Here is a 48,840-nt window from a genome sequence, read left to right as displayed (position 1 = left end):
CGGCGGGCCGGGGGGGGGGGGGCCGCCCCCCCGCGCCCGGGGGGGGGGGGGGCGCCCCCCCCCGCCACCGATGCGACGAGTGCGCCGGCCGCAGCCTCCGGCGCCAGTCAGTAGGCTAGTCGGTAAGCCAGTCGCTCAGGACGCAGCCGGCTGCCGTGCGATTTGCGCGCTGGCCGTTGCGGCGGTCTTCGCCGCAGCCTCCACCGCAGCCTTTTTACGCACTACGCGTGACTTCTTCAGCAGGCTGGTCAACGAGCCATTGATACTGTCCGTCACCGCCGTTTCCCGCTTCGCGCGGCCCTTGGCGCCAGCCTTGCGCGCCAGTTTCGCCGCCCGTTTTTCCGCGTGGGCGAGCAGCGTGGCAAATGCCACTTCGTCTACTCTCAATCCACGACGCGCACGGCCGGGCGGCAAGCTCTGCAATTCATCCGCCTCGAACGCACTGAGTATCGCCGGGTGGATGTAGCAGCGTCTGCAAACCGCGGGCGTATTGCGCAACAACGCCGCCACGTCCTTGACGGTTGCAACGATATGGCGGCGCGCCTCTGCTGCGCTGCCGCACATCAGCCGCCGTAGCGCGGCCAATGCATAGACGCTGCCGGCCCACGTTCGATAGTCCTTCGCAGTGAAGTCGGCATCGCTTGCGCGGCGCAGGTAGTCGTTGATGTCGGCCGAACCGACCGTGCGGCGTATGCCGTCTTCGTCGAGATACTGGAACAGGTCGTGGCCCGGCAGCTCGGCGCAGCGGCGCACGATGCGTTTGATGCGTGGATTGTCCACCGTTACGTCATGCTCGATGCCGCTCTTGCCGCGAAATTTGAAGCGCAATTGACCACGTGCTTCTTGCGCAGCGTCGTCAACCCGTACGACTGGTTGTCGCGCGCATACTCCACACTGCCGATGCGGATCAGCGTCGTATCGAGCAACTGCACGATCGCGGCGATGACCTTGTCGCACGGCATGCCCGGCAGTTTCAGGTCGCGTGCGACACGTGCGCGGATTTTCGGCAACGCACGTCCGAACTCGGCCATGCGTTCGTATTTGTCGGTGTCGCGTGTTTCGCGCCAGCGCGGATGGTAGCGGTATTGCTTGCGGCCGCGTGCGTCGCGGCCCGTCGCCTGGATATGGCCACGCGCGTCGGGGCAAATCCAGACTTCTTCATAAGCGGGCGGAATGGCGAGCGCATTGATGCGTTTGATTTCGTCTTCGTCGACGATCCGCTTGCCGCTCAGATCGATGTAGACGAAGCCGTCTTTTTCGCGCTTGCGCGTGTAGCCGGGTTTGCTGTCGTCGGCGTGTCGCAAGCCCGGCGGCATGACTGCGGGGGCGACTTGCTGGACGGTGGCGTTTGCGCGTTCAGCTCGCTCCGTGTGGCGCTGCGTCGGGTGGGTCGATTGGGTCGATCGGATCGTGGCAGCCATTGTTGGAGGTAGAAGTTTCAGGCATGAAGCGCGTGGGGCGCCGATGACTGGCTGCAAGCAAATGCAATGCCCGCCGTGGGCGCTCCGCGGCGGTATGAATGGGCGGAACGGTCCTTGCGAATCCTGCCTACGGGTAACCGGATATCAATCAAGGAGAAAGGAGAACGCCATGAGCAGCACGCTAAACCCAGATGAAGAGCCGCAACAGAAAGTGAAACAAACCTCAGGCACGACGGGCGCGCTCGGGCCGAGCGATTCGTCCGATAGCGGTAGCGACGTCGCCGGTGCGAAACGCCATGAATTCGATGTCGATTCAGAACTGGACAACCACGCGCTGGAGACCGGTGACACCGAGCTTGGCAGTGACACTGATCGCGCCGGTACGGGCGAGCGTGCCGCGGCTGACGGCGATTCGACATTCGTCGGGAACGGCGATATTGAACCCGACCGCATCGTCGATCCGCTGGGTGCGGATGACGATGGCCTTGATGACGATCCGCATGGTCCCTAGGCCGTCATCAGACATAGGCACGTCCTTTGCTGACTAACGAGGTAAAGCGAGGTAACGAGGGGGCAGGGCTAGGTCGCGGAAGTGGTTTTGAAATACCACTTCCCTTCATTGCCCAGCCCGCTTCGGTGGATAGGCCGACCAGGGAGAAAATGCATGAAATTCTGGTATTCCGTACAAGTGATGACAGTTGCGTTGGGGCTTGGCGCGGCGTCAATCGGAGCTGTATACGCACAAGCCAGCGATGCCCCCGCGAGCGATGCGCCCATGAGCGATACGAAGCTCTCGCCGGCAGACCAGCAGTTCGTGCAGGATGCCTCACAGTCTGACGCCACCGAAATCGCGGCAAGCAAAATCGCGTTGACGAACTCGCGTGATCCGCACGTCAAGAAATTCGCGCAACAAATGATTACGGACCATACGAAACTCTCGCATGGCATGGCCGCACTCGTCGCGAAGAAGGGGTTCACCACCACGCCATCCGCTGATTCGGCGCTGGTCGGCAAGCTGCAAACGCTCAAGGGCCGCGAATTCGATCAGGCCTACGTCGAGCAGATCGGCGTGGAAGCGCACCAGCGAGCGGTCGACCTGTTCCAGCAGGAGAGCCAGAGCGGCACCGATTCGCAACTGAAGGCGGCTGCCGCGCACGCGTTGCCTACCATCAGGCATCACCTTGCCATGGCGCAGCAACTCGCCGGTTCAATGAAGGGGTCGTCATGAGCGCGATCCTGCCCCGGCCGGCCTATGAGGATTCCCTTATGCAGATTACTTTTCCCGACGACGCACCGGACTTCGACGGAACGAATCTGACCGTGCGCTTCATGGCGCGCGTCGACGGCGAAGCGGTGGTGTGCGCGATTACGGCCGAGGCGCTGGAAGATCATTTCGGCGCCGATTCCGCGCTTGAAGCTACCCTGATGGCGGCGTTCGACAAGGGGCGCAACCGCATCCGCTCGGTTTGCGCGGAAGCACTCGACCAGAATGGCGGCGAAGGCGTAGTGTTGCATAGTGGACTGTTCAGAGTGGAAGGCATGGAACCCGATCGCGGAACCCCCGCGTAGTCCGGGCGCTTGCCGACCGCCCGCGCGTATTTTCCCGCGCGATGCCGTGCGGCGGCAGGGACCGCGAAAGTCCGCAACCCGCGATTCAACGATGTAAGGAGGCCTTATGTCACTTATCGTCGCAGCACGATTTACGACTTTCCCAGCCGCGGAAGACGCGGCGCAAAAGCTCTTCAACGCAGGTTTCGTCGAGGAAGACGTCACGCTGTTTTTTGTCAATCCGCGCGGCCAGCACGCGCGTTATCCGATCGGCGGCGATACCGGCACCGATGCGAGTGCGAAGGAAGCACCGAAGGGCGCGGGCATGGGTGTCACCATCGGCGCGGTTGTGGGAGCGGTGGTCGGTGTGGGAATATTCGCCGCGTTTTCGGCGCCGATTGTCGTCTCGCTGATCGCGGCGGGCGTCGGCGCGTACGTGGGCTCGCTGGTCGGGGCGATGGCGCGCACGCGCGAAGCCGGCAAGGCTGGCCACCATTTGCCGTTTCATCAGGAAATGCGCGATTCCGGCGTGTTGGTGGCCGTGCACGTATCGCCCGACAATCAGTTCGACGCGGCTCGCGTATTACGCGAAGCAGGGGGCCAGGCGATAGAACGTGCGAGTGGGCGCTGGCAGCAAGGGCGCTGGGCCGACTTCGATCCGCTCAAAACGCCCGAGCCGCTCAACGAATTCAGCGAGCGGCATGCTTGATTAACGTGCTCGCTTTCGCTTGAGGGAAGATGCGATAGACGATCAAACGGCCCGACATACGTCGGGCCGTTTTGCATTTCAAACCGGACTGTCCCGCGCGGCGTGCATCAGAAGCCCGCTGGGCAGCGTTCCCGGTTGGAGAGGCCGCCACTTGGGTGCGCAACATTTACGTGCGTCGGCAAGAGGGTTAAACGCCTGCGAAGCCTGGCAGCGTATCGACGACCGCACGCGCCGGGCACGGCTCATGCGCATAGACAGATGAACTCCGTGGCGACAGGGAAGTGCGTAGCGGCGGATTCCACGATTAACGAAACTCCTGGAGGTATTGAATGGCAACGAACGTTGTTTCCGTGCTGAACGATCTGGTCGAAACGTCGAAAGATGGTGAGAAGGGCTTTCGCAAAGCAGCAGAAGACGCGCATGACGCGCAACTGAAAACGCTGTTTCTGTCGCGCGCCGACGATTGCGCGCGCGGTGCGCGTGAATTGCAGGACTCGGTTCAGGCGTTGGGCGGTAAGCCCGAAACAGGCGGCAGCGTGAGCGGTGCGCTGCATCGCGGCTGGGTTGACGTGAAATCGGCCGTGACGGATCGCAGTGATCACGACATTCTCGCCGAATGCGAAAAGGGCGAAGACGTCGCAAAGAAGCGTTATCACGAAGCGCTCGAAAAGGATTTGCCGTCGGATGTACGGGCTATCGTCGAGCGTCAGTACCAGGGTGTACTGCAAAATCATGACCGCGTGCGCGATTTGCGCGATCAGTACGCTGTGGCCAAGCGTTAACGACAGACAGGTAGCCGGCGCTTGTACTGGGCGCCGGCTACCTGAAGCGGGACAGCAGAGGAGATTCCGCGCTTATTCCGCTACGACCTTCAGATGGTTCCGCACGCTCGAGACGCCATCGACACCCTTCACGACTTCTCCTGCAGCGGCCTTGTCGTCAGCCGACGGCACCGAACCCGTGAGCCACACCACGCCCTTGCGGGTCTTCACGTGGATATGGGTCGATTTGACGTTTTTCGCGCTGAGCAGTTCGGCCTTGGCCTTGGTGGTGATGGTGCCGTCGTCGACGTGCTGGCCGATGGTTTCGGATGCTGCCGACGGGGCCGAGGCGCTGGTTTGTGCCGTGGCGTTCAGGGCGAATGCAACACAAGCGATGCTACCGGCGGTCTTCAGAAGCTGGATGGTCTTCATGGTTTCTCCTTCGGGTGTTGATAAAAGATGCGGTCTTGTTGCCTGCGGTCGATCGCGGTCGAAACCGTTGATGACTCGCGTGGGGTCGTTGCCGCTACGGTTCCGTCAGGGCCCGTTATCGACACCGGACGATGGCCTATGCATGCGTTTGGTTGGCCATTGCAACCGGCGCTCCCTCGCAATTGATTCGCGTGCAAAGACCTACGTCCGTCCACCTCGATTCCTTCGCAAGGCGTGTGCCTGGTGCGCTGTACCAATGCCTCATGTGGGGAAAAGCCGTTACAGCCCATGTGTTTAGGCTGAGGAATAACAGGACGCGCAAGTACCGTGTGCTGTCCGGCGATCGGCAACGCGCGCGGCCGGAAATTGCCGGGTCCTTGTAAAAATGGCGCTCGCCCGCTGCGCAATTGGCGGGCCTGAAAAGGCAAAACCGAGAAAAAACAGTGTGTTGGGCGAGCTGGTATGACAGTTGCTCTATTGAGGTCATAACCTTTTTCAGCTCTCAATGGGACCTCACTACAATGCCGTCAATTGAACTACGCGCAAGACAGTCCCTCGCACTCACGCCGCGTTTGCAGCAATCGGTGCGTCTGTTGCAGTTGTCGTCTCTGGAGTTCCAGCAGGAGTTGCGCACCGCGCTCGACACCAACCCGTTCCTCGAGTACGACTCGACAGACACGGAAGACGTCGCACTCGCCACCACCACACCTGGCGACGACACCGGCGCGATACCTGCGACGGACACGGTCGCCGCCGCTGAACCCGAGTCGTCACAAGCGGACACCGCCGGCAGCGACACGATGGAAAGCGCGGGGCAGGACGACATACCCGGCGACTTTTCGGGCGACTACAGCAGTCGCAGTTCGACACGCCAGAATGGCGACTCCGATAGTAGCGACCCTGCTGAATGGGCACGTTCCCAACCGACGTTGCGCGAGCAGTTGCACGATTCGCTGCGTCTGTATCGACTCGACGACCGTGACCGCGCGGTGGCCCGCTTCATCATCGAGGCGCTCGACGACGACGGTTATCTGCGTCAGGAACTCTCAGAACTTGCGGATAGCGTCGACCTCGAACCCGAATTGACTGAAGAAGAATTGCTGGTGGCGCTGCGTCTTGTGCAATCGCTCGATCGCCCCGGTCTCGGGGCCCGCTCGCTGTCGGAGTGTCTGTCGCTGCAAGTCAATGCTTTGCCGGCGGACACGCCGGGACGCGAGGTGGCGCGGCAAATCGTCGACCATCATCTGGAGCGTCTCGCGCGCCGCGAACAGGCTGAACTGCAAAAGCAGATTGGCTGCAGTGCCGAGGAACTGCGGGTGGCCTGCGCGTTGGTGCGCAAGCTCGATCCGAAGCCGGGCAACAACTACGGCCGTACCGAAGACAACTACGTGGTGCCGGACGTGATCGTGCGGCAGGTGCGCAACAAATGGGTGGTGACGATCAATCCGGCCGTGCAGCCGCGCGCTCGCATCCATCGCATGTATGCCGAGCTGTTCGCGCAGTCGGCCGGGGCAAGCCGCTCGCCGCTCGCGCAGCAATTGCAGGAAGCACGCTGGCTGATCCGCAATGCGCAGCAGCGCTTCGATACGATTCAGCGCGTGGCCGAGTGCATCGTCGCGCATCAACGGGCCTTCTTCCAGTACGGTGAAATCGCGCTCAAACCGATGGTGCTGCGCGACGTGGCCGAGGAACTCGGTCTGCACGAGTCCACCATCTCACGTGCGACCGGCAACAAATATATGGCTACGCCGCGTGGCATTTTCGAGTTCAAGCACTTCTTCCCGCGTGAACTTGGTACTGAAAGCGGCGGCACCTGTTCGGCTGCGGCCGTGCGCGCGTTGCTCAAGGAAATGATCGCCGCGGAGAACACACAGGACCCGCTGTCCGATGTGACACTCGCGAGAATGCTCGCGGATCAGGGCGTGCTTGTGGCGCGCCGCACCGTGGCGAAATACCGTCATCTGATGAAGGTGCCCCCGGCGGAACTGCGCCGCCAGGTTTAAGCGCACTTCGCACCATCAAAAACGAGGCTTCATCGACACGTCACGCGAGTCCAGCTGCTCGCGTGACTCTTTTTCGTATCTGGACGTTTCGCCCGCGCCCCTTTACATTGGCGGCTCAAGTCGAAGCGGGGTAAGTCAATGAAGTACTCGAATCTGGTCGAGCGTCTGCAAGGCAGGCGCACGTCGGCGTGGGAGATCCATCGTGTCGCGCAACAGGCGCTCGCCAAGGGCGAAGATGTGATCGTCCTGAGCGTGGGCGATCCCGATTTCGCAACGCCCGCACCGATCGTCGAGCGGGCTATCGAGGCCTTGCGCGGCGGCGATACGCATTACAGCGCAGTGTCCGGGCGTGAGCCGCTGCGCGCGGCGATTGCCGAAGATCACTCGCACACCACGGGTTGCGCGGTGAGCGCGGCCAACGTGATTCTGACGGCAGGGGCGCAGAACGGCGTATTCGCCACCTCGCTGTGCCTGCTGGAAGCGGGCGACGAAGTGATCGTTCCCGAGCCGATGTATCTCACCTACGAAGCCTGTGTGCGCGCCGCGGGCGCCACGCTCGTGCCGGTACCGGTCGATCCCGCGCGGGCGTTTCACCTCGACTGTGACGCGCTCGAAGCGGCCGTCACGCCGCGCACTCAGGCGATTTTCTTTGCCACACCCTGCAATCCGACCGGCGTGGTGATGCCGCGTGCCGATCTGGAGCGCATCGCGCGGATCGCCTGCGAGCACGATCTGTGGGTGCTCTCCGACGAGGTCTATGCGGACCTCACGTTCGAGCGTGAGCACGTGAGCATCGCCGCATTGCCCGGTATGGCGGAGCGCACGGTGACGCTCGGCAGTCTGTCGAAATCGCATGCCATGGCCGGCTGGCGTGTGGGCTGGGCGATCGGGCCTGCCACGCTGATCGAGCATATGGGGCGGCTCGCGCTGGCGATGCTGTATGGCTTGCCGGGCTTCATCCAGCAGGCCGCGTTGACGGCTCTTCAGAACAAGGCGCCGATCGTCGCCGAAATGCGCGAGATTTACCGGCGCCGCCGCGACGTCGTGTTCGAGCGCTTGCATCGCGTGCCGGGCTTGCGTTGCCTGCTGCCGGAAGCCGGCATGTTCATGATGGTCGACGTCAGCGGCACGGGCCTCGATACGGTCGACTTCACCTGGCAACTGTTTCGCGCGCAAGGCGTGTCGCTGCTCGACGCCAGTGCCTTCGGCGAGACCGCGAATGGCTTCGTGCGGCTCGGCTTCGTGGTCGATGAAGCGAGCCTGATCGATGCGTGCGAACGGATTGCCGCGTTCGTCGGCGGATTGCCGGTGCGCAAGTCCGTGGCGAGTTGTTGAACGGTATAATTCCGCCACCCGGCGCGCTGCTTCGAAGGCGCGCCCATGCCCTTGTCCCGGCTTTGCCAACCAGACTTCATCTACCCGGCTTCGGCCAGGCTGAAACCAGGCTTCCACCCGCGCGCCGCCCATGCCATTTCTCCCGATCCAGTCCTTCACGCGCAAACGGCTTTCCGACGTGGTGTCCGACCAGATCAAGCAACTGATCTCGGACGGCGCGCTGATGCCCGGCGACCGGTTGCCGGCCGAACGCGATCTGGCCACGCAGCTCGGGGTGTCGCGGCCGTCGTTGCGGGAAGCGCTGATCAGGCTGGAAGCGGACGGGTATATCGAAACCTCGGGGCGGGGCGGCTTCACGGTCGTCGACGTCACCGCGCCGATCATCTCCAAGCCGCTCGCCGAGTTGCTGCTGCAAAATCCGCGCACCAGTGCCGATATTCTCGAACTGCGCCAGGGTCTCGAATCGATTTCGACGGTATACGCGGCCGAGCGCGCCACGGCCGCCGATCTGCAGAAGATCACCGAGGCATTCGACGCACTGAAGGCCGGCTCCCAGTCGCAAGACCGCGTGAACCTCGCGGAACTGGATGCTGCGTTTCACCTCGCGATTGCGGACTCCACCCATAACATCGCGCTCGCGCATGTGATGCACGGTATCCATACGCTGATTCGCGAAGGCATGCGCCAGTACCATCGCCTGATCGACTACGACGACGCGATGGAAAAGCAGTTGATGAGCCAGCATCAGGCCATCTACGACGCAGTCATGGCGCGCGATGCGCAAAAGGCGCGCAAGGCCGCCGAGCGTCATCTGACTTATGTGCGCGAGATGTACAGGGAAGATGCGACGAAGCCTTCGAGCGTGATTTCCTGAGGTCTGCGCAGCCTTTTCTACCCACGGTTTCTCCCGGTTGACACCGCCCGGCGACTTCCTTATATTTCGTGGTCAGACCAACAAGACCAGTCTTACTGACCGACCGCAAACACGCTGTCGGCAGGAAAACGCCTGCGCCGCCTTGATTCCGCACTAAAGTAGGTGAATCACGGTCCCCGCTTTTCTTTCAATGAGCTTATGAAAGTAGCCCTGTTTATCCCGTGCTTCATCGATGCTTTTTATCCCGAGGTGGGAATCGCCACGCTCGAATTGCTCGAACGCTTCGGCATTGAGGTCGACTATCCGCAGGAGCAAACCTGCTGCGGCCAGCCGATGGCCAACAGCGGCGCACACGCCGAGGCAGCCGGCGCCGAGCGCGTGTTTGCACGCAACTTTGCCGGTTACGACTACATCGTCGGGCCGTCGGCGAGTTGCATTCATCACGTGCGCGAGCATTTGACCGCGCTCGAGCAGACCGATGAAGTCAGTAAGGTCCGCGCCAACGCCTACGAACTCGTCGAGTTTCTGCATGACGTGGTGGGCGCGCGTGAGTTTCCGTGGGCCGAGTTTCCGCATCGCGTCGGCCTGCATAACAGCTGCAGTGCGCTGCGGCATCTGAAGGAAGCCTCGGTCTCGGAAATTGCCGCGCCGCCGTTTTCGAAACCGCGCGCCTTGCTCGAAGGCGTCAAAGGCATCGAATTCGTCAAACCGTCGCGGCCCGACGAATGCTGCGGTTTCGGCGGCACCTTCTCGGTGACCGAAGAACCGGTGTCGGTGCGCATGGGGCAGGACAAGGTCCGCGATCATCTGAACGCGGGCGCCGAATACATCGTATCGGGCGACATGTCGTGCCTGATGCACCAGCAAGGCTGCGCGGAACGGATGAAAGCCGACGCACGCTTTATCCATATCGCGCAGATCCTTAACGGAGCACGCGCATGAGCCGCATCGATCACGCGAAAGCCGCGGGCGCTTTCATCAGGAAGACGGAGCATGTCGCGTTTCACGACAGGCGTCTGTGGGATCTGCGTGAGAAGCGCGACGCGCAGGCGCACGGCATTCCGGAATGGGAGACGCTGCGCGAACTGGCGTCGGGCATCAAGGAGCACACGCTGTCGCATCTGTCCGACTACCTCGAACAGTTTGCCGCTGCAGCGGAAGCAAATGGTGTGGTGGTGCATTGGGCCGCGACCGCTGAAGAGCACAACGCGCTGGTCCACAAGATCATGTCCGAGCGCGGCATGACCACGCTCGTCAAAAGCAAGTCGATGCTCACCGATGAATGCAAGATGCGCGAGTATCTCGAACCGCGTGGCATCACGGTGATGGAGACCGATCTCGGCGAGCGCATCCAGCAGCTCGATCACCAGGACCCGAGCCATATGGTGGTGCCCGCGGTCCATAAACTGCGTGCCGATGTGGCCGAACTGTTCGGCCGGACCATCGGTACCGATCCGCACAACAGCGATATTCACTACCTCGCGGAAAGTCAGCGAATGAATACGCGGCCGTATTTCGTGCGCGAGAAAACGGCGGGCATGACGGGCTGTAATTTCGCGGTGGCGGAGACGGGTACGGTCGTGGTGTGTACGAACGAAGGCAATGCCGACTTGTCGGCAAATGTGCCGCCGCTGCATATCGCGTCGATCGGTATCGAGAAGCTGATTCCGAAGGTGTCGGATCTCGGCGTATTTATTCGCATGCTGTCACGCAGCGCGCTCGGTTCGCCGATTACGCAGTACACGTCGCATTTTCGCGCGCCGCGTCCGGGCACCGAGATGCATTTCATCCTCGTCGATCATGGCCGTTCGGAGCGGCTTGCGATGGAGGACTTCTGGTATTCGCTCAAATGCATCCGTTGCGGCGCGTGTATGAACACGTGCCCCGTGTACCGGCGCAGCGGCGGTTTGTCGTATGGCGGCACGTATTCGGGGCCGATCGGCGCCATCATCAATCCGACCTTCGATCTGAAGCGCTACAGCGCGTTGCCGTTCGCGTCGACGCTCAATGGCAGTTGCACGAACGTGTGTCCGGTGAAGATCAATATTCACGAGCAGATCTACAAATGGCGCACGGTGATCGCCGAGCGTCACGAGGTGCCGTTCGTGAAGCAGGAAGTGTTGAAGATGGCGGGGCGCTTGCTCGCGAGCCCGACGCTGTATCGGGCGACGGTGTCGTCGATGGGCGGCGCGCTGCGGCGCTTGCCGAATTTCGTGCTGTATAACCCGCTTAACATCTGGGGCCGGCAGCGCGAGTTGCCGGAGGCGCCGAAGCTGACCTTCCACGCCTGGTACAAGAAGAATCGGGGGAATGGCGATGGCAACGCGTGAAGCTTTTCTGGCGAAAGTGCGTGGCGCGCAACCACCGGCGCGTCCACGGCCTGATGTGCCGTTGTTCGCTGCGACGGGCGGGGACTTGCGGGCGCGCTTCACGACGGCATTGCAGGCGATGGGCGGGAGCTGTGTCGAAGCGCCGGCTGCGGGTGATGTGCTTGCGCTGATCCGTGAGCGGTTCGGTGATGCTGCGTCGGTGGCGTCGGCGACGCCCGAAGTGCCCGGCACACGCGTGATCACGGCCGAAACCGAACCGGCTTCGCTGCAGGATATCGACGTCGGCGTGGTGCGGGGACGCTTCGGCGTGGCTGAAACCGGCTCGGTGTGGTTCAGCGAGCGCGAGTATCAGGTCAATGCGCTGGGATACCTCGTGCAGCATCTGGTCGTGTTGCTCGATCCGGCGGCAGTGCTCGACGGCTTGCAGGACGTGTACCGTCGCGACGACTTCCGCGATGCGCGCTATGCGGCGCTGGTCACCGGCCCTTCGGCCACTGCGGATATCGAAGGCGTGCTGATTCGCGGCGCGCAGGGCGTGCGGTCGTTGACTGTGGTGTGGGTGTCCGCACCACAAGAAATCTAGCGAGTGATACGGCGGCTGCTCACGTCCGCGTGCAACCTCGGAATGCGAGCGGTGTCGTGATGAAGGGGCGGCGCTGAGTATCGTCGTCCGGCGCGCTTACGGGTTTTGATATCATTACTGTATAAACATACAGGTTTAATGAACGCGCCGTGGCGACAGACACTCCGTCAGACGTCCGCTCTGATGTCCCTTATTACCTGCTGAATTTCGAGCGTGCGCTGGCGTGGCTTGCCGAGCGTTATGACGATCTGCTGGACGCGCACGAACATAGCTTCCTGCGCGATTTCGCCGCTTTGCCCCAGCCCTCGCGTGCGTTGCTGGTTCGCATGCTGATGCGCAAGGGCACGCTGTTCCGCGCCAGCCGCCTTTCTTATGACGAGATCGGTTGTCCTTTGCAGGCCGTTGCGTCCCTGGCAGTACTCGGGTGGGTCGACACCGAGCCGAACCTGACGCTCGACGATCTGTTCGCGCTCACCACGCGTCCGGAGTTGCTGCTGATCTTTGCGGACGCTATTGCGTTGATTCCCGGCGCGAAAGGCTTGCGCAAACCCGATCTGCTGGAAACACTGCGCCCGTTTTATGAAGGCGAAGGCGAAGGCGAAGGCGAAGGCGAAGGCGAAGGCGAAGGCGAAGGCGAAGGCGAAGGCGAAGGCGAAGGCGAAGGCGAAGAGCGAGGCGCCGCCGCGCAGCCGTTATCAACCTGGCACAGCCACACCACAGACTGCATCTTCCACGTCGCCATCGCGCCGCTTTGCGAGCGGCTGCGCCTGATGTTCTTCGGCAATCTTCAGCAGGACTGGTCGGAGTTCGTGCTCGCCGATCTCGGCGTGTTCCAGTACGAGAAGGTGGCATTCGCGCCGTCGTCGCGCGCCTTCCAGCAACGCGTGGACGTTGACGTTTATCTCGCGTTGCACGAATGCCGCGATGCGCTCGAATGGCTGCCCGCAGGTAATGCGGAGTCCGTGGCGATCGAGGAACTCGTCGCCGTGATTACCGCAATCGAAACTTCGAACCCGTGGCTCGAAACGCGTCGCGCGAAATTGCTGTTTCTTATCGGCCAGCATTGCGAGCGTGAGCACAACTGGGCCGCCGCGCTCGCCGTCTATGAGCGTTGCACGTGGCCCGGCGCGCGCCATCGGCGCGTGCGCGTGCTGGAGCGCAGCGAACGATTCGACGAAGCGTTTTCCCTTGCTTCGCAAGCGGCCGCCACGCCGGAAAGCGAAGAGGAAGCGCAGCGCGTCGCGCGCATGTTGCCTCGTTTGCAGCGCAAGCGGGGCGAACCGGTGGCGCGTGTGTCTGCCGCACGGCCGGTCGAGCGCAGCACGCTGGTCCTGCCGAGACCAGACGCGCCGCAACCGGTCGAATACGTCGCACGGGATTATCTGACATGCGAGTCGGCTCCGGTTCACTACGTCGAAAACGCGTTGATCAACTCGCTGTTCGGCTTGCTGTGCTGGGAGCCGGTATTCGCCGCGTTGCCCGGCGCGTTTTTCCATCCGTTCCAGCGCGGGCCGGCCGATCTGCATGCGCCGGATTTTCATGCGCGCCGCGCCGGACAATTCTCCGCGTGTTTGGCGCAACTCGACAGCAGTGCCTATCGTGAGACGATTCTGCGGCATCTGGAAAGCAAGGCGGGTCTGCAATCGCCGTTCGTATTCTGGGGCCTGCTGACGCCGGAACTCGTCGTCCTGGCGCTCGATTGTCTCCCCGCGGCGCATCTGAAACTGTGGTTCGAGCGTCTGCTGCGCGACATTCGCGGCAACCGCTCCGGTTTGCCGGATCTGATTCGTTTCTGGCCCACAGAGCGCCGTTATGAATTAATCGAAGTGAAAGGCCCCGGCGACCGCTTGCAGGACAACCAGATCCGCTGGCTCGCGTATTGCGCGCAGCACGGCATGCCAGTACGCGTGCTCGACGTGCGATGGGCCGATGAAGACGCCGCCGCATGCGACGTGGTGACAGAAGTCGCGGAGGTGGATACGACAGCGGTTCCGAACGAGGCCGCTATATGACCTACGTGGTCGCCGTACGGGCGATGTGCGAATTCACCGCAAGACGCGGCGATCTGGATCTGCGCTTCACACCCGCGCCCACCTCGCTGGAAGGCATGGCCGGCCACATAACCGTGGCCGGGCGGCGCGCGAGCGGCTATGAAACCGAGATTACGCTGACGGGCACACATCGCGGCCTGACCGTGCGTGGCCGGGCCGACGGCTACGACCCGCTGTCGAACCGGCTGGAAGAGGTCAAGACCCATCGTGGCGCGCTCGAACGGATGCCTGCCAATCACCGCACGCTGCATTGGGCGCAGGCGCTGGTGTACGGCCATCTGCTGTGCCATGCCCGCGGACTTCCCGAATTGACGGTCGCGCTGGTGTACTTCGACATCGGCAATCAGAAGGAAACGGTGCTGACCGAAACGCATACGGCGCGTGAGTTGGAGATTTTCTTCGTCGAGCAATGCGAGTGCTTTCTCGATTGGGCGGTGCAGGAAGAGGCCCATCGCGCCGCGCGCAATGCCGCGCTCAGCGCCTTGCAGTTTCCGCATGGCCAGTTTCGCAGCGGTCAGCGTGAACTGGCGGTTTCGGTGTATCGCGCGGCGCGTGACGGCACGCCATTGATGGCGCAGGCGCCGACCGGCATCGGCAAGACGCTGGCGACGATCTTTCCATTGCTCAAGGCGTGTGCGTCGGACCAGATCGACCGCGTGTTCTTCCTCACCGCGAAAACGCCCGGCCGCGCGCTTGCCCTCGATGCGATCGAAACGCTTCATCGAAGCGCCGCGCCGTCCTCCACGCGCTTGCCGCTGAGAACGCTGGAACTGGTCGCCCGCGACAAAGCCTGCGAGCATCCCGACAAGGCGTGCAACGGCGAGTCCTGTCCGCTCGCGCGCGGTTTCTACGATCGGCTCGACGCGGCGCGCAGCACGGCGCTGGCCGGGCCGCGGCTCGACCGGGCGGCGGTGCGCGAAGCGGCGCTCGGGCATGACGTCTGCCCCTACTATCTCGCGCAGGAACTGGCGCGCTGGTCCGACGTGGTGGTCGGCGATTACAACTACTACTACGACAGCAGCGCGATGCTGTACGCGCTCACGCAGATCAACCAGTGGCGCATCGGCGTGCTGGTCGACGAGGCGCATAACCTGCTCGACCGGGCACGGCGCATGTACAGCGCGTCGCTCGATCAGGCGGCGTTCCGGCTCGCCCGCAAAACCGCGCCTGCGACGTTGAAGAGGCCGCTTGAACGGCTTCAGCGAGAGTGGAATGCCGTCAAGCGCGCGCAGACCGCCGCCTATCAGGTCTATGCCGAGGTCCCAGGCAAACTGCTTTCGGCCGCGCAGAATCTGATCGGCGCGGTGACGGATCAACTCGCCGAGGCACCGCTTTCAATCGACGAAGCGTCGCTGCGGTTTTTCTTCGACGCCATGCATTTCGTCGCGCTGGCGGAGCAATTCGGCGACCATTCGATTTTCGATATCGCGCTCGCCACGGATCGCTACGCCCCGCGCGACAAAACGTGCGCCACGCTATGCGTGCGCAACGTGATCCCGGCGCCGTTCCTCGCGGGCCGCTACGCGGCGGCGCGCACCACCGTGATGTTCTCCGGCACGCTCAGTCCGCATCATTTCTATCGCGACACGCTGGGTTTGCCGGAGCAGACGAACTGGCTCGAGGTCGTTGGGCCGTTTCGCGCTGAACAATTGCAGGTGCGGGTGGCCGGCAACGTATCCACGCGCTGGCGTGACCGTGAGCGCTCGCTTGTGCCCATCGTCGATCTGATCGCAAAGCAGTATGCAGCGCAACCCGGCAATTATCTCGGGTTCCTGAGCAGCTTCGAGTATCTGCAGCAGGTGGTGGGGTTGATGCGCGAGCGTCATCCGGAACTGCCGCTATGGACACAGGAGCCGGGCATGGACGAGGCCGCGCGCGACGCGTTTCTCGCGCGCTTTCGCACCATGAACCAGGGTGTCGGCTTCGCGGTGTTGGGCGGGGCGTTTTCCGAGGGCGTCGATCTGGTCGGCCAGCAGCTGATTGGCGCGTTCATCGCCACGCTCGGCCTGCCGCAGATGAACGACGTCAACGAGCAGATGCGCCGCACGATGGACGCGAAGTTCGGCAGCGGCTACGACTACATGTATCTGTATCCGGGTTTGCAGAAGGTCGTGCAGGCCGCCGGCCGGGTGATTCGCACGGAGCAGGATCAGGGCGTGGTGCATCTGATCGACGACCGCTATCGGCGGCCGGAAGTGCGACGTTTGCTGCCACGCTGGTGGCAGGTGCAGTGAGCGGTAATGTCGAAGCCGGCGGGCACTGCCGCTTTTCCACCGACGAGGTTAGCCGGTGCCTTTCTCCAGCAAAGTCATTCTCTTTACCTCCGGGGTAATCGACCTGCGTTCCGTCGACGGTCACAGTGACGGTACTGCAACGTTTCCACCCGAGAGAAGAGAGGCTGACCATGAACACGACCGCGCAACTGCTCGCCAGCGATCCTGGCTTTATCCGCACTGCCGACAACACGCGCCTGTTCTACCGCGACTGGGGGCAGGGTGCGCCGCTCGTATTCATGACCGGCTGGACGCTGAATTCGCAGATGTGGGCGTACCAGATGGAACCGTTGTCGCGCCTCGGTTGCCGCTGCATTGCCTACGACCGCCGCGCGCATGGCCGCTCAGGCGATCCGGGCCGCGGCTACGACTACGACACGCTTGCGGACGATCTCGACGCCGTGCTGCGCACACTTGATCTGAGCGGCGTTACGCTGGTCGGCCACTCGATCGCCTCGGGTGAGATCGTCCGCTATCTGAGCCGGCATGGTTCGGCACGCATTGCACGCGTGGTGCTGGTCGCGCCGGCAGCCACACCGTTTCTGCTAAAGACCGCGGACAACCCGAATGGCATCGACGGCGAGCTGTTCGAAGCGGGCCGCGCTGAGATGCGCCGCTCGTTCTTCGACTGGATCGAAGCGCATGCTGTCCCTTACTTCATGCCGGACACCTCGCGCGCGGCGATCGACTGGACCATCAGAATGATGCTGGAGACGTCGCTCGAAGCCGCGCTCGAATTGGCCCGCGTGCAGGCCAACACGGATTTTCGTGCCGAGCTCGCGGAAGTTCGCGTGCCGACGCTCGTACTGCACGGCGATCGCGACGCCTCCGCGCCGCTCGAACTCACCGGACGGCCTACCGCGAGGCTGATCGAAGGCGCCATGCTGAAGGTCTATGAGGGCGCGCCTCACGGCCTTTACTTCACGCATGCGGAGAAGCTGAACCGGGATTTGCTGGCGTTCCTGCAGGCGCCTCGGGCTTAGAATCGACAGGCGGCTGACCTTTCGGCGGGGCGTCCGGCGCGGCAGCGTCGGCTGGCGTGTCGGCGGGCACGGCATCGTTGCGTGCCGCGTCGCCGCGCCTGGCATCGGCGGACGGCGGCGCGTCGTTGCCCGCAGCGTCTGCTGGTGGCGCGCCGGAGGGCAATGCGCTCTCCGGATCCCACGTCAGCAAATGCCGCTGCGGGTTCGCGATTTCAATGCCGCGCGCGCTGAACTGGTCGAGAATGCGCCGGTTGAATTCGCGTTGTACGCCCCAGCGCGCGCTGTCGCGGCATTGGATCTGGCCGGCCAGCGTCACCGCCGAGCCGTCCACCCCGTCCACGCCCCAGAAGCTGAAGTCGGACAGAATGCCGTCCTTGAACTTCTCGTCCTCGCGCAGCGCGGCGCCGATTTCCTTGAGCGTATCGATCGCCCGATCGACATCCTGGCCGAACACGATATTCACCTTCACCGCCGCATTGCCGAGCCCGCGATTGGTGTTGTTCACCGTCGTGACCGAGCTGAACGGCACGGTGTAGAGCGAGCCGTCGCCGCCGCGCAAGCGCACGGTGCGGATCGACAGGTATTCGACTGTGCCGGACACCCCCGCGAGCGTGACCCAGTCGCCGACCTGCATGGCGTTTTCCATCAACAGGAAAATGCCGGTGATGAAATCCTGCACCAGCTTTTGCGAGCCGAAACCAAGCGCCACACCGAAGATACTCGCGCCGGCGAGAAGTGGCCCGATGTTCACGCCGAGCTCGCTGAGGCCGGTGAGCACGACCACCAGTGCGATCGCGCACAGGAGCGCGCTGCGCAGCATGGGCAGCAGCGTGCGCAGACGCGCGGCGCGCACCAGGTCGCCGCTGGTGGTCCAGCGGTCCAGCCGACGTTCGACGGCCACGTTGACGCCTTCCCACACCAGCAGCGCGACGACGGCAGCGATACCGATCGTGACCAGCGCCGAAGCCAGCCGATGGCCGATCGAACCGGTGCGGAACAGCTCGCCGACGTCGACGCCCCACACTTGCAGCAACGCGAGCGCCGTGACAATGCCGATGATCCACGCGACGACCCGCCGCAGCAGTGGGTAATAGCGGTACGCATGCTGATGCAGGAGCGACTCCGTCGCGTCGCCCTCGGCATGGAAAAGCCGCGCCATCGCGCCGAAGATCACGATCGAGATGACCCGCGCGCCGACCAGGATCGCGAGCGAAATGCCGCCGAGATGCAGCAGCGTGTGATAGCCGTTCTGCACGTCGAGCGCCCAGATGAACCACAGCGCCATGATGACGAACACGGCGAACCATGCCCATGCATCGGCGAGCGCGTTGCCGAACATTTCAAGCGATGAATTCGCTGCAAAGCGCTTGCGGATCAATTCGCCGACCGGTCTCGCACATTTCAGAATCAGAATCGAGATCATGATGTGGCTGGCGAGCGCGACCACTTTCATCAGCGCGAGATAGGCCGCATCGTTCAAGCCGAGCGACTGCGCGATCTCCGCGATCGCCGAACCGGCGCCGGTCACGGCGACGATCCGCACGATCCAGCGCTGCACGAAAACGGCCCACGCATCGCTCATACGCAACAGGCGCAGACGTGGCGCGGTGGGTTGAAGGAAGAAGCCGCTGACGATCACGATCAGGCGGCACAGCACGTAGATGTCGATCAGCGAATCGAGCGCGCGGTCCTGTGGCGTGCCGTCTTCGGTGAAGATCGACATCAGCGCGCTCGCTGCGCCGATGAACACTGCGAGCGGCAACAGGCGCAGCACCATCGTCAGCAGCGCGCGCGGCAGGCGCTGCAGAAGCGTCCAGTGGTCCACGGCGTTCTGCTTGCCTTTGGCTTCGGTGGCTTCGGTGGCTTTGGTGGTTTTACCGGCGGCGGGCGTGGGCGCCGTCGCGGACGTGCCGGGCTTCGCTGCTTGCACCGCGCTATCGGGCGGAACGGTTGGGGCGGGCGAAACGGGCAGCGGCGGCGCGGCATTCGGCGCATCGGCGGGTTGCGGGTGGACGTCAACGGGCAGGTCGGCTCGCGCTGCACGCTCTTCATCGATACGTTCGCGGCGCGTGGCGAGCGCGGAGTGTGCGCGACGCAACAGGCGGCGTGCGAGCCATTCGAGCGCGAGCGCGGGCAACAGTGCCGCCAGGAGCGACCATGCGACCTGACCGAGCACGCTACGCGCGTGCGGATTGGTCGATTGCCATTGCCACCAGGCACGTACCGAAGCGACATCAAGCAGGGCGGCGACGGAACTGCGTAGCGACTTGCCGAGATGGACGGCCCAATGCGCGCCCTGACGCGCCAGTTGCGAGGCGAGGCCATTGGACTGGAAGGCGGCTGGAACGAGCGCGGCGGCGTGGCTGGCCGCGGCGGGCGCCGACGCAGCCGCGGCTGCCGAGGCAGGCGGTGCGCTGAGCGCGCCCGCTGCGGCGATTGCCTCGAGCGTGTCGCTGACTTGTGCGCGGCGTTTGGGGTCATTGAGGACGCCGAGGGCCTGGCGGGCCTGCTCGGGCGTCAGGGTGAGCGCGGCGCCGGATGCCGCGGAGGCGGCTTGCGCCGTGGCGGCGGCGAAGACCGGTGAGGCGCTCAGGATGAGAAAAACGAGAAACCAGGCATGGAGTATTTTGCGCATAGGGTGTAAAGCGGGGTACCAGGTGCGGACGGTGGTGCCGGCATGCGTGAATCGGCTCGGCGGCGTGACCTTGGACCGACACGGGTTGAGTCGTACAAGTTCCATCCGTGGCGGCTTCGGTGCTCACGCGAGGGTTGGGCCAGCTGCTTCGAATTGTAACGTTGGGTAGCAGAAAGCTTGCCTGATGGACGTATCGTTGATGGTGTAGCGCGCAAAACTGCGTGGTTTGACGGCCCCAGCGTGCCTATTCCGTTGCTTCCACCGAATTCGTCGCCGCCACCCCGAGCGTGCCTTCCACCACTTCGGTGAAGGTGCGCTCCTCGCGCAAAATGAAACGCTTGGTCTGCGCGAACTGGAAGTTTTCCTGTGCTTCGGCGTCGGCTCGCAATCGCGCCCGATAGGCTTCGTATGCGGCGAGGCTGTCGAACGCGATCAATCCCCAGGCGATGTCGTTGGTTCCTTCGTGGGGCAGAAAGTAGCCGATCAGATGACCGCCGCAGCGCGGAATAATGCGGCCCCAGTTGCGGGCATAGTCGTTGAAGGCCTCGCGTTGGAAGGGGTCGATCTGATAGCGGATGAAGCAGGTTATCGTCATGAGCAAGCTCCCGATCGGGTAGGGGTGGTTTGATGAAACATTGGGTACCAGCAGTATGGCGGCCGCTTGAACGTGACGTTTCACCGCTTTCTGAACTGTCGTTGAGCGAAACTGGCCGGAGTCAACGGCGGTACGAAGACCAACGCATTGCACGGATTCGCCAGGACGGGAAGAGCGAGAAGAGCGGGAAAGCGGCGAGAGCGGAGGAAGGACGGCGCATGAGCGCCGGTGCATGCTGCTTAGCCAAGTCCGCTTCCATGTAGATGAACGGCATTTAGCGTCGCAACGCCAAGGAGGATCCGACAGGCGGTTACAACGTCTGGCAACCCCGGATCACAGCAACCCGGCACGGTCGCGGCAATACGTGCTGAGGCTTGCTTGCCCGTTCAGGCGGTCTGCGAGGTCAAACCAGTGAGGGCGCCTGCCGCTCCGCCTCGTCGTCGGCATCCGCGCTGCCGTTGGCGTTCGACGCGCGCCCGGCCGCCGGGTCCTGATGCAGCCGGCTCGCGTGCATCAGGCGATACAGCGTGGCCCGCGAAATGCCGAGCTCGGCCGCAGCTTCGGACAGTTTGTAGCCGTGCCGTTGCAGCGCGTGTTCGATAGCATCCTTTTCGGCCTTGCTGCGGATCTCCGCCAGCGTCACGGCCGGCCCGTTTTCGGTTTCCGGCAAGCCGAGGTCGCTTGCCGTGATAAAGCGCCCCTCGCTCATCACCACGGCCCGGCGCACGCAGTTGATCAGCTCGCGCACGTTGCCCGGCCAGGGATAATTCGACATGGCGACGATCGCGTCGCTCGACAACCCGCGCAATTTGCGGGCGCCGTCCTGCCGGTACATGCTGAGCGCATAGTTGGCGAGCAGCTTGATGTCGCCGCCGCGTTCGCGCAGCGGCGGTTCGACGAGCCGCAACACGCACAGGCGGTGATACAGGTCGGAGCGGAAGCGGCCGTCTTCGACTGCTTTGTCCAGATCGACGTGGGTCGCCGAAATGACCCGTGCGTCAACGTTGATCGGCCCGTTGCCGCCCAGCCGTTCGATGGTGCCTTCCTGCAGGAAACGCAGCAGCACCGCCTGGCACTCGTGCGGCATGTCGCCGATTTCATCCAGAAACAGCGTGCCTTCGTTGGCGCTTTCGATCCGGCCGATCTTGCGTTGCAGCGCGCCGGTGAAGGCGCCGCGCTCGTGGCCGAACAATTCGGCTTGCAGCAGGCTCGGTGGAATGGCCGCGCAATTGATCGCGACGAACGCCCGGCCGGCGCGCGGCGAGCGTTCATGAATCGCACGAGCGGTCAGTTCCTTGCCGGTGCCCGATTCGCCGGCGACGAACACGGGGGCATCGGTCACCCCGCATTTGTCGATGCGCCGGTACAACTGCTGCATGGCCTCGCATTGCCCGACCATGCCATGTCGGCCAAGCGAGGGCTCGGGGGCGACGGATGCGTGGCGCAGGCTCGAGAGCCCGTGCGCATGGCCGAGCGCGAATATCAGCCGCTCGTTCAGCCAGGGCCGGGTGACGAAATCGAAGCAATAATCGAGGATGAAGCGGCTGACCAGTTCGTTTTCCGCCTGGCCGGGCGCGATTTGCGCGACCCAGTTGGTTTCGACCCGCCGCATGCAGGAGGCCAACGCGGACAAATGTTGGGACGTGCAGTCACCGGGCAATTCGACCAGACCGACCTTGATGTTGTCGCGCTCGATCATGCGTTCGGCGATCGCCGTGCTTTTGGCGTGCACCGCCTGCCAGCCGGATGCGGCGAGGAAGCTGGCGAGATTCTGATCGGGCGAGTTCGCCACGTACAGAACGGTGCGTTCGGCGTCGGCAGGCGTGTAAGTCGTACTCATGTGACCCCCGGAACGTTGCTGCTCTCAGAACTGCTCTTCGACGAATTGGACAGACCAGCAATGACAAATTCACGGTAGCGGCAATGACGGGGACATGGACCGGCGGCAGGAACCGCGAGGTGCCGGACGTCAGACAGGTAGCAGAACAGCGTTCAACGCTGAAACCGCCTTATACGATTTCATCCCCGAATCACACAAGCCGTTCTCTACCTCGGTGGCCTGACATAGGCGCTCTATGTGGCGCATTGCTTAACGATAAGCGAAAGTGCTTTCGAGCGCCATACAAACAAATCTGGATTCAGAAACGTTTTTCCCGCCTCGCCGTGCTGTTTGCCGTTCAAAAATAGCCACTTAATCCGGATGAAGCGTGGGGTACCGCACAGTGCTGCAAACCGCAGGGCGCTTACGTGCGACGGATGCCACGCCGTCGAATCGCCGTGTCTCATGCTTGCGACATATTGGGCAATCGTTTGCGAGGGCTGTTTCGCGTCCCGAAGCATCGGCACATTTGACCGGGCCAGGCCGCAAAGCGTGGCCGGGCAGGGCCCCGTGAGGCGCGTGTCCGGCCCTGCAAACAGCGGGATTCTGCCGCAACGCGTGGGACGGTGAACCCATCGCGTGTCAAATCCGAATCAACCTGTGCCGTGAGGCAGGCTCCGGCGCCGTGCGTTGGGACGAAAATCACCGTGCATCAAGGGATTGAACAGGCATGGCACAGCCATTGCATTAGGAGCCTCACAAGCGAATGCATTACCGCCTGGTTCCGGTAGTACGGGGAAGCAGGAGCCGGAGCCCGGCGGTGAACATCGTCTTCGTAAGCACGGCCGGGGAAGCCAATGTGTCTTGCGAGGGTGTGGCGGGGCCACTGAAAAACGGACGTCAAAAAAACGGGGTGAATGGTCGATGCGCAGCATCGGTCATTCGTCACCGGACGACGTGAAACACTGACCTCGCCATTTTTTCCGTCCAGCTGGACGGACTCGACGTTGACGGTAGAAATCGATCGCTATAGCGACAGGTGCCGTGCTCGGGCAATTCGCGAGCACGCGACACCCAGAACAGGGACGGGGCAGCGCACGGTCAGGACCAGCCGGCGCGAAGAAGCGGGGAGAAATGGCCTTAGTCTCCATAGAGAGGCATGCGTCACAGGGTGGGCCGGGCGCCGTGTCGGCGCATTTGCGCGGGCACGGCTTACCTGGATGCGGCCTTGAAATGGCCCATCATTCGGGGGTGTCATGAAAACGATCAGCAAGCCGGCTGCATTGCGGCTGGACCACCACATAACGGCGCATGGCGCCGGTCATCTTTCTTATCAGCGTCTTGTCACGGGGCCGCACGCGTTGTTCGGCGCGCCGTCCGCCGATCTGCTCACGCTGGTGATCGCCGAGGCGATGAAACGCAAGGCTCAGGCCGAAATTCAGCGCGACTCGATCTATGAGCTACCGCTGTCGCCCGAACGAGGCCACGAGCGCGGTGCGGACGTTGATCCAGCCGGACCCGACGATTACATCTGAGTGTCGACTGCTATTCTGGCCGCTGAATCCATCCAGTCGCCGGGACGCGCACGCCGGAATGGAATCAGGGCGTGCGTGGCACAGTGTGGACATCCGGCCGGTGTGACTGCTACGCTGCGACACTGACGGACCGGAAGCCTTGACGCAGCAGGCTTGAAAAGTAATTCGCATATCGAAATGAGTGTGCCATGACAAAGACCACACCCTCGCGGGAATTCGATGGTGGGGGCCCTCTCCAGGATGCCACGATCATCGACCCGGCGAGCGCAGCGCCTCGCGTCGACCAGGGCGCCGGCGTCATGCCGGCTGGCGGCATGCGCGAAGCGTTGATCGAAATCCTCGCACGCGTTGCCGCGGCGCTCATGTTGAGCATCTTTACTTATGCGGCGGTCAAGCAATGGCTCGCGGCGCCCACGCGCATCACCTTGCTGCTGCTCGTGGTGGGCGCGTTCATGACCCTCGGTTTGTCGTTATTTGCGCGGGTGCCCGTCAACCGTGACTGGACGCCTTTCGCTTTTATCTGCGCCGTGGGCGGGACGTTCTATTTTCTTGCCGTGCGGCTTTCGCCCGGTGTGCAGCTCATTCCGGAGGTAGCCGGTGCGTCGTTACAATTGCTGGGGATTTTCTGGCAACTGTTCGCGAAGGTGTCGCTGCGCCGGTCCTTCGGCATTTTGCCCGCCAATCGCGGGGTCGTTTCCCGCGGGGCTTACCGGTTCATGCGCCACCCCATGTACCTGGGGTATTTCTTGACGGACATCGGATTTTTGCTGGCGAACTTCGGGATTCAGAACGTGATTGTCTATGGGTGCCAGTTTGCGTTGCAGGTTGGACGCATCGTGCGGGAGGAGCGGCTCCTCTCCGATGACGAGCGGTATCGCGCGTACAGGAGTAAGGTGCGGTTTCGAGTGATTCCGGGCGTGTTCTGACGCATCATCCATGCAAAACGCTATCAACCCGTTCAACGACATGGCGTCGATCCTGTCCAATCCGATCCTCAACACGGATTCATACAAGGCGTCGCACTACCTGCAGTATCCGCCCGAAGCGTCGGCGATGTTTTCATACATCGAATCGCGCGGGGGGCGCTATGACCGAACGTTGTTTTTCGGCTTGCAGATGCTGATCAAGACGTATCTGTGCCGCCCCATTACCGCGGAGATGATCGAGCAGGCGAAGGCATTTTTCACGGCGCACGGCGAGCCGTTCAACGAAGCCGGCTGGCGCTACGTCGTCGAGCATCATGACGGCTATCTGCCCGTGCGGATTCGTGCGGTGCCGGAAGGCTCGGTCGTACCCACGCACAATGTTCTGGTCACTGTCGAGTGTGACGATCCCCAGGTGTTCTGGCTGGCCTCGTATCTGGAAACGATGTTGCTGCGCGTGTGGTACCCGGTTACGGTCGCGACGCAAAGCTGGCATCTGCGCAAGACGATCCGTGCGTATCTGGAGAAGAGTAGCGACGACCTCGCGCAATTGCCGTTCAAGCTACACGATTTCGGTGCGCGCGGGGTGTCGAGTGCGGAGTCGGCGGCAATTGGCGGCTCGGCGCATCTTGTCAGTTTCATGGGCTCGGATACGGTGCTCGGGGTGGTGGCGGCGAACCACTACTACAACGAACCGATGGCCGCGTTTTCCGTGCCGGCCGCGGAGCACAGCACGATCACGTCATGGGGGCGCGAGCGTGAAACCGACGCATTCCGCAATATGATCGCGAGGTTCGGCAAGCCGGGTGCGATCGTTTCGGTGGTGTCGGATTCTTACGACCTGTTCGCCGCGTTGGAGGTGTGGGGTACGACGCTGAAGCAGGCGGTGCTCGATTCCGGCGGCACGCTGGTAATTCGTCCGGATTCCGGCGACCCACTGACGATTGTGCTGCAGACCATGCGGGCGCTCGAGGCGTCGTTTGGTTCGACGGTGAACGGCAAGGGGCGGCGCGTGCTCAACAACGTGCGCGTGATTCAGGGCGACGGTGTGAATCCGGATTCGATCGAAGCCATCCTTGCGGCCATGGATGAGGCCGGTTTTGCGGCGGACAACATCGTCTTCGGCATGGGCGGTGCGCTGTTGCAGCAGATCAACCGCGATACGCAGCGGTTCGCCATGAAGTGTTCGGCCATCCGGCTCGGCGACGAGTGGCACGACGTACGCAAGGACCCGGTCACGGATATCGGCAAACGGTCGATGAAAGGGCGGCTGACGTTGCTGGTGAATCGTCACACGGGCGAATACCGGACGGCCACGCTACCGGTGGTGTGGGATGCCCCTGCCCTTGAAGGCGATTGGGACGAGGCGCTCGTCACGGTTTTCGATTCGGGAAAATTGCTCGTGGACGTGACGTTTTCTGAAATCAGGGAGAGGGCTCACGCGGGCGAGGGTTAGCCGGGAGTTGGATGGCCTGTCTGGCTGCTCTAGCCGCGGCGGCGGCCCGATCGCCACGTCACTACCAAAGTCAAAACAAACGCGTCAGTCCAAGTGCCAGACCGAAACGCCACGGGCATCGACGTCAATCCGGCAGCGGCTTCCTTCCCGCAGCCCGGCATCTTCGTTCGCAATGTCGAATCGCACGCCCGCGATATTCAGGCGGACATACCGCTCACCGCGCCTTAACTCGACTGCGTCGACCACACCGGCATGGGCGCCATCCGGTGAAATAACCACGGCGTGGGACGAGATACGCCACATCACCCGTTGTCCCGCAGCCATGACAGAACCGCTTGCGCCCGTCGCGATCGCCAATCCACCGCCTATTTCGACTTGCCCTGGCGCCGTCATCAAACCTTCGCCGACGTTGTGCAGCCCGAGCAACTCGGCAACCCGCATCGAGGCCGGCCGTTCGAATACCCCAGCGATGGGACCCGCCTGCAGCACGCACCCCTGCTCAAGCACCAGCACCTCGTCGGCAAGCAGCGCTGCTTCGTCGGGATCGTGGGTGACGATGATCGTCACCGCCGCAATCTCCCGCTGCAACGCGCGCAGCGACTGCTGCAAACGACGCCGCCGCGGCGTATCGAGCGCCGCGAACGGCTCGTCGAACAGCAGCAATTCGCTATGACGCGTGAGCGCCCGCGCCAGCGCTACGCGTTGACGCTGACCGAACGACAATTGATGCGGCAAACGCGCAACCAGCTGTGTCAGGCCGAGATGATCGAGCCAGTAGTGCGCGCTGGCTGCGTCGGCATCGACGGGAAACGCGAGTTGCTGTGCGACCGTCATGTGCGGAAACAGACCGTAGTCTTGCGGCATGTAGCCGATCTGGCGGCCCTCGGGCGGCAGCGCGCTCAGATCTTTTGCGCCGAGCCGGACGGAACAGGACGCGTTGGATTCGAGCCCTGCAATCAGACGCAATGCCAGCGATTTGCCGGAGCCCGACGGCCCGATGATCGCAAGCCGCCGCGTCGCGGGCGTCCATGCTATGTCGAGTTCGAACGCGCCCAGGCGGCGCTGCAAGTGAAAGGCGAGGCGCACATCGGACCGCTCGCCCCGGCTCGCCGTCAGATCCGTGCCGGCTTCCAACGCGTCGTCGCCGTTTTCGGTTTGTTCGAGCGCCGCTTTCTGCCGCAGGCTGTAAATCGACAATGCCGCGCAGGCAATCGCAATCGCGAGCGTCGGCAGCAGCAGCGGCATCATCGCCGGAAGACCCTGGCCACCGAATACGACATACGTGTACACCGGCAGCGAATACGGGTGATAGGCCACCATCACCGTTGCGCCGAATTCGCCGAACGCACGCAACCACGCAAGCGCGAGGCCCGCGCGAATCGCCGGCCATGCAACCGGCAACATCACGCGGAAAAAGCGGCTGCTCGCATGATGGCCGAGCGTCGCGGCCACGTCGTCGAGCACGGGGTCCACGGCGGCGAACGCCGATTTCGCGGCGATGATCAGGAAGGGCGCGGCCACGAAGGTTTCCGCGAGTACGATGCCGGCAAACGAATCCGTCAGCACTCCGCTGGTGAATCGGCCGACCCAGCTATAGGGCCCAAGCAGAAACAGCAGCAGCACGCCGCTCGTGAGCGGCGGCAAGGCGAGCGGCAACTGCACGACGAAGCCGAGCAGCGCCATCTTGCGCGAGTTCGAGCGCGCCAGAAAATAGCCGAGCGGCACGCCGCCGAGCAGAATCGCGAACGAGGCCACGCTGGCGCTCGCCGCCGAGATGCCGACCGCCGACCACACCGCGCGCCAATCGACATTCGGCCAATCGGCCGTGCCGAGCTGCGGCACGCTCGCGATAAACGGCGCACACAGATAGAGGGCAAGCAGCGCGGCCAGCCACAGCAGCGGTCGCGCGGCGGACCGTTTCACCGCCTGCTTCACCGCGCTTATTGCGCGGCGTCGATCACGGCTTGCACCGAAGGCGGCATGGCTTGCACGTTGCCGGTAATGGTCGGTTTGATGACGTCCACGCCGTGTTGCTTGAGCAGCGCGCGGCCTTGCGCGCTCAACAGGAAGTCGACGAAGCTGCTTGCGCCTTCGCGGTTCGGTGCATCGCTGAGGATGGTCAACGTGTAGCTCGCTTTGGCCTGCAATTCGGGCGCAGGGTGGATCGCCGGAATTTTCAGGTCGGACGTTTCGGTCGAATAGAAGAAGCCGGCATCGAGCTGACCGGATTGCAAGCGGCCCACCAGCGTTTCTTCAGGCAAAACCTGCGCGGGATTTTCCGCGTCGCCCAGCGTTTTCTCGACGAGGTCAGGCTGATGGTAGAGCTCCGCGGCCTTCGTCATCATCTCGACGGTGAACGCGCCCTTCGGATCGAGCTTCGGATCGGTACGGCCGATACGGATGCCCGGCTCCTGCAACACCTGATCCCAGCGCTTGCTCTTGAAATCGGCCGCGAATTTGCTTTGCGGGTTATAGCCGATCATCAACGGCGATTCGGCGAAATTCACGTACCACGTCACGTGGTCGCCGTTCGCCTGGCCCATCAGGCCGGTGTTCACCTTCGGGCTCGCGCTGATGAACACGTCGCCGCGGCGCAGCTTGCCCTTGATCTCGTTGGCGATCTTGTTCGAGCCTGCCGCGTAGCCGCGGAAGTGCTGGCCGGTGGCCTTTTCGAAGGCAGGGCCTACGCTACGCTCCATCAGATTGACGAGCGAACCGGCATAAAGCACGTTGACGGTGTCGTCCTGCGCGAAGGCGGGCGTGGCCGTCACCACCCCGGCGACCACCACGAAAGAGGCAAGCAGCTTGCGAATCATGCGATTAACCCCGGTACGTTATTAAGAGCGCTATATTACGACGTCATTGCATTGCGTTGTAAGTCGATGTGCGCCGTATGGTCAATTGAGCGGGAAAATCCGCACGTAGCTGGTGCCGCTCGTGCTGGCGGCGCGATCGATCGCGTATAGCTGGTGGCGGGGTGCGTCCACGGCCACGCCGCGTGCGTCCTGAAAGTCGTTTGCAAGCACGCTGATGGTGCCGTCCGGCGCGATCCGGCAGAGGCCCGTGGCGTTGCACTTGGTATAGAGGGTGCCGTTTGCATCCACGGCCATGAGATCGGGGCTGTTGATCTGCGCGAGCGTCGCGCCTGGCGCGACCGCCTGCGATCCGCCGAGCAGCGCGCTCAGACTCGCTTTGACGATGTTGTTGTTCGCCTGATCGGAGACGTACACGGTGTCGCCCGACACGGCAACGCCGACCGGTTTGCCGAGGCTCGTCAGCAGATCGCGCTCGACCGCGGTGTGGGCGGTCGGATCATAGGTGATGAGACTCAAGCCGCCCTGTGGCGGCGCGCTGCCGTTTTTGATGAACCACGTCGACAGTAAGCGATTCGAGCCGATCGAGATGAGCCCGAGACGGCGTCGCGCCGGATCGGGGCCGCTCAGCGGCGCAATCGTGTCCGCGCCCGTGATGCTGAATACCGCGCTCGCGGTGCCGAAGCCAAAGCGTTCGATCATCAGCGCGCCGGCGTCGGCGAAGCTCAACTGGCTCAGGCTGTTGGCCTGGCCGGCCACGACCGGCACGGCGGCGTAATGCGAGAAGGTATGGCCGTCGGGCGAGGAGAGCACGCCGTTGGTTTGATCGTCGGTAATGAAGACGGCGCCGTCCGCCGCGCGCACCGCGATGCCGTTCGGCGAAGCGCTGACGGCGATCCGTTGCGGGACGGCCGTGACGTTATCGCCGCCGCAACCCGCCAGCAAAGCGATCAGGCCGCAGCTGACGAGGGCGAGGCGGGTGGTATGTCGCAGAGCGGGTGAGAGGCGCATGTGATCTCCTGAGCGGCCGGATTGAAGGCCGGATTGAAGGGCGGCCGCAAAGCCGGCGGCCCGCCGCGAGCCGCGAATTTTTATAGATGTGGACGATGCCGGCGGCGTGGCCGATATGCCTGGCGATATAGTGCGTATCGATGCGGTTTTGCACCGGGGCGGCCATCGCAGCGTAATATACACACAGACATAACGAGTGAACAAGCTGCTCAGGCATCAATGCTGGAGATAACCACGTATGGATAGTGTGAATGTGATTGCCGCGCCTGCCGTCGAAGGCGCACTCGTCCTGAGCGGGCGGTTCCAGCGAACGCTGTCTTTCGATCTCGAACGGCTCAAGGGTTACGAAAGCGTGCTAGCCAGGCCATTCGATCTGCGCTGTTACACGACAAACCGTTTCATCCGCAGCGTCGAGCCTTATCGCGGCGTGCGTCTGACCACATTGATCTCGGAAGCGGGCCTGCCGAACGAGGTGCCGGGCGAGTTCAAACGTACCGTGTTCGTGGCGGTGGGGCACGACGGCTACGTCGTGACGTTCTCGTGGCACGAACTGTTCAACACGCCGGTGGGCGAGGGTGTGCTGGTCGCATACGAATGCGGTGGCCGCACACTCGATGCTGAAGACGGCGCGCCGATTCTATTTTCCGGTTCGGATATTCTGCCCGCGCCACGCCATGTCAAACGCCTCGCGCGTATCGAGGCGCACGTCCTGAAGCCTTTGGCGTAGCTGATTCGAGCGACGGGCGTAATATGGCTCGGTGTTCTTCATCGTGTTGCCGCCATGTCTGACGAACGCCTTTCGCCTGTTGCGGAACCTGCCGTGCGCAGCCCTGAACTGCTGCGTGCGACGCTCGATGCGCAGGTTGCCGAATGCACGGCGAAGTGGCTGGCCGCGGCCACGGACGCCGCCTCACCCGATACCCGATTGTTCGCGAAGCTGATTGCCGCGCGCGACGTGCGGCATGAGCTTGTGCTGCTGGGGTTGTCCCAGCCGGTGTGGCGCGCGTTGCTGGAGCGGCATTTTGTGCGGGCACCTGCGTCGATGCTTGCGTCCCTGCCTGCATTGCCGCCCGTCGACACCACTGAACACGCGGTATTCGTCGACACGCTAAACGCGTTGCTGCTCACGCATGCCAGCACCGCCGTCGACCCGAACGACGCGCACTGCCTCGCCTCGATCATCGCTCACGCGTGCTTGCGGCCGGATCACCTGTGGCGCGACCTCGGCCTGGCGGGCCGTGAAGAAGTCACATGGATGCTGACGCGTTATTTCCCGACGCTCGTCGTGCGGAATGTCGATAACCTGCGCTGGAAGAAATTCCTCGCCCAGCAACGTGCGCTTTCGTTAGGGCTTCAGCCCGGTCCGGCGCCCGGTTGCCCAGGCTGCGAAGACTACGGACATTGCTTTCCCGGCCACGACTGATGGCCATTCAGCCAGGGTGGCAGGGCGAGGCGGTTCGTGTATGCTTTTGCGCATGGCTGATACCGCGAAAACCAAACTAGGATCCGCAGCACAATCCGCGAAACCGCGCCCCGAAGTGCGCTTCAGAATGCGCATCCGCAGCGGTGACGCCGTTGCGCTCGGGCCGGGCAAAGTCGAACTGCTCGAAGCCGTGCGTGAATACGGGTCGATCTCGGCTGCGGCGCGCAGCCTTGGCATGTCGTACCGGCGCGCATGGCTGCTGATCGACGAGCTGAACCGCTCGCTCAAGGCGCCCGCCACGCACTCGGAGCAGGGCGGTCAAAGCGGCGGCGGCTGTACGCTGACGCCGGTCGGCGAAACCATCATTCGTCTGTACCGCGACGTCGAAGTCGAGGCGCAGCGAAGTTGCGCGAAGCAGATCGCTGAACTGACCCGGATGATTCGCTCCTGAGTGTGGCAGGGCGGCTGAATAACCCCGCGCCGCTCAGCCGTGCCGCAGGCAAAACGCCGAGGGCGGCGGATTGCCCAACTGGGCAAGAGGCTCGGAGCGCAGCCGGTCCACCAATTCGACAAAGCTCGCCACGCTCGCTGTGCGCAACGGGTGATAGTCGATCTGGTGGCGCTCGCACACCCGTTTGAGCGTATTCATCGAATCATGATCGACGCAGTCGACCGGGAACACGACGATATCCGCTCCCGGCAATGCGGCGGCAAGCAGACCTTTGCGATCTTCCACGCCGCCGTCGTGCACCACGAAATCACCGCCGGCGGCCTCCACCAGCCGCTTGAGCGCGGCATTCGAGCCGGGGCGGCCGCCCACATACACAATCCGTTTGCCGCGCAAGCTGTCGAGGCTGGCTTGCCGCGTCTGCACGCCATTGCTGCTATCCGCTGCATCCACCGTCGCGCGTTCCAGCGCGTCGCATTCGTTTTGCACCAGCAACAGCTGAGCCAACGCCTGATCGTGGCTCTTGCGTAATGCGAGTGCCGCGCTTTGTTCCTGCAGCACGCGCTGTTCAGCGGCCTCACGGCGGCTCGTATGCAGGGCCACCCGCTGGTCGCTGTCGGCCAGCTTGTCGCGCAGCCTCGCTATCTCGGCTTCGAGATCGGTGGGGTCCGTCGGCGTCTGCCGCGCGGCCAGGGCAGTGAGCTGCGCGATCTGCTCGTTGAGCGCGGCGATCGTTGCGTCGCGCTGCATGCTGATCTCCTGCAAACGGCGTTGTTGCTGCTCGACTTTCTCTTTCAACCCGGCGTTTTCCGCTTCGAGCGCAACCAGCCGGCGGATATCCGCACGATTCGCCGCGCCGACCAGATGCGACAGCATGTGCAATTCACCAAACGCTTTCTGGCGCACCTGCAGGGTCGCGCACGGATGCGTCATCAAGGCCCAGTAAGCAGGCGGAATCTCGCCGCTTTTCAGCGCTTCGTCCCAGAGTTTCAGCAGCTCGACATCGTCGGCGGCCTTGTCGAAGCGGCGGATCGCCGTTGCATAGTGCTCGTCGAGCAACTTGTGCAAGGCTTTGGCGCCCGCGCCGCCATCGATTGCGAGTTCGACGGCCGAGTGATGAATCTCCAGATCGCTCGCGTCCCGGCGATCGAGGCCGGTGAATTTAGGCACCAGCTTGCGCAATTCGTGCGTGCTCAGACAGGTGCCGATGATCGAACAATGCAGTTGGCCGTCGAGATCGGCAAGGCGCGCGCGCCGTTTGGTGGTCGGTAGCAACGCCTTGGGCGGCGTGCAGCACGGATCGGCCGCTTGCAAGCCGGTACCGGCAAGCTCGTCGCCAGACAGTTTGAGGCGCGATGGCTGGGCGAGACGAAACGGGGGCGTGTGCATGAGGACCTCGAATACGGTTCTGGCGTCAGGCTGACTGAACGTGCGTGCTGGACATGCCCGCGATGCAAGCGCTGCCGGCGATATATTTGAAAAGATATAGCGATCGGCGGAAGAAAACGTTCATATGCGCTAACGGCGAATTATTCGTTGGGATGGACTGGCGTGGGCTCAGCGCGCGATTTGCGCTGAGTGACCTTGGCGGAAGCAGCGGCGGACGCGGTGACAGGGGCGGCCGCAGCACGGCCGGCGGCGCGCCGGACGACGGCTGGCCCAGTGCTGCCGGCTGCCCGTGCATGCTGCTCCAGAACGTGCCCGACACACAGGCCGATAAACGCCGTATCGAGCCGTTCGAGTTCCACTACCACCTTGCGTAACGCGGCCAGGTCGTTGCTGAACACGTCCGAGAAAATCGCATCACGGAGCTGTTCGGCCGAGCGCGCTTCTTCGATCGCGGCTTTCAGGTCGCGCAGACGGACGAAAGCCGCCGCCTTGGCCTGCTCGACGAGGATCGACAGCAACTGGTTCAATGAATGCGAACCCGAGGTGCCCACCGAGGCGAAATTCAACTGGTCATCCGTCAGCATCAGCACGAAGCGTTGCACGCTGCCGTAAAGGCGCCGGTAAGCGTCCACGACATCGCGGATCAGTTCGGCGCGGCCCCGTTCGGAGGCCGACTTTACCGCGACGATGGGCGACGAAAGTCCTTTCGGGCGGCGGCCCGCCGCGTCGGACACTGTAGATCGCAATGTGGGTCGACTACGCACTGCTGCTGGCTCCTGCTTCCTTGTTTCGCTTTGCCGGGCGTGCCTGACGGACATGCCGCCACGCTCCGCACAGCCTACCGTGATATTCGACAGGATATAACGAAAGACGCGAGGAGGGTAGCGCAGGCCTTTTTATCGGCCTTGCGAGAACGCGAGAGAGAACGCCAGAAACGCCCGCACGGCCGGCGCCCGTTCGAACTTTCGGTAGGCGATGGCAATTTCCGAGGCAATCGGTTTGCCGGCGATGTTCCGGTAGACGACGCCCGGCAACGCGATGCAGTCAGCCAGGGTATTCGGCACGACCGCCACGTTACCGCCTAGCGAGACGCAGGCCAGCACCGCCGCGAGCGTGCCGGGGCGGGGTCCGAGTCGCGGCGCAAAACGGCCGCGCCGTGCGACTTCAAAGGTGCCGGCTTCCTGTTCTGGCAGCACGAAACACTGGTCGCGTAATTGCGCGGGCTTGATATCGGGTAAACGGGCGAGTGCGCAATTTTCCGGCAGCGCAAGAACGAACGTATCGCGATGCACGGTGCTTGCCTGAATGCCTTCGACGAGCGGCATCGGCGGGCGCACGTAGGCCGCGTCGAGGAGGCCGTCGCGCAGCATCTCGGCCGCGCCGTCCATGGGCACTTCGCGAATCGAAATGTCGACGCCCGGATACTGGGCGCGAAAGCCGCCGACCGCCCGTTGCAATACGCCCGCATAGGCGGCCGAGGCCACGTAGCCGACTTCGATCCGTCCCAACTCGCCGCGCTCGGCGAGAATCGCACGCTCTTCGCCGCGCGCGAGGTGGTCGAGCGCGCTGAGCGCTTCGGCGAGATAGGCACTGCCTGCCGCGCTCAATACCACCGACCGCTTGGTGCGATGAAAGAGCCGTACGCCGAGCAACCGCTCCGCTTCCTGGATCAGCTTGGTTAGCGTTGGGGCAGTGATGCCTAATTCATCCGCAGCGCGGGAGAAGTGCAGATGCCTTGCGACGCAAACGAATGCGTGGATATGGCGGAGTTCGAGCTTTCGCATGGTTGCCGGTATTGCTCTATTAGCTAATTATTCTGTGATTTTATGCCAATGACAGGCAATAGACGCTTCGCTACCATCGGATCACCCTGATTCGACTCCGCGTGCCTGTATGTCATCCCCGTCACCCCTTTCCACGTTGCTGGCGCAACCGTCCGGCTCCCGTGACGCCAAAGACCCGGAACCCGTCAACGCCGCGTTCGTGCTGGCTACCGCATCGGCAACCTGTGCGCTGATCGTGCTCGATACCAACGTCGTGGCCGTTTCCTTGCCATCGATTGCACGCTCGTTTCACGCGAGTTTTGCCGATGTCGAATGGGTGGTCAGCGCGTATATGGTCGCTTTCGCGTCGTGTCTGCTGCCCGCGGGCGGCCTTGCCGACCGCGCCGGCCGTAAGCGGATGTTGCTGCTCGGGCTTGCGGTATTTTTTCTCGCTTCGCTCGGTTGCGGCGCGGCGCCGTCGGCGGCGATGCTGAATGTAGCGCGCGCGGTCAAGGGCGTCGGCGCCGCGATGCTGCTCACCGCGGCGCTTGCCGTGATCGCGAACACCTTTCACGAAGGACCCGCGCGCGTGCGGGCATGGGCTGTGTGGGGCACCTGCATGGGTCTTGCGACGACGGTGGCGCCGCTCGTCGGCGGCGTGATTACCCAATGGCTCGGCTGGCGCTGGATCTTCCTGCTGAATCTGCCCATATGCGCCGTACTCGCGTGGTGCGCGTCGCGCTCGATTCGCGAGTCGCGCAATCCCGAGCCCGGTCCGCTCGATGCCGCCGGCAGCATCCTGTTCGGCCTTGCGCTCGCGCTCGGCATCTGGGCGTTGATCGAGGTGCCGACAGACGGCCTCGCGAGCTGGACAACCGGCGCCAGGCTCGCGGCCTGCGCGCTGCTGTTTGTCGCATTCGTCCAGGTGCAACGTTCGCGGGCGCATGCGATGGTCGACCTTGCGCTGTTCCGCCAGCCGCGCTTTGTCGCGGCCGTGCTCGCGATGTTCGGCTACGCGGCCTGCGCTCAGGTGATGATGACGTTCTTGCCGCTGTATCTGCAGAATGCGTTCGGCCTGTCGGCGGTGAGGGCGGGCGTCGGCATGCTGCCGTTCGCGCTGTCGATGGTGCTCGGACCGTACATCGGCGCGGCGCTCGCGAGGCGCTTGTCGGGCATGGCGCTGCTGTCGGCCGGGCTGCTGCTGATCGCGGCCGGCAATCTGTTGACGGCGCTGGTCGCCGGCGATGCACGCTATGCGCTGGTGGCGCTCGGCATGATCGTGACCGGGCTGGGTGCGGGGATCATGAACGGCGATACACAGAAGGCCATCATGGCGTGCGTGCCGCCGGATCGAACCGGCATGGCGTCCGGCATCAGCACGACGACGCGCTTCACGGCCATCGTCACCTCGGTGGGCGTGCTGGGCGCGGTGCTCGCGGCCCGCACCCACGCTGCGTTCGTAGTGAGCACGTCAATGACGGCCGATATCAGCGCGGCGCTCGACGCCGGTTTCATGTCGCGCCTGCTGGCGGGCGATATGGCGCAGGCCACCGCGCATCTGCCGCCCGCGCTGCGGGCCACGGTGGTGTCGGCCGCGCATGCGAGCTTTGCCAGTGGCTTTGCCGCGGCGCTTTATCTGGCCGGCGCGGTGGGGGTGTCGATTGCCGCGGGCGTATGGCTGCTGGGTCGCAGAGGCGAAACTGCACGGGTGCGCAGGATGGCTGCGAACGGGTAGCGAGGCAATCGCACCGTGCGCTGGATCGATTCACCACTGCCGAAGCTGTGTGGTGCGCCGCCGGCGCTCTGGCGTTGATCGATGCAGCAACGGTCTGGTGTCGAAGCCGCCGGCGCGCCCCTGGCCGCCCCGTTTTCCGATATTGTGTGCTGCTCGTGCGCGCCCGAGTCCCGGCGCGCACGCCTTTCCAGGCCGTTTCCATCACCGGCTGACCGGCTAACGCACTGCACAAGAAAATGAGCCATCCCAACACCGAATTGATCGAGCGTTTTTACACCGCATTCCAGCAGCGCGACGCCGAAGCGATGGCTGCCTGCTATGCCGACGACGTGGTCTTCAGCGATCCGGCCTTTGGCGAACTGCGCGGCGAAGAAGCCCGCGACATGTGGCGCATGCTGGTATCGCGCGCGCAAGACTTCTCGCTGACGTTCGACGGCGTCGAAGCCGACGAGCTGCACGGCCGCGCCCACTGGGTGGCCCGTTACACATTCAGTCAAACCGGCCGCACCGTGGTCAACCGCATCGACGCCCGCTTCCGGTTTCGCGAAGGCCGCATCGTCGAACATCGCGATACGTTCGATCTTTGGCGTTGGGCTCGTCAGGCTTTGGGGACCAAAGGCGCGTTGCTCGGCTGGACGCCTTTCGTGCAGCGCGCAATCAGAGCGCAGGCGCGAAAAGGTCTCGACCTCTATCGGCGCAGGCAGCGCAGCGCGTAACACTGAATGCGTTTGCCTCGCGCCATCCACCCAGCCTTGCTATGAGCCGTCCAGTTGATGCAGTATTTCGGGACATGGACAAGCGGGGAGTGGTATGCCGGTAGTGGATGCGTCATGGGAAACGTGGCTGAGCAGCAACGTCGCGCGCGGTTGCAGCATCGACTCGATGATCGATGCGATGGTGCAGGCCGGTTTCGCCACGGAAGCCGCGCGCGCCGAGGTGCACAAAGCGTTCGGCATGAATCCGGCGGATGCAGCGGGTTCGCCGCCGGCGACTGAGGCCGCGCGGGCAAAAGCCGGGCCGCAAACGTACCACTATGACGCGTCGCCGGTTGCGCGCGGCAATGTGATCCGTGCGCACGATCGCGACGTCCGCGTGTTGATGCGCTGCGAGCGGCCACAAGTGATCGTGTTCGCGGATGTCTTGTCGCCCGACGAATGCAACGAGATGATCGAGCGCTCGCGCCATCGGCTGAAACGGTCAACTACTGTCAATCCCGCCACCGGCAAGGAAGACGTGATCCGCAACCGCACCAGTGAAGGCATCTGGTACCAGCGCGGAGAAGACGCGTTTATCGAAAAGATGGACCGCCGCATTGCGAGTCTGATGAACTGGCCGGTTGAAAACGGCGAGGGACTGCAGATTCTGCATTACGGCACGACCGGCGAATATCGTCCGCACTTCGATTATTTCCCGCCCGATCAACCCGGCAGCGCGGTGCATACCGCCCAGGGCGGCCAGCGAGTGGCGACCCTGGTGATCTATCTGAATGACGTGCCCGACGGCGGCGAAACCATTTTCCCGGAAGCGGGCTTGTCAGTCGCGGCAAGGCAAGGCGGCGCGGTCTATTTCCGCTATATGAACGGCCAGCATCAACTCGATCCACTGACCTTGCACGGCGGCGCGCCAGTGCTCGGCGGCGACAAATGGATCATGACGAAGTGGATGCGCGAGCGCGCCTACGGCTGAGGCACGCACTATTCGGCCGCATGCGGCGCCGCGGTTTTTTCCGCCGCGCCGGCTGACAGTTGCCGCAACGCGCTGCGCGCGCTGACGCATCCCATGCGCATGATCATCAGACCGATCGCCGCGCCGGCCACATGATCGAGTACGGGCATCCCCGCTATGCCGCCGGCCACACCCAGCGTCGCGACCAGCGCCGACACCGCATCCATTCGCGCATGCCATGCACTGGCCAGCAGAATCGCCGAGCCGGTGCGCTGGCCTTCGGCGCGCATGTAGCGGAATAGCGCTTCCTTGGCGATCGTGACGAAGCCGCTGACGGCGAGCGCGCAGACCTGCATCGCCGTGTTGCCGCTCAACGTGACGGTTTGCCCGATGCTGTGCCAGAGCATTTCGCCCGCTGTGATAATCAGCAGGGCGGCGATGAAGAGGGATGCCACGGCCTGTGCGGCGCTGCTGTCTCCTTCACGCGGCGTTGTGTTCAGCTGTTTCGAACTGAGAACCAGCACGATCAGCACGACGCTGTCCGCGGCCAGATCGCTCAAGGTGTGGATGCCGTCGGCGAACAGTCCGTCCGAATGTGCTGTCAGGCCGATGGTGATCTGTATCGCCATGAGGAAAGCGTTGAGCAGCGCACTGGCGGAGGCGGCTTTAAGCACGGCGGCCGCCTTTTATGATGCGGCTATGGCTGTCGCGGTCGCGCACGGGGGACTGTGGCATGGGGTCGGGACGGGTTAGGTTGTCGCAGGAAAGTACCCGTCGAACGTGGCGCGCCGATGACAGTGCTGTAACGGCCGCCGGCGGTCTGGCCCACCTCGTCCGTTGGCGGCCGGTCGTCAATCCCGCGTTTCCTCTCCCGCTAACGGACGGCCTGGTCATCCACCGCCCGCGCTTCGCCTCGCCTAAGTTGCGCGGTAAACGTCCGGGTTATGCCGTTCCATATAACGCTCCGGCGTCGCCAATCCCTTGAAGCCGTGCGGCTCGTAGACGTGGTGAGCGTCTGTTGTCACCAGCACGATTCTTCGCAAACCGGTGAGCGACGGGCTGTCGAATATATGCTTCATCAACGCTGACGCGTAGCCCTTGCCACGGTATGCCGGCAGCACAAAAACATCGCACAGGTAGGCGAAGGTTGCCTCGTCCGTTATCAGGCGCGCAAACGCGATCTGCTTGCCTTCGATATATGCGCCGAAACATAGCGACCCCGCTATCGCCCGGTCGAACGTTTCGCGGGGCATGCCCTTCGCCCAGGCTGTTTCCTGCGACAGGAACGCGTAGACCATCTCCGTGTCGAGGTCGGTCTTGTTGCTCGAAATCGTCAGGTCGTCTGCTTGCACCGCGTGTCTCCGCTTGTTCTGATCAGGCCATTAAAGGATGCGGCGCCGGTTGATGCCGCTGCTGCAACTTCGCTTCAAACCCTTCCGCCGTTCCGGCCTCGCTGCGAGGTCAACCCTTCGCCGGATCTTCGGCGCCGCGCGAACCGCCGCCGATGCTTTGTCCGGCATCGTGCGCGAGACCCAGGTAGCCTGTCACGGACACCAGCGTCAGCACGCCGGCAAACAGAAACGCCAGACGGAAATCGTCCAGGGTGAATACACGGCCGGTCGTCTCGCCGTTGAAGAACGCCGCCGCGCGCAGCGAGACGGCGCCGAAGGCGATGCCCAAACCGATCGTCATCTGGGCAGCGGCGCTCCATAGCGTGCTGGCCGCGCTCATCTGCGGCTGTGCGACGTCGGCGTAGGCTAGCGTGGCAAGCGTCGAGAATTGCATCGAGCGCGCAACGCCGTAGATGAAGACGACGAACAGCACCAGCACGAGCGGCACGTTCGGCGTCAACAGTCCGCAGGCAATGATGAAAATACCGGCCACCGCCACATCGACAATCGACACCATGCGGAAACCGTAGCGTTGCAGGATACGCGTGGTCAGCGCCTTCATACCGAGGTTGCCGAGCGCGCTCGCGAGCAGCAACAGGCCCGACTTGAACGCGGACAAGCCGAAACCGATCTGGAACAGCAGCGGCATCAGATACGGCACTGCGCCGATGCCGATCCGGGTGAACGAGCCGGTCACCACCGTCACGGAAAAAGTCGGGATTTTCAGCGTGGATACGTCGATCAGCGGATGCGGGTGACGTTTGGCATGCTGGAACGCCACCACGCCCATCAACAATCCGCCGGCGATGAACGCGCCGGCCACCCAGGGATTCTCGCCAGGCTGGCTCGCCAGTTCAGCGCCATACAGAATCGCCGTCAGCGTCGTGGCGCTCAGCAGCAGGCCGACGATGTCGAGCGGCTTGCGTTCGGTGCCACGCAGGTTCGGCACCAGCGCGAGCGCAACGGCCATCGCTGCCAGACCGAACGGCACGTTCAACAGAAAGATCCAGCGCCATGACGCATAAGTGGTAATGAAGCCGCCCACCGGCGGTCCGACCACCGGCGCGGCAATGGCCGGCCAGGTGATGGTCGAAATCGCCTGCATCATCCGGCTCTTTTCCGTGCTGCGCACCACGATCAAACGGCCCACCGGCACCATCATCGCGCCGCCCATGCCTTGCAGCAGCCGCGCGGCGGTAAATTCGGTCACGTTCTGCGACAAGCCGCACAACACCGAAGCCACCGTGAACACGCCGATCGCGCTGAAGAACACCGTGCGCGAGCCGCAGCGGTCGGCGACCCAGCCGCTCACGGGGATGAAAATCGCCAGCGCCAGCATATAAGCCGTCATGCCGAGGCTCAGGCTGTTCGGTCCGACGCCGAACGAGTGCGCCATCTGCGGCAATGCCGTGGCGATCACCGTGGTGTCGAGATACTCCATGAAGAAGGTGGCGGCCACGATATACGGCAGCCAGCCGACGTGCGAATTGCGTGCGCCGCCGCCGGTCATTGCGCCGTCCTCAGCACTGTGCCGTTGCGTGTGTATTCGATGACGCCTTCAGCGTCTTTAGCGTGGCGGCATATCCGGCGCGATTGTGTTGACTTCATGTTCTTGCGACAACCTTTTTAAAACGTGCTTCCGGCGTCCCTCAGTAGACGGGTAATGAGGTCGCGGCCTGTCGGTACCAACCCCGCATCGTAACGCAACAATTCGCGATACATAGCGGCGCACAGCAGCCCACGATAAGCAGCACGCCGGAGACACGGCTTTTCTTCCTGCTCAATCCTTCGCCGCGTATTCCCGGTCGAGCTTGTCGTACAGCGGCTTGTTCACCAGACGCTGGCGTTCGCTGAACGGTGCGACCAGCGTCGCGTCCTCATCGAGGCGGCCGTTGCTCTGCAGCGTGCCGAGCGCGCGCTGCATGCCTAGCACCGCGCCTTGCAGCGCCGCGTTCGCGTACAGCACGATGCCGTAGCCGAGCTTGGCGAGCGCTTCACGCGATTGCACCGGCGTCTTGCCGCCGATCACGATGTTGATCAGTTGCGGCTTGTCGAACAGCCCCGGTAGACGTTCGATGTCGGCGAGCGATTCGGTCGCTTCGATAAACAGAATGTCCGCGCCGGCTTCGATGAAGCGATGGCCGCGCTCGATCGCATCTTCAATGCCGTGGACCGCGGCTGAATCGGTGCGCGCCATGATCTGCAGGTTGCCGTCTTCGCGGGCGTCGACGGCTGCGCGGATCTTGCCGACCATCTCGCTCGTGCTGACGACTTCCTTGCCGGCGAAGTGGCCGCATTTCTTCGGCATGATCTGGTCTTCGAACTGGATCACGTCGGCGCCGCTGCGTTCGAGCACGCGCACGGTCTGGCGCACGTTCAGCGCGTTGCCGAAGCCGGTGTCGGCGTCGACGATCAGCGGCAGCGCGACGGCGTCGCGAATCCGCGCGCAATGTTCGGCGACTTCGGCGAGGCCAATGAAGCCGAGGTCGGGCAGGCCGAGCGACATATTGGTGACACCTGCGCCGGTGATGTAGATCGCTTCGAAGCCGGCATCCTCAATCACGCGCGCGCTCATCGCGTTGAACGCGCCCGGCACGAGCAGGCCCTGGCGTTGGTTGACTTTGGCGCGGAAGGCGGCGCGGCGGGTGGCGGAAGTGCTCATGGCGGTGTGTCTCCAGATGGGAAGTAAGGGATAGAACGTCAGGCACCAATCGCAGGAACTATGCCATTCGCCGGTGTCCTGGGATTTATGCCAAACAATCAGCAACTTAGGTCGAGTAGGGGTGACGGCGCGGTTCGTGGCAGAATGCCGGAGTGTTCCATGAAACGTTTCGTGGAACGTTCCAGCTACGACCGGAGCGTTGCGATGTCCACCTTCACGTCATCCCTTGCCAGTCCCCATTCTGGCCTCCCGGGCGTTGCTCTCGTCAGTATCAGCCGCTTGCAATCAGTTTGCGAGACAGTCGCGCCGCGTTATGCCGATCGCGCGAGGTTCTTTTCGGTGCGGGAGGGTTACGGCGCTGCTGTCACGGCCCTGCAGGCCTATGTGGACGCGGGTTCGGTCGACGTCGTGCTGGCCGCCGGATCGAACGGCGCCTACCTGCGCGACAACCTGAGCGTGCCGGTGGTGATGGTCAAGGTGAACGGTTTCGACGTGCTGAGCGCGATCACCCGCGCCACGACCACCTGGCCGGGGGCCCCAATCGGCCTTGTCCTGCACGAAACCATTTCGCACGAACTCGCGGACCTGAGCGCGTGGTTGAACGTCGGCCTGAAACAGCGTGCGTACCGTTCGATCGACGAGGTGCGGCTCGCCGTTGCGGACCTCGCGGCAGAGGGTTGCAGCGTCATCATCGGTCCCGGCATGGCCTGCGATGTTGCCCAGCAAGCCGGTCTGGAGAGCGTTTTCCTGTACTCGCTGGGCGCGGTCGAAGAAGCGTTCGAACGCTCGGTGGAACTGGCGCGCGTGAGCCGCCAGAAGGAATCGAAGCGGGTGCGGTTGAACACGATCGTCGGCCACCTGCGCGACGGCGTGGCCGCTTTCGACGACGCCGGCCAACTCGAAGCCGTCAATCCGGCGATGCTCGATCTGCTCGGCCTTGACCGCGACCAGGACATTCCGACGCAATTGACACGCGCAGTTGGCCCGCTGCTGCGCGAGACGTTCGAACATGGTTTGCCGGTGGAGGAGCGTATCGAGCAGATCGGCGGCCGTGCGCTGATCGTCAACTGCGTGCCGATCGTCGAGCAGGGCTTGCGCTCGGGTTCGGTGGTGACGGTGCAGGACGCGCTGGTCGCGCAGCGGATCGACCGCTCGCTGCGCACCAGCCAGCGGCCGAAGCATCTGGTCGCACGGCATCATCTGGACGATTTGATCGGCAGCTCAGCGGCGCTAGAGCGGGTGCGGCGGTTAGCGCGTGCAGGTGCGGCTCACGACGCCACCGTACTCTTGAGCGGCGAAAGCGGCACCGGCAAGGAACTGGTTGCGCAGGGCATCCACAATGCCAGCCGGCGGCGCGGCAATCCCTTTGTCGCCTTCAATTGCGCGGCGTTGCCCGAAGGGCTGATCGAAAGCGAACTGTTCGGTCATGAAGAGGGGGCATTCACCGGCGCGCGCCGGGGCGGCAAGCCGGGCCTGTTCGAAATCGCCCACACCGGCACGATTTTTCTCGACGAGATCGGCGAGATGCCGGCGGCGCTGCAAAGCCGGCTGCTGCGCGTGTTGCAGGAGCGTGAAGTCATGAAGCTCGGCGCCGGGCGTGCGACTCCGATCGACGTGCGGGTGATCGCCGCCACGCATCGCGATCTGCATGCACTGGTCGAGCAGAGTGTGTTTCGCGCGGACCTGTATTTTCGGCTGAATCTGCTTCAGATAGAATTGCCGCCGCTGCGTGAACGGCGGGGCGATGTCGCGCCACTGGCCCGGCACGTGTTGAAGCGCAGCGCGCTCCAATATGGGCTGTCGGATGCCGCGCTCGAGCGGGTGTTGACCTTCCTCGCCCCCTTGTTTGAGCACTATGCGTGGCCTGGGAACGTGCGGGAACTGGAAAATCTGCTGGCGCGCGCCGCGATTTATTTGAGCGATCCGGCCAGCGAAGGCTGGCAGGACTTGCAGGCGGTGTTTCCGGAATTCGGGCGGATGCGGCAGACGGCCGCGGACGTGCAGGGAGCCATGACTCCCGCGCACGTCGCCCGCGACCCTTCGGCCCGTCGCGCACCCACCCGCGAAGATGTCATGCGCGCCCTCGAACAGGTTGGCGGCAATCGCGCCGCAGCAAGCCGGGCGCTGGGAATTGGCCGCACGACCCTCTGGCGGCTCATGAGAGACGGATCCCAGGATTGGTGCGACGCAATAGTCACCGGTAGCCAGTCAAATAGTAATAAACTATCGAAATAATTTAAACACACCGCTTTACCTATTAAGCGGTGTCTGAGATACTGACTCCACTTTCCAACCACTTCGAAAGAGGACTCAGTAAATGCCGATCATCAATAGTCAAGTCAAACCGTTCAAGGCACAGGCTTATCACAACGGCGATTTCCAGACCGTTACTGAAGAAAGCCTGAAGGGCAAGTGGTCGGTTTTCGTTTTCTACCCGGCTGACTTCACGTTTGTGTGCCCGACCGAACTGGGCGACCTGGCCGACCGTTACGCCGAATTCAAGAAGCTCGGCGTCGAAATCTACAGCGTGTCGACCGATACGCACTTCACGCACAAGGCATGGCACGACACGTCGGACACGATCCAGAAGATCAAGTACCCGATGATCGCTGACCCGACCTTGGCCATCTCGCGCAACTTCGACGTGCTGATCGAAGAAGAAGGTCTGGCACTGCGCGGCACGTTCGTGATCAACCCGGAAGGCGAGATCAAGCTGGCCGAAATTCACGACAACGGCATTGGCCGTGACGCTGGCGAACTGCTGCGCAAGGTGCAAGCTGCGCAATACATCGCGGCTCACCCGGGTGAAGTTTGCCCCGCCAAGTGGACGCCGGGCGCAGAAACGCTGACGCCGTCGCTCGACCTGATCGGCAAGATCTAAGGTCTAAGCCTCCCGCAGTAAGCGCCTCACGGCGCATCGCCGTGCGGACCGCGTTTTACAGCGGTTCGTACGCTCCCGGGCCGCGTGTCTCCTATCCGGATGCGCGCGGCGCCCGGGACCCAACACCCCTCGTCACGGAATCGAAAGCCATGCTGGACGCCAATCTCAAGACTCAGTTGAAATCCTACCTCGAAAAGGTTAGCAGGCCTATCGAGATCGTTGCGTCGCTCGACGACAGCGCGAAATCGCAAGAGCTGCTGGCGTTGCTGAACGATATCGCGACGTTGTCGGAACGCGTCACCGTGATCGAGCGTCGCGGCGACGACGAACGCAAGCCGTCGTTTTCGATCGGCGAGCCGGGTAAGGAAACGGGCATCCGTTTCGCCGGTATTCCGATGGGGCATGAATTCACGTCGCTCGTCCTCGCGCTTTTGCAGGTCGGCGGCCATCCGGTCAAACTCGACGATGCGGTGATCGAACAGATCCGCAATCTCGACGGCGACTATCAATTCGAAACGTATTTTTCGCTGTCATGCCAGAACTGCCCGGAAGTCGTCCAGGCACTGAACGTGATGGCGCTGCTCAACCCGCGCATCCGCCACGTGGCGATCGACGGCGCCTTGTTCCAGAACGAAGTCGAAGCGCGCCAGATCATGGCGGTACCGACCATGTTCATGAACGGCGAAGTGTTCGGCCAGGGCCGCAGCGGCGTGAAGGAAATCCTGGCGAAGCTCGACACCAATGCCGGTGCGCGTGCGGCTAAGGAACTGGAAAAGAAGCCGGTGTTCGACACGCTGATCGTCGGCGGCGGCCCCGCCGGCGCGGCTGCGGCGATTTACTCGGCGCGCAAGGGCATTGCGACCGGCGTGGTGGCGGAGCGTTTCGGCGGTCAGGTGCTCGATACGCTGGCGATCGAGAACTTTGTCTCCGTGACGGAAACCGAAGGACCGAAGTTCGCCATGGCGCTCGAACAGCACGTGAAGAGCTACGAAGTCGACATCATGGACGTGCAGCGCGCTGAAGCGCTGATCCCGGGTCGCATCAATGAAGTGCGTCTGGCGAACGGCGCGGTGCTGAAGGCGAAGACGATCATTCTGGCCACCGGCGCCCGCTGGCGCGAAATCAACGTGCCGGGCGAGCGCGAATACCGTAACCACGGCGTGGCGTACTGCCCGCACTGCGATGGTCCGCTGTTCAAGGGCAAGCGCGTGGCGGTGATCGGCGGCGGTAACTCGGGCGTTGAAGCGGCGATCGATCTCGCGGGCCTCGTGCGCGAAGTGACGCTGTTCGAATTCGGCGCACAACTGCGGGCTGACGAAGTGCTGCAACGCAAACTGCGCAGCCTTGCCAACGTGACGATCGTCACGCAGGCACAGACCACGGAAATCACCGGCGACGGCAAGAAGGTCAGCGGGTTGGTGTACAAGGACTTGCGTTCGGGCGAAACGAAAAGCATCGAACTCGAAGGTGTGTTCGTGCAGATCGGTCTCGTGCCGAATACCGAATGGCTGAAGGGCACGGTCGAATTGTCGAAGCACGGCGAGATCGTCGTCGATGCGCGCGGCGCAACGTCGGTGCCGGGCGTGTTCGCTGCCGGCGACGTCACCACGGTCCCGTTCAAGCAGATCGTGATTGCGGTGGGCGAGGGCGCGAAGGCATCGCTTTCGGCGTTCGATCACCTGATCCGCAGCAGCGATGAAGATGAAGTGGTGAGTGAAGCGGAAACTGAAGCGACGGTTTGATGGGGTTGTGTGAGCAGAGAAGAACGGCGGCCTTCGGGTCGCCGTTTTTGTTTGTTGTGGGGCGATGCTCGCTAATATGAATTAGGCCCACCGAGGTCAAGCTGCGCGACAGCCTGCTCTGGCGCCACGGGAGTCCCAAGTCCGAGCCTTGCATCCCTGATGCCGTTTGCGCCGCCCCAAACACCCGTTTCATTCCCCCGCTCGAAGCCCACCCCGAATGCCACACCAAACGCCCCTTCGTTTGGAGCCTCCCATCTAGGCCAATTCCTTGGCTATCCCTCCCGCCAGGCCATATAAATCTGTGAGTCGGGCAATGTCCCGCCGACATGCGTACTGGCTCACAAGCACACAGCTTGCTGACGCCCGGCGACATAAAACAAGGAGGGAGACAATGGCAACATCGCAAGCGGCCCCCGCTCGGTGGGTCGACGGCAAGCGCTATCTGTGGCTGCTCGGCGCGCTTACCATCACCTTGCCGCTGCACGCCGCCAATCTGGCGTTGCAGACCGGCTGGCATATTTTCTGGTGGTTTGGGCCGATTTTCGTGTTCGGCATTATTCCGGTGCTCGACTACCTGATCGGTGACGATCCAAGCAATCCGCCTGAGGAGGTCGTCCCCACGCTCGAACGGGAGCGCTATTACCGCCGCGTGGTCTATCTCGCCACCTTCATCGAATACGTATCGTTCTTCGGTGCGGTGTGGATTGTCGGCACGCACGCGCTGACGTGGTACGACTATCTCGGCTTTGCGCTTTCACTAGGCGCGGCAACCGGCGTGTCGATCAACACTGCGCACGAGCTCGGTCACAAGACCGACGGCTTCGAACGATGGCTCGCGAAGATCACGCTGGCGCCGGTCGCCTACGGTCATTTCTTCGTCGAACACAATCGTGGACACCACGTGCGCGTGGCTACGCCGCCCGATCCGGCGAGCGCGCGCTACGGCGAATCATTCTGGCGTTTTCTGCCAAGGACAGTATTCGGCAGCATCGCGTCGGCCTGGCGTCTCGAGAAGCATCGGCTCGAACGCCTCGGCAAATCGCCGTGGACATGGCGCAACGAGGTCTTGCACTCGTGGGCCATGACGGTGGTGCTGTGGGGCGCGATGATCGCGCTGTTCGGTAAAACGGTGATTCCGTTTCTGTTGATTCAGGCGGTGTACGGGGCTTCGCTGCTCGAAGTGGTGAATTATCTGGAGCACTATGGGCTCGGCCGAAAACAACTCGCCAGCGGCCGGTATGAGCGCTGTCAGCCGCAACATTCATGGAACAGCAATCGCATCGTGACGAATCTGTTTCTGTACCAGTTGCAGCGTCACGCCGATCATCATGCGAACCCAACGCGTTCTTATCAGGCTCTGCGTCATTTTGATGGCGCGCCGCAATTACCCTCCGGTTACGCGACGATGATCATGCTCGCCTATGTGCCGCCATTGTGGTTTCGCGTGATGAACCCACGTGTGGTCGCACATTATCAAGGCAACATGGCGCAGTCGAATATCCGACCGGCGATTCGTGAGCGCGTATTGGCGCAGTTTGCCGGCTAGCGGGAACTGCTGCATACAACAAAAGAAGCCGCCCGGCCAAATGGCGGGCGGGGTGGTTATCGGGCTTTCCGAATACCTGCCGTGCAGGCGTAACGCCTGTGTCTT

The 48,840-nt window shown here is 63.2% G+C and carries 41 protein-coding genes and 1 pseudogene; 27 read left to right on the top strand and 15 right to left on the bottom strand.

From position 1 onward, the window contains the following. Positions 1-135: 135 nt before the first annotated feature. Positions 136-1,316 (bottom strand): annotated as a pseudogene (locus tag PQQ95_RS35405) (DNA topoisomerase IB). Between the two features lie 274 nt (positions 1,317-1,590). Between PQQ95_RS35405 and PQQ95_RS35400 the strand changes: the two are divergent. The 5 genes from PQQ95_RS35400 to PQQ95_RS35380 all read left to right on the top strand — a co-directional run bounded on the left by PQQ95_RS35400 (position 1,591) and on the right by PQQ95_RS35380 (position 4,460). After that, entirely contained in the window at positions 1,591-1,932 is a 342-nt protein-coding gene (locus tag PQQ95_RS35400) for a chemotaxis protein (protein WP_408446723.1), read from the top strand. A gap of 153 nt (positions 1,933-2,085) precedes the next feature. Next, a complete protein-coding gene (locus PQQ95_RS35395) occupies positions 2,086-2,649 on the top strand; it encodes a DUF4142 domain-containing protein (protein WP_408446722.1) in 564 nt (187 codons plus the stop codon). Further along, positions 2,646-2,990, top strand: a complete 345-nt coding sequence (locus PQQ95_RS35390; RefSeq protein ID WP_408446719.1) for a DUF1488 family protein — start codon at positions 2,646-2,648, stop codon at positions 2,988-2,990. The genes PQQ95_RS35395 and PQQ95_RS35390 overlap by 4 nt, the downstream gene beginning before the upstream one ends. A gap of 106 nt (positions 2,991-3,096) precedes the next feature. After that, positions 3,097-3,678 (top strand): hypothetical protein, encoded by a 582-nt coding sequence (locus PQQ95_RS35385; protein WP_408446717.1) that lies wholly within the window; start codon positions 3,097-3,099, stop codon positions 3,676-3,678. 329 nt (positions 3,679-4,007) lie between these two features. After that, positions 4,008-4,460, top strand: a complete 453-nt coding sequence (locus PQQ95_RS35380; RefSeq protein WP_408446714.1) for a PA2169 family four-helix-bundle protein — start codon at positions 4,008-4,010, stop codon at positions 4,458-4,460. A 72-nt stretch (positions 4,461-4,532) separates the two neighbouring features. On the opposite strand, the gene PQQ95_RS35375 is transcribed toward PQQ95_RS35380, so the two are convergent. Continuing rightward, positions 4,533-4,871, bottom strand: a complete 339-nt coding sequence (locus PQQ95_RS35375; protein ID WP_408446711.1) for a BON domain-containing protein — start codon at positions 4,869-4,871, stop codon at positions 4,533-4,535. 521 nt (positions 4,872-5,392) lie between these two features. Here PQQ95_RS35375 and PQQ95_RS35370 point away from each other — a divergent pair. The 9 genes from PQQ95_RS35370 (at position 5,393) to PQQ95_RS35330 (ending at position 17,303) form a co-directional block, all read left to right on the top strand. Further along, positions 5,393-6,874 carry an RNA polymerase factor sigma-54 gene (locus PQQ95_RS35370; RefSeq protein ID WP_408446709.1) on the top strand — a complete coding sequence of 494 codons (1,482 nt, stop codon included), beginning with the start codon at positions 5,393-5,395 and terminating at the stop codon, positions 6,872-6,874. 138 nt (positions 6,875-7,012) lie between these two features. Further along, complete coding sequence (locus tag PQQ95_RS35365; protein ID WP_408446706.1) at positions 7,013-8,209, top strand: pyridoxal phosphate-dependent aminotransferase; 1,197 nt, start codon at positions 7,013-7,015, stop codon at positions 8,207-8,209. Between the two features lie 130 nt (positions 8,210-8,339). Then, positions 8,340-9,083, top strand: a complete 744-nt coding sequence (locus tag PQQ95_RS35360; RefSeq protein ID WP_408446705.1) for a FadR/GntR family transcriptional regulator — start codon at positions 8,340-8,342, stop codon at positions 9,081-9,083. Between the two features lie 198 nt (positions 9,084-9,281). After that, positions 9,282-10,025, top strand: a complete 744-nt coding sequence (locus PQQ95_RS35355) for a (Fe-S)-binding protein (protein ID WP_408446702.1) — start codon at positions 9,282-9,284, stop codon at positions 10,023-10,025. Further along, positions 10,022-11,413, top strand: a complete 1,392-nt coding sequence (locus PQQ95_RS35350; protein WP_408446699.1) for a lactate utilization protein B — start codon at positions 10,022-10,024, stop codon at positions 11,411-11,413. Before PQQ95_RS35355 ends, PQQ95_RS35350 begins: the two co-directional genes overlap by 4 nt. Next, positions 11,400-11,996, top strand: a complete 597-nt coding sequence (locus tag PQQ95_RS35345; protein WP_408446697.1) for a LutC/YkgG family protein — start codon at positions 11,400-11,402, stop codon at positions 11,994-11,996. Before PQQ95_RS35350 ends, PQQ95_RS35345 begins: the two co-directional genes overlap by 14 nt. Positions 11,997-12,145: 149 nt before the next feature. After that, positions 12,146-14,008, top strand: a complete 1,863-nt coding sequence (locus tag PQQ95_RS35340; protein WP_408446695.1) for a VRR-NUC domain-containing protein — start codon at positions 12,146-12,148, stop codon at positions 14,006-14,008. Then, on the top strand, positions 14,005-16,281 hold the full coding sequence (locus tag PQQ95_RS35335; protein WP_408446692.1) for an ATP-dependent DNA helicase: 2,277 nt from the start codon (positions 14,005-14,007) through the stop codon (positions 16,279-16,281). The genes PQQ95_RS35340 and PQQ95_RS35335 overlap by 4 nt, the downstream gene beginning before the upstream one ends. A gap of 170 nt (positions 16,282-16,451) precedes the next feature. Next, a complete protein-coding gene (locus PQQ95_RS35330) occupies positions 16,452-17,303 on the top strand; it encodes an alpha/beta fold hydrolase (protein ID WP_408446689.1) in 852 nt (283 codons plus the stop codon). Here the strand turns inward: PQQ95_RS35330 and PQQ95_RS35325 are convergent. From PQQ95_RS35325 to PQQ95_RS35315, 3 genes are all read right to left on the bottom strand, one after another. Then, on the bottom strand, positions 17,242-19,938 hold the full coding sequence (locus tag PQQ95_RS35325; RefSeq protein WP_408446686.1) for a mechanosensitive ion channel family protein: 2,697 nt from the start codon (positions 19,936-19,938) through the stop codon (positions 17,242-17,244). The two genes, PQQ95_RS35330 and PQQ95_RS35325, sit on opposite strands and share 62 nt — an antisense overlap. A gap of 244 nt (positions 19,939-20,182) precedes the next feature. Beyond that, entirely contained in the window at positions 20,183-20,533 is a 351-nt protein-coding gene (locus tag PQQ95_RS35320) for an NIPSNAP family protein (RefSeq protein ID WP_408446731.1), read from the bottom strand. A gap of 403 nt (positions 20,534-20,936) precedes the next feature. After that, positions 20,937-22,373 (bottom strand): sigma 54-interacting transcriptional regulator, encoded by a 1,437-nt coding sequence (locus PQQ95_RS35315; protein WP_408446683.1) that lies wholly within the window; start codon positions 22,371-22,373, stop codon positions 20,937-20,939. A gap of 1,235 nt (positions 22,374-23,608) precedes the next feature. On the opposite strand from PQQ95_RS35315, the gene PQQ95_RS35310 reads away from it, so the two are divergent. From PQQ95_RS35310 to PQQ95_RS35300, 3 genes are all read left to right on the top strand, one after another. Continuing rightward, a complete protein-coding gene (locus PQQ95_RS35310; protein ID WP_408446682.1) occupies positions 23,609-23,887 on the top strand; it encodes a hypothetical protein in 279 nt (92 codons plus the stop codon). Between the two features lie 299 nt (positions 23,888-24,186). After that, positions 24,187-24,813 carry a methyltransferase family protein gene (locus PQQ95_RS35305; RefSeq protein ID WP_408446728.1) on the top strand — a complete coding sequence of 209 codons (627 nt, stop codon included), beginning with the start codon at positions 24,187-24,189 and terminating at the stop codon, positions 24,811-24,813. Positions 24,814-24,823: 10 nt separating this feature from the next. Next, positions 24,824-26,266, top strand: coding sequence for a nicotinate phosphoribosyltransferase (locus PQQ95_RS35300; protein WP_408446679.1), 1,443 nt, complete (start codon positions 24,824-24,826; stop codon positions 26,264-26,266). Between the two features lie 84 nt (positions 26,267-26,350). Here PQQ95_RS35300 and PQQ95_RS35295 read toward each other — a convergent pair whose 3' ends face one another. From PQQ95_RS35295 to PQQ95_RS35285, 3 genes are all read right to left on the bottom strand, one after another. Next, positions 26,351-28,189: an ABC transporter ATP-binding protein/permease gene (locus PQQ95_RS35295; RefSeq protein ID WP_408446677.1), complete on the bottom strand. Its 1,839-nt coding sequence runs from the start codon at positions 28,187-28,189 to the stop codon at positions 26,351-26,353. Positions 28,190-28,206: 17 nt separating this feature from the next. Further along, a complete protein-coding gene (locus tag PQQ95_RS35290) occupies positions 28,207-29,082 on the bottom strand; it encodes an extracellular solute-binding protein (protein ID WP_408446674.1) in 876 nt (291 codons plus the stop codon). Between the two features lie 81 nt (positions 29,083-29,163). Continuing rightward, a complete protein-coding gene (locus PQQ95_RS35285; RefSeq protein WP_408446671.1) occupies positions 29,164-30,090 on the bottom strand; it encodes a hypothetical protein in 927 nt (308 codons plus the stop codon). Between the two features lie 238 nt (positions 30,091-30,328). On the opposite strand from PQQ95_RS35285, the gene PQQ95_RS35280 reads away from it, so the two are divergent. From PQQ95_RS35280 to PQQ95_RS35270, 3 genes are all read left to right on the top strand, one after another. After that, positions 30,329-30,817 (top strand): molybdopterin-dependent oxidoreductase, encoded by a 489-nt coding sequence (locus PQQ95_RS35280; RefSeq protein WP_408446669.1) that lies wholly within the window; start codon positions 30,329-30,331, stop codon positions 30,815-30,817. A gap of 93 nt (positions 30,818-30,910) precedes the next feature. Continuing rightward, a complete protein-coding gene (locus PQQ95_RS35275) occupies positions 30,911-31,513 on the top strand; it encodes a nitrogen fixation protein NifQ (protein WP_408446666.1) in 603 nt (200 codons plus the stop codon). Between the two features lie 127 nt (positions 31,514-31,640). Further along, a complete protein-coding gene (locus PQQ95_RS35270) occupies positions 31,641-31,964 on the top strand; it encodes a winged helix-turn-helix domain-containing protein (RefSeq protein WP_408446663.1) in 324 nt (107 codons plus the stop codon). 33 nt (positions 31,965-31,997) lie between these two features. Here the strand turns inward: PQQ95_RS35270 and PQQ95_RS35265 are convergent, their stop codons facing one another. The 3 genes from PQQ95_RS35265 to PQQ95_RS35255 form a co-directional block, all read right to left on the bottom strand. Beyond that, positions 31,998-33,350, bottom strand: a complete 1,353-nt coding sequence (locus tag PQQ95_RS35265; protein ID WP_408446660.1) for a DUF2325 domain-containing protein — start codon at positions 33,348-33,350, stop codon at positions 31,998-32,000. A 140-nt stretch (positions 33,351-33,490) separates the two neighbouring features. Continuing rightward, complete coding sequence (locus PQQ95_RS35260) at positions 33,491-34,084, bottom strand: hypothetical protein (RefSeq protein WP_408446657.1); 594 nt, start codon at positions 34,082-34,084, stop codon at positions 33,491-33,493. Positions 34,085-34,246: 162 nt separating this feature from the next. Beyond that, the gene (locus PQQ95_RS35255) at positions 34,247-35,134 is read right to left on the bottom strand and encodes a LysR family transcriptional regulator (RefSeq protein ID WP_408446654.1); all 888 of its coding nucleotides are present in this window, start codon (positions 35,132-35,134) and stop codon (positions 34,247-34,249) included. A gap of 109 nt (positions 35,135-35,243) precedes the next feature. Between PQQ95_RS35255 and PQQ95_RS35250 the strand changes: the two genes are divergently transcribed. From PQQ95_RS35250 to PQQ95_RS35240, 3 genes are all read left to right on the top strand, one after another. After that, positions 35,244-36,848: an MFS transporter gene (locus tag PQQ95_RS35250; RefSeq protein WP_408446652.1), complete on the top strand. Its 1,605-nt coding sequence runs from the start codon at positions 35,244-35,246 to the stop codon at positions 36,846-36,848. A gap of 236 nt (positions 36,849-37,084) precedes the next feature. After that, entirely contained in the window at positions 37,085-37,564 is a 480-nt protein-coding gene (locus tag PQQ95_RS35245; RefSeq protein ID WP_408446649.1) for a nuclear transport factor 2 family protein, read from the top strand. A 94-nt stretch (positions 37,565-37,658) separates the two neighbouring features. After that, positions 37,659-38,534, top strand: a complete 876-nt coding sequence (locus PQQ95_RS35240; RefSeq protein WP_408446646.1) for a 2OG-Fe(II) oxygenase — start codon at positions 37,659-37,661, stop codon at positions 38,532-38,534. A gap of 8 nt (positions 38,535-38,542) precedes the next feature. Here PQQ95_RS35240 and PQQ95_RS35235 read toward each other — a convergent pair whose 3' ends face one another. From PQQ95_RS35235 to PQQ95_RS35220, 4 genes are all read right to left on the bottom strand, one after another. After that, positions 38,543-39,187: a cation diffusion facilitator family transporter gene (locus tag PQQ95_RS35235; RefSeq protein WP_408446643.1), complete on the bottom strand. Its 645-nt coding sequence runs from the start codon at positions 39,185-39,187 to the stop codon at positions 38,543-38,545. A 243-nt stretch (positions 39,188-39,430) separates the two neighbouring features. Beyond that, positions 39,431-39,865 (bottom strand): GNAT family N-acetyltransferase, encoded by a 435-nt coding sequence (locus PQQ95_RS35230; RefSeq protein ID WP_408446641.1) that lies wholly within the window; start codon positions 39,863-39,865, stop codon positions 39,431-39,433. A gap of 109 nt (positions 39,866-39,974) precedes the next feature. After that, entirely contained in the window at positions 39,975-41,414 is a 1,440-nt protein-coding gene (locus PQQ95_RS35225) for an MFS transporter (RefSeq protein ID WP_408446639.1), read from the bottom strand. Between the two features lie 270 nt (positions 41,415-41,684). Then, complete coding sequence (locus tag PQQ95_RS35220; RefSeq protein WP_408446636.1) at positions 41,685-42,566, bottom strand: isocitrate lyase/PEP mutase family protein; 882 nt, start codon at positions 42,564-42,566, stop codon at positions 41,685-41,687. 204 nt (positions 42,567-42,770) lie between these two features. Between PQQ95_RS35220 and prpR the strand changes: the two genes are divergently transcribed. The 4 genes from prpR to PQQ95_RS35200 all read left to right on the top strand — a co-directional run bounded on the left by prpR (position 42,771) and on the right by PQQ95_RS35200 (position 48,735). Beyond that, complete coding sequence (gene prpR / locus PQQ95_RS35215; RefSeq protein WP_408446726.1) at positions 42,771-44,801, top strand: propionate catabolism operon regulatory protein PrpR; 2,031 nt, start codon at positions 42,771-42,773, stop codon at positions 44,799-44,801. A gap of 82 nt (positions 44,802-44,883) precedes the next feature. Further along, positions 44,884-45,447: an alkyl hydroperoxide reductase subunit C gene (gene ahpC / locus PQQ95_RS35210; protein WP_054035375.1), complete on the top strand. Its 564-nt coding sequence runs from the start codon at positions 44,884-44,886 to the stop codon at positions 45,445-45,447. A 149-nt stretch (positions 45,448-45,596) separates the two neighbouring features. After that, positions 45,597-47,189: an alkyl hydroperoxide reductase subunit F gene (ahpF, locus tag PQQ95_RS35205; protein ID WP_408446634.1), complete on the top strand. Its 1,593-nt coding sequence runs from the start codon at positions 45,597-45,599 to the stop codon at positions 47,187-47,189. A 391-nt stretch (positions 47,190-47,580) separates the two neighbouring features. Beyond that, positions 47,581-48,735: an alkane 1-monooxygenase gene (locus PQQ95_RS35200; RefSeq protein ID WP_408446632.1), complete on the top strand. Its 1,155-nt coding sequence runs from the start codon at positions 47,581-47,583 to the stop codon at positions 48,733-48,735. Positions 48,736-48,840: the final 105 nt, after the last annotated feature.

Origin of the sequence: Paraburkholderia caffeinilytica (genome assembly GCF_046030355.1) — a bacterium.
GTDB classification, from domain to species: Bacteria; Pseudomonadota; Gammaproteobacteria; order Burkholderiales; family Burkholderiaceae; genus Paraburkholderia; species Paraburkholderia caffeinilytica_B.
This window is presented reverse-complemented; position numbering and strand designations above follow the sequence as displayed.

Coding starts and splice junctions, on each gene's coding strand:
- PQQ95_RS35315 (WP_408446683.1), bottom strand. CDS start 22,373: ATGAGTACGACTTACACGCCTGCCGACGCCGAACGCACCGTTCTGTAC.
- PQQ95_RS35320 (WP_408446731.1), bottom strand. CDS start 20,533: ATGACGATAACCTGCTTCATCCGCTATCAGATCGACCCCTTCCAACGC.
- PQQ95_RS35310 (WP_408446682.1), top strand. CDS start 23,609: ATGAAAACGATCAGCAAGCCGGCTGCATTGCGGCTGGACCACCACATA.
- PQQ95_RS35335 (WP_408446692.1), top strand. CDS start 14,005: ATGACCTACGTGGTCGCCGTACGGGCGATGTGCGAATTCACCGCAAGA.
- PQQ95_RS35375 (WP_408446711.1), bottom strand. CDS start 4,871: ATGAAGACCATCCAGCTTCTGAAGACCGCCGGTAGCATCGCTTGTGTT.
- PQQ95_RS35300 (WP_408446679.1), top strand. CDS start 24,824: ATGCAAAACGCTATCAACCCGTTCAACGACATGGCGTCGATCCTGTCC.
- PQQ95_RS35400 (WP_408446723.1), top strand. CDS start 1,591: ATGAGCAGCACGCTAAACCCAGATGAAGAGCCGCAACAGAAAGTGAAA.
- PQQ95_RS35395 (WP_408446722.1), top strand. CDS start 2,086: ATGAAATTCTGGTATTCCGTACAAGTGATGACAGTTGCGTTGGGGCTT.
- prpR (WP_408446726.1), top strand. CDS start 42,771: ATGTCCACCTTCACGTCATCCCTTGCCAGTCCCCATTCTGGCCTCCCG.
- PQQ95_RS35285 (WP_408446671.1), bottom strand. CDS start 30,090: ATGCGCCTCTCACCCGCTCTGCGACATACCACCCGCCTCGCCCTCGTC.
- PQQ95_RS35265 (WP_408446660.1), bottom strand. CDS start 33,350: ATGCACACGCCCCCGTTTCGTCTCGCCCAGCCATCGCGCCTCAAACTG.
- PQQ95_RS35240 (WP_408446646.1), top strand. CDS start 37,659: ATGCCGGTAGTGGATGCGTCATGGGAAACGTGGCTGAGCAGCAACGTC.
- PQQ95_RS35330 (WP_408446689.1), top strand. CDS start 16,452: ATGAACACGACCGCGCAACTGCTCGCCAGCGATCCTGGCTTTATCCGC.
- PQQ95_RS35245 (WP_408446649.1), top strand. CDS start 37,085: ATGAGCCATCCCAACACCGAATTGATCGAGCGTTTTTACACCGCATTC.
- PQQ95_RS35305 (WP_408446728.1), top strand. CDS start 24,187: ATGCCGGCTGGCGGCATGCGCGAAGCGTTGATCGAAATCCTCGCACGC.
- PQQ95_RS35290 (WP_408446674.1), bottom strand. CDS start 29,082: ATGATTCGCAAGCTGCTTGCCTCTTTCGTGGTGGTCGCCGGGGTGGTG.
- PQQ95_RS35390 (WP_408446719.1), top strand. CDS start 2,646: ATGAGCGCGATCCTGCCCCGGCCGGCCTATGAGGATTCCCTTATGCAG.
- PQQ95_RS35380 (WP_408446714.1), top strand. CDS start 4,008: ATGGCAACGAACGTTGTTTCCGTGCTGAACGATCTGGTCGAAACGTCG.
- PQQ95_RS35270 (WP_408446663.1), top strand. CDS start 31,641: ATGCGCATCCGCAGCGGTGACGCCGTTGCGCTCGGGCCGGGCAAAGTC.
- PQQ95_RS35365 (WP_408446706.1), top strand. CDS start 7,013: ATGAAGTACTCGAATCTGGTCGAGCGTCTGCAAGGCAGGCGCACGTCG.
- PQQ95_RS35350 (WP_408446699.1), top strand. CDS start 10,022: ATGAGCCGCATCGATCACGCGAAAGCCGCGGGCGCTTTCATCAGGAAG.
- PQQ95_RS35325 (WP_408446686.1), bottom strand. CDS start 19,938: ATGCGCAAAATACTCCATGCCTGGTTTCTCGTTTTTCTCATCCTGAGC.
- PQQ95_RS35225 (WP_408446639.1), bottom strand. CDS start 41,414: ATGACCGGCGGCGGCGCACGCAATTCGCACGTCGGCTGGCTGCCGTAT.
- PQQ95_RS35220 (WP_408446636.1), bottom strand. CDS start 42,566: ATGAGCACTTCCGCCACCCGCCGCGCCGCCTTCCGCGCCAAAGTCAAC.
- PQQ95_RS35250 (WP_408446652.1), top strand. CDS start 35,244: ATGTCATCCCCGTCACCCCTTTCCACGTTGCTGGCGCAACCGTCCGGC.
- ahpC (WP_054035375.1), top strand. CDS start 44,884: ATGCCGATCATCAATAGTCAAGTCAAACCGTTCAAGGCACAGGCTTAT.
- PQQ95_RS35255 (WP_408446654.1), bottom strand. CDS start 35,134: ATGCGAAAGCTCGAACTCCGCCATATCCACGCATTCGTTTGCGTCGCA.
- PQQ95_RS35370 (WP_408446709.1), top strand. CDS start 5,393: ATGCCGTCAATTGAACTACGCGCAAGACAGTCCCTCGCACTCACGCCG.
- ahpF (WP_408446634.1), top strand. CDS start 45,597: ATGCTGGACGCCAATCTCAAGACTCAGTTGAAATCCTACCTCGAAAAG.
- PQQ95_RS35345 (WP_408446697.1), top strand. CDS start 11,400: ATGGCAACGCGTGAAGCTTTTCTGGCGAAAGTGCGTGGCGCGCAACCA.
- PQQ95_RS35385 (WP_408446717.1), top strand. CDS start 3,097: ATGTCACTTATCGTCGCAGCACGATTTACGACTTTCCCAGCCGCGGAA.
- PQQ95_RS35360 (WP_408446705.1), top strand. CDS start 8,340: ATGCCATTTCTCCCGATCCAGTCCTTCACGCGCAAACGGCTTTCCGAC.
- PQQ95_RS35280 (WP_408446669.1), top strand. CDS start 30,329: ATGGATAGTGTGAATGTGATTGCCGCGCCTGCCGTCGAAGGCGCACTC.
- PQQ95_RS35200 (WP_408446632.1), top strand. CDS start 47,581: ATGGCAACATCGCAAGCGGCCCCCGCTCGGTGGGTCGACGGCAAGCGC.
- PQQ95_RS35355 (WP_408446702.1), top strand. CDS start 9,282: ATGAAAGTAGCCCTGTTTATCCCGTGCTTCATCGATGCTTTTTATCCC.